We start from the raw sequence: 57671 nt of genomic DNA, 5'->3' as shown, positions 1-57671 counted from the left end.
TCGTTGGAACTTATCATTTAGCTGAAAAACAACATATCGAAAAAGCAATTGCCAATGCACTTGAGTCAAGAAAAGCATGGGCAAATATGGCATGGGAACAACGTGCTGCTATTTTCTTAAAAGCTGCTGAACTTATTGCTGGTCCATACAGAGCTCGTATCAACGCTGCAACTATGATTGGACAATCTAAAAATATTCACCAGGCAGAAATTGATGCTTCTTGCGAATTGATTGACTTTTTACGTTACAACGTAGAGTTCATGACTCAAATTTATGGAGATCAGCCAAAATCTGATTCTACAACATGGAATCGTTTAGAATACAGACCTCTTGAAGGTTTTGTTTACGCAATTACTCCTTTTAACTTTACTGCTATCGCTGCAAACCTTCCTGCAAGTGCTGCTATGATGGGTAACGTTGTGGTTTGGAAACCAAGTGATAGCCAGGTTTTTTCTGCAAAAATAATTATCGAAGTTTTCAAAGAAGCTGGTGTTCCTGATGGCGTTATCAACGTTGTTTTTGGAGACGCTTTAATGATTACTGATACTGTTTTAGCAAGCCGCGATTTTGCTGGAGTTCACTTCACAGGATCAACTCACGTATTTAAAGATATCTGGGCTAAAATTGGTGCAAATATTCACAATTACAAAACATATCCAAGAATCGTTGGAGAAACTGGTGGTAAAGATTTTATCATTGCACACCCAAGCGCTAACGTAAAACAAGTGACTACAGGTATTACTCGTGGTGCATTTGAATTTCAAGGACAAAAATGTTCTGCAGCTTCAAGAGCTTATATCCCGCAAAGTTTATGGCCAGCTGTAAAAGAACAATTAATTGCCGATGTAAAATCAATGAAAATGGGTTCTCCGGAAGATTTTGGAAACTTTATTACTGCAGTTATTCACGAAGGTTCTTTTGATAAATTAGCGAGTTATATCGATCAGGCTAAAAAAGATGCTGATGCTGAAATCATCATCGGTGGAAATTACGATAAATCTGTAGGTTACTTTATTGAGCCAACAGTTATTGTAACTACAAATCCAAAATATACCACAATGGAAACCGAATTATTCGGACCAGTTATCACGATTTATGTTTACGAAGATGCAAAATGGGAAGAGACTTTAGAATTAGTTGATACTACTTCTGAGTATGCTTTAACCGGAGCTGTATTTAGTCAAGATCGTTATGCTATTGAAGTAGCGACTACGAAATTGCAAAATGCTGCTGGTAACTTCTACATCAACGATAAACCAACAGGAGCTGTTGTTGGAATGCAGCCTTTTGGTGGAGCGAGAGCTTCAGGAACTAACGATAAAGCAGGTTCTGCATTGAACTTACTACGTTGGGCTTCTCCAAGAACGATCAAAGAAACTTTTGTTACTCCGGAAGATTACAGATATCCATTTTTAGGATAGTCTTAAAGTTGGAAAGTCGAAAGTCTTAAAGTCAATATAAAAAAGCCGAATCTAAATTTAGATTCGGCTTTTATTTTTTTATAGATTCCAACAAAACTTGAAACCTGAAACAAGAAAAACTTTTTTCTAAGGCTGAAACTTTAACGGCAAATGCACGACTTTTTTGGTTTCAAAAAATTCATCTTCAAAAATATCTGCCAAATCGTATAAAGTAGCTTTTGGAAAAGCAGCCAATTCTTCGGTTAAATCTCCTCCTTTAAGATAAAGAATTCCATTTTTCAAAGTATGTTTATGCTGTTTCTTAATTTTATCTTTTATCCACGAAACAAAATCCGGCATGTTGGTAACGGCACGACTTACAATAAAATCGAAATCTCCTTTTACCAATTCAGCACGTTTTTGTTCAGCTTTTACATTTTTTAATTCTAATGCATCAACGACACCCTGAACCACTTTTATTTTTTTGGCAATTACGTCAATCAAATAAAAACGAGTTTCCGGAAAAAGAATCGCTAACGGGATTCCTGGAAATCCTCCACCAGTTCCAACGTCCAAAACTGTTGCTCCCGGTTCGAATTTCATGATTTTTGCAATTCCAAGCGAATGCAAAATATGTTTTGTATATAAGGCATCAATATCTTTTCTTGAAATTACATTGATTTTTTCATTCCAATCGTGGTATAAAAAGTCTAATTTTTGAAATTGTTCGATTTGAAGATCGGTCAAATCCGGAAAATATTTCAATATCTCATCCATTGCTCTAATTTTTTAACAAAAGTACTACTTTACGATTGAAATATTTAACTCAATTTTGCAAATTGAGAATTTATAATAATTACCTTTGAAACCTATTTAAAATAGTTATGAATAACACCGCACCTACATTTGCAAGGCAAGACAATCTGAAATTTTTCAGAACACTTAACTCTCGGGTAAACAATTACTTCAAGGAGAATAATATTCAGAAAACTGGAAATTGGAAGTTACACTTAAAAGCGGTCATTTTATTTGCTGTTTTTTTAACACCTTACTTTTTAATCCTTACGCTTGACATGCCGTTTTGGGTAATGCTGCTATTATCAATCGTTATCGGAATTGGAATGGCTGGAGTTGGAATGAACGTAATGCACGACGGAAATCACGGTTCATTTTCAACTAAAAACTGGATCAACAAATTCATGGGCGGAACTATTTATGTTCTCGCAGGAAACGTTTACAACTGGCAAGTACAACACAATGTATTACACCATACCTATACTAATATTCCCGGACACGACGAAGATTTAGATGCCGGAAGAATTATTCGTTTTACAAAAGATGCGAAATGGCATAGTTTTCACCGTTTTCAACATTATTATTCTGTTTTCTTATACGGATTGTTGACTTTCAATTGGGCTATTACAACCGATTTTAAGCAAATGAGAAGTTACTTAAAAAGAAAATTATCTTACGGAGAACCAAAAAGCCCAAAAATTCTTTGGACAACTTTAATCATCACGAAAGTAATTTATGTTTCTATCTGGATTGTTCTTCCGTTAGTTATAGGAATCACGTGGTGGAAAGTTTTAATTGGTTTCTTCATCATGCACTATACTGCAGGATTAATTCTGAGTGTTGTTTTTCAATTAGCACACGTTGTAGAAGAAACTACAAATCCATCACCAAACGAATTAGGCGAAATGGACAATACCTGGGCCATTCACCAATTGTTTACTACAACTAATTTTGCACCTAAAAACGCAATCGTAAACTGGTACACTGGCGGATTGAATCACCAAATCGAACACCATATTTTTCCAAATATCAGCCATATTCATTATGGTAAAATTGCAAAAATTGTAAAAGAAACTGCAAAAGAATGCAACTTACCGTATTACGAATACAGAACGATGACAGATGCCGTAATTGCTCACTTTAAGCATTTACGTGATCTTGGAATGAAACCTGAACTAGCATAAAAAATCTATTAATAATTAACCTTCCTTAATTAAAGTTGAAATTAAGGACATTCAAAATTTTTATAATGAATCATATTCTTTCGGACAGAATTAACAACTTAGCGACATCACAAACCTTGGCAATGGCTGCTTTAGCACGTGAATTAAAAGCACAAGGAAAAGACATTATCAGTTTAAGTTTGGGCGAACCAGACTTCAATACACCAGACTTTATTAAAGAAGCTGTTAAAAAAGCAGTTGACGAAAATTATAGCACCTATTCTCCAGTAGAAGGTTATTTAGAATTGAGAGAAGCAATCTCCATAAAATTCAAAAGAGACAATGGATTAGAGTACAAACCAACTCAAATCGTAGTTTCTACAGGAGCAAAACAATCTTTATACAACATTGCACAAGTAATGCTAAACGATGGTGACGAGGTTATCTTACCTGCACCATATTGGGTATCTTACTTCGAAATTGTAAAACTTTCAGGCGGAGTTCCTGTTGAAGTTCCAACTTCTGTAGATACTGATTTCAAAATCACTCCAGAACAATTAGAAGCTGCTATCACACCAAAAACAAAAATGATGTGGTTCAGTTCGCCTTGTAACCCTTCAGGTTCTGTTTACAGCAGAGAAGAGTTAACAGCGCTTGCAAAAGTTTTAGAAAAACATCCAAATATATATGTAGTTGCAGATGAGATTTATGAGCACATCAATTTCTCTGGAACTTTCTGCAGTATCGGTTCAATTCCTGGAATGTTAGAAAAAACAATCACTGTAAACGGAGTTGCAAAAGCATTCGCAATGACAGGATACAGAATTGGTTATATCGGAGCACCTGAATTCATTGCAAAAGCATGTACAAAAATTCAGGGACAAGTAACTTCAGGAGCAAATTCTGTAGCACAACGCGCTACAATTACTGCTGTAGATGCAGATCCAAGTGTATTAAACCACATGGTTCAGGCTTTCCACACGCGTAGAGATTTAGTAGTTGGGTTATTAAAAGAAATTCCAGGAGTAAAAATCAACGTTCCTGAAGGAGCTTTTTACGTATTCCCAGACGTTTCTTCTTTCTTCGGAAAAACTTTAAGAGGAACTGAAATTAAAGATGCAAACGATGTTTCGATGTATCTTTTAGCTGAGGCTAACGTAGCAACGGTAACAGGTGACGCTTTCGGAAATCCAAATTGTATTCGTTTTTCTTACGCGACAAGCGATGATATTTTAAAAGAAGCATTACGCAGAATCAAAGAAGCTTTGACTGTATAAAAATATAAATAGTTTTATTAAAACGGCTTAAGGTTCAAAGTTTCATCACTTTATACTTTAAGCTGTTTTTTTTATGCTTATTTTGGGCGTGTTTCGTCGCGGCGAACCGGGCTATCCGCTACAAGTCCTCGCACTTCCTTCGTCAGGCTATGGGTTTTCCACTACTATCCCTCACGCAAAACGGTCAATGAGAAGTTTCATTTCAAAAGAAATAAAAAAAATCTGCAATATCTGCATGAAACAAATTTTCGCTTTCAAAATTCCCATTCCACAATCTTATAAACACTCATTGTAATTCTATAAGACATAAGGTTCATTAAAATCCCAACTTTGTATTATACATTAATTTAAAATTAAAAGTTATGATACATACAGAAGAAACCACAACAGAAGCAGTTAATACTTTAGAAGGATTAATTTCTATTTTGGAAGACGGGAAACTAGGATACACCAATGCAGCAGAACACGTAGAAGATCTTATTATCAAAGCTGATTTTTTAGAGTACGCCCGCGAACGTGCCTTATTCATAGTTGAATTACAAGATCAAATCAATAAACTGGGAAAATCAACAGATACTTCTGGTGGAGGTCCATTAGGAGCTTTACACCGTACCTGGATTGACATTAAGTCATCTTTCACAGGTGGAGATACTGAAGCCATTATCAATGCTTGTATTACAGGAGAAGAAGCTGCCGTTGAAAAATTCAAAATGGCACTTGAGAAAAATGAATTGGACGGAAGTCAAATTGCCATTGTTTCAAAACAATTAAACAGCATCCAAAGTACATTGGATAAAATTAAAACGAAAAGATCGTCATAATAATTGATGCTATTTTTTTTGAGAAGAAAACTATCTGGTTTATAAAACTGGGTAGTTTTTTTGTTTTCATTCATCATGGATTTTAATCCGTTGACGAGAAATAAAATCAATTCATTCCATATAACCTAACTATTTCAAAAAAAGTCACTTCAGTATTAGCAAACTCGAATTATTTATAAGAACTTTGCAAACTTTTTTGCGTGAATACCACAAAAGCCTAAAGTACTAGAAATGAAGAAGAAGATTGAAATATTAGCTCCAGCAAAAGATTTAATTGGGGGAATGGCTGCCATAAACAGTGGAGCCGATGCCGTTTATATTGGTGCTCCACAATTTGGTGCCCGTTCAAATGCCAACAACTCTATTGAAGATGTTGCCGCTTTAGTGCAATATGCGCATTTATTTAACGCTCAGGTTTTTGTCGTTATGAATACCATTTTATACGACAATGAATTAGAAACCTGTCGCTCAATGATTTGGGAATTATACGATATTGGTGTCGATGCTTTGATTATTCAGGATATGGCGATTATGGAAATGGACTTACCTCCTATCGTACTTCACGCCAGTACACAAGCCAATAATCGTGATGCGGACAAAATTAAATTCCTTAAAGATGCCGGAATCAAACGTGTCGTTTTAGCACGCGAATTAAATCTACATCAAATTAAAACGATATACGACCACGCCGATGTTGAATTAGAATTTTTCGTAACCGGAGCTTTATGTGTTTCTTTTAGTGGAAACTGTTATATGAGTGTGGCCAACGGAGAACGCAGCGCTAATCGTGGTTCTTGCGCTCAAAACTGTCGTTTACCTTATAACTTAATCGACGGAAACGGAGAAACTTTAATCAAAAACAGTCACTTGCTTTCGATTAAAGATTTAGATATTTCAGAACAGATTCCGAATTTAATTGAAGCTGGAATTGTTTCCTTTAAAATTGAAGGAAGATTAAAAGATGTTGTTTATGTAAAAAATAACGTATCGTATTTACGCCAAAAACTAGATAGTTATTTAGAAGGCGAAGGAAGCGATAAATACATGAAAGCTTCTTCTGGAAAATGTACTTATACTTTTGATTCGTCTTTGAGCAGAACTTTCAACCGCGGTTACACCGATTATTTTGTAAACGAAAGACACAGCTCTATTGGTTCTTGGGAAAGCCCAAAATCAAAAGGTCAATATATTGGTAAATTAATCAGAACTGTTGGAAACGCTTACGAAATCGAAAACGGCGAATTCCTAAATAACGGTGACGGACTTTGTTTCATCAACGAAAACAACGAAGCGGACGGAATCTACGTAAACAAAGCCGAAAACGGTAAAATATATCCAAACGTTCTTAAAGAAATAAAAGACGGAACTTTTATTTACAGAAATAACGACGCTGCTTTTATTAAAATTGTTGAAAGAGAAGATAGTGCGGTTCGAAAAATCAGCACGACTTTATTACTTACAGAAAATGAATCAGGTTTTGAGTTAATCGCTACCGATGAAGACGGAAATGTAAGCATCGTAAATTTAGAACACTCAAAAGAGCAGACTAAAACTGGCGAATCAATCGAAGAAAATATCAAAACGCAATTAGCAAAAACAGGTTTTACCCCTTATACTGCTGATGAAATCAACATTATGTTTTCTCAAAACTGGTTCCTTCCTATTTCAAAAATCAACGAAATGAGAAGAACAGTTTACGATCAGTTAACTGAAATTCGTTTGGCAAATTACAAACGCGAAGAACACCAATTGGTAAAAACGTCACATCCGTATCCTGAAACTAAATTAGATTTCATGTACAATGTTTCAAACAAAACTGCTCGTAAATTCTACGAACGTCATGGTGTTACCGAAATCGAAAAAGCATTCGAATTACAATGGGACCCTGGAAAATCTCGTGTAATGACAACGAAATATTGCATCAAATACGAATTAAAAAAATGCCCGATACACCAAAAAGACATTGTTGGTGTTAAGGTAAAAGAACCATTGGTATTGAAACAAGGTGAACTCGAATACAAACTTAAATTTAACTGTAAACCTTGTGAAATGGAAATTTGGGAAAAAGATGCCGAATTTGAAATTGAAGAAGATCATTTTCACTAGATAGTTTAACCGCAAGGTTCGCAAAGGGATTACGCAAGGTTCGCAAAGATTTTAATAATCTTTGCGAACCTTTTTATTTTACTTCAAAACAAAGCTTTGCGTTCTTCGCGTATATCTTTGCGAACTTTGCGGTTAAAAACATTTTTTCCTACTTTTACTATTCCAAAATTTCAAACTCCCCCTATGAAAATACTACTCCTCGGTTCAGGCGAATTAGGCAAAGAATTTGTCATTGCCGCTCAACGAATCGGACAAACCATAATTGCAGTTGATAGTTACGAAAATGCACCAGCCATGCAGGTTGCTCACGGTTTTGAAGTAATCAACATGCTCGACGGCGAAGCACTGGACCGAATCGTAGCCAAACATAAACCCGATTTTATAGTTCCTGAAATAGAAGCCATTCGCACCGAACGTTTTTACGATTACGAAAAACAAGGAATTACCGTTGTTCCTTCAGCGAAAGCGGCCAACTTTACCATGAACCGTAAAGCCATTCGTGATTTAGCTTCAAAAGAACTTGGACTAAAAACAGCCAAATACCAATATGCAACTTCAGCAGAAGAACTTCAAAAAGCCGTTCAGGAAGTTGGAATTCCGTGCGTAGTAAAACCTTTAATGTCTTCGTCTGGAAAAGGACAATCTACTATCAAAACAGAAAGCGATATCGAAAAAGCTTGGCAATATGCGGTTGCGGGTTCGCGTGGCGATGTTATTGAAGTTATTGTGGAAGCTTTTGTTGATTTTGATTCAGAAATTACACTTTTAACGATTACTCAAAATAATAACCCAACATTGTTTTGCGCTCCAATTGGCCACAGACAAGAACGCGGTGATTATCAGGAAAGCTGGCAACCGGCTTTGGTTTCAGAAAAAGACTTATACGAAGCACAAGATATGGCCGAAAAAATTACCGAAGCGCTTGGCGGAGCTGGACTTTTTGGAGTTGAATTTTTCCTTACTAAAGAAGGCGTTTATTTCTCTGAACTTTCTCCACGTCCGCATGATACTGGGATGGTAACTTTAGCAGGAACTCAGAATTTCAACGAATTTGAATTGCATTTACGTGCAATTTTAAGTCTTCCCATTTTCGAAATTACTTTAGAAAAAGCCGGAGCAAGTGCCGTAATTTTAGCATCTGAAGATTCTACAAATCCAATTTTTACCGGAATCGAGAAAGTAGCGGCTTTACCAAAAACAGATTTCAGGATTTTTGGAAAACCAACTTCAAGACCGTATCGCCGAATGGGAGTTGTCTTAAGTCACGATTCTCTTGCAACTCCAATTGAAGAAATTGTAGAGCGTGCCAAAGCAACTTCTAAATTAATAACCGTAAATTCTTAAAAATGAAAAAAGCACTATTTATAGTATTCCTATTTGTTGGAATCGCAACTCAGGCTCAGGATAAAAAAACAACCGAAAAACCTCAAATTGTAGAAACAGCTTGTGGCGAATGTCAATTTGGGATGAAAGGAAATGGTTGTGATTTAGCCGTTCGAATCGACGGAAAAGCTTATTTTGTTGACGGAACTACAATTGATGAACATGGCGATGCACATGCAAAAGATGGTTTTTGCAATGCAATTCGCAAAGCTTCGGTTACCGGAAAAGTAGAAAACAATCGTTTTAAAGCGACTTCATTCACTTTAGTAAAAGAAAAATAATGGAGTTAATTCTTGAAAATATTGCCAAACACGTTTCGCTAACGCCAGAAGAACAAGCTCATTTTTTATCCAAATTAGAAACCAACACTTACAAAGCCAAAACAATTTTATTAAATGCGGGCGAAGTTTGCAAACATTCGTATTTTGTAAATTCGGGAATTTTAAGAAGCTTTAATATCAATGATAATATTGTTGAACATGTTTTAGCATTTGCCTGCCAAGGCTGGTGGATGAGTGATATGTACAGTTTCTTTTCGCAAAAACCGGGTCAGCTTTTTATTGAAGTTCTGGAAGAAGCCGAAGTGGTTTCACTTTCAAAAGAAAACCAGGAACAATTATATCTTGAAATCCCAAAATTAGAACGTTTCTTCAGGATTTTGATTGAAAATTCATTAGTGGCGAATCAACAACGTTTAATGGATAATTTAAGTTTACCTGCCGAAGAACGTTTTGAAAAATTCACTAAGAAATACGGAACATTGGTTCACAAAGTTCCTCAAAAACAAATCGCTTCTTTCATTGGTGTAACACCAGAATTTTTCAGCAAAATGAAGGCTAGACTTTTGAAGAAATAAAGTTTTCCGCCACGACCCGAGCGATAGCGAACGGGCGAAGCAATTCATGAATTATTTTTTGATAATCTTTGAAAATAAAAATTCGTGAATTCGTGGCTGAAAAAAAACAAAAAAAGCCAGTTCAATGAACTGGCTTTTCTTTTGAATTAAAATTGCTCAACCTCCGTAGAATGTTCCATTGCTGTTATGGTTGATTTTCCAATCATAACGGTATTTTGTACAGCATCGAAATAAGAAGTCCCCACAAAAGCCTGGTGTTTTACCGCTCTGAATCCATTTTTCTGTAAAGCGAATTCGCGTTCCTGCAATTCAGAATATCCTGCCATTCCGCGTTCTTTATACGCTTTTGACAATTCAAACATACTTGTATTCAAAGCATGGAAACCTGCCAAAGTAATGAACTGGAATTTATATCCCATTGCCGCCAAATCTTCTCTAAACGTTTCCATTTCGGCAACCGTTAATTTTGCTGCCCAATTAAAAGACGGAGAACAATTATAAGCCAACATTTTATCAGGGAATTCTTTTTTCATTGCCGTTGCAAATTTTCTTGCAAATTCTAAATCCGGATTACTGGTTTCCATCCAAATTAAATCGGCATAAGGTGCATAGCTCAAACCTCTTGCAATTCCTTGCTCTATTCCGTTTTTTACATAGAAAAAACCTTCAGCCGTTTTTTCCCCAGTTAAAAATTTTCTATCTCTAGGATCTGCGTCGCTTGTCAATAAATTTGCGGCTTCTGCATCCGTTCTCGCTACAATTAAAGTTGAAACACCCATAACATCTGAAGCCAAACGTGCAGCAATTAATTTATTAATCGCTTCTTGAGTTGGAACTAAAACTTTTCCTCCCAGATGTCCACACTTTTTAGCCGAACTTAATTGGTCTTCAAAATGAACTCCAGAAGCTCCGGATTCAATCATCGATTTCATTAATTCGAAAGCATTTAGGTTTCCCCCAAAACCTGCTTCGGCATCAGCCACAATCGGAACTAAATAATCTTTTTTATCTTCAATATTATTTACAGTCTGAATCTGATCAGCGCGTAACAATGCATTATTAATTTTTTTAACCACCATCGGAACGCTGTTTACCGGATAAAGTGATTGATCAGGATACATTTCTCCCGCCAAATTTGCATCGGCTGCAACTTGCCATCCGCTTAAATAAATCGCTTCTAAACCCGCATCGACTTCCTGAATCGCCTGATTTCCAGTCAACGCGCCCAAACCAGCCACAAAATCCTGACTTTTTAACTTTCTCCATAATTTTTGCGCTCCCATTTTGGCAATAGAATGCTCAATATGATAAGACCCCTGAAGTGTAACTACTTCACTCGCAGTGTAAGGACGTTCAACACCCTTCCATCTCGGGTTCGTGATCCAATCGTTAATCAATTCCTGAATTCTGTCTTCTGTTGTTTTCATAAATAGTATAGTTAAAGTGGTTAGTAAGTAATAGTGTTCAGTCCACAGTTAAAAGTGTTCAGTTTAACTGGACTTATTTTTTTTAACACATAGAAACATAGCTTTTCTTTATGGTTAAGGCATTTCATTTGTTTAAAACAAACATAGCTATGTGTGAAAATCTAGATTTTTTCAAAATTCTTTTATTCACATTTATAACCTATGTTTCTATGTGTTTAAAAATCTCAGCGTTATAAATATTTGTAACACGGAATAGTCAAAAAGTCAACAAATTCAGTATTTACAACTAATCTTTCTAGTACTTTTTCTGCTAGTGGAAATTGTTGTTTTTCGTGATTTTCTTCGCCTAATTCTTCTTTAATTTTTCTGAATTCATCTAAAGACAATTCGTGATAATAAGCCATATCTAATTTTTTGCCATTATCTAAAAGCACTTTATTCTGAAGCCATTGCCACAATTGCGATCTCGAAATTTCAGCCGTTGCGGCGTCTTCCATTAAATTATGCAATGCGGCAGCACCTTGTCCGTTCAGCCATGAAGCCAGATATAAAACTCCTACATTGATATTTTTTCGAACGCCATTTTCAGTGATGATTCCAATTGGTGGTTCAATTAAATCAGCTTCTGTAATTTTTCGATGTTCTCTTTTAATGTGAATTTGATTTGGCGTTGGCATTCCTTTATCAAAAATTTCTTTTGCCAATAAAACTAAATCAGGATGTGCTACCCAGGTTCCGTCATGACCGTTTCGAACTTCTCTCTCTTTATCGGTTTTTACTTTTGCGAAAGCAATTGCATTGGCTTCCTCATTATTTCGAATCGGAATTTGCGCGGCCATTCCTCCAATGGCATGAATTCCTCTTTTATGACATCTTTGAATAACTAAATTTGAATAGGCATTCATAAAAGGAGACGTCATGTTTACCTGATCGCGGTCCGGAACGATGAATTTTGGATTTTTTCTGAACTTTTTGATATATGAGAAAATATAATCCCAGCGTCCACAGTTCAAGCCTACGATATGTTCTTTCAATTCGTAAATGATTTCATCCAATTGAAAACTTGCCGTAATGGTTTCAATTAAAACCGTCACTTTTATCGTTCCGCGTTTCAATTTCAAATAATCCTCGGTAAAATCAATTACATTATTCCACCAACGTGCTTCCAGATAATGTTCCAATTTCGGAATGTAGAAATAGGGGCCAGAATTGTTTTCTAAAAGTCTTTTATGATTGTGAAAAACATACAAACCAAAATCTATCAAAGAACCCGAAACTTCTTTTCCTTCAATTAAAAGATGTTTTTCCGGCAAATGCAAACCTCTCGGACGTACAATTAGCGTTGCAATTTTTTCATTTAAATGATAGGATTTCTGTTTTATCAAATCCGTATAAGCAATTGTTTTGTTAACCGCATCGATTAAATTTACTTGACCATCCATAAGGTTTTGCCAGGTTGGCGAAGTGCTGTCTTCAAAATCGGCCATAAAAGTTTTGGCTCCCGAGTTCAAAGCATTGATAATCATTTTACGATCAACCGGTCCGGTAATTTCAACTCTTCGATCTAATAAATCTTTTGGAATTTCTCCAGCCACCCAATTACCTTCTCTTACACTTTTGGTTTCCGGAATAAAAGTCGGCATGATTCCCTGATCAAAAGTGACTTGTTTTTGTTCCCTCTGCAAAAGCAATAATTTTCGTTGCGATTCGAATTTTCGATGCAATTCGGTTATAAAAACAATCGCTTCTTCTGTCCAGATTTTTGGATAACGAAGCTTCTTTTCGGCTAAAAATTCCATTGCCGTTTCGGTAATTTCTAATTGGTTTTTCATAGCTGTGGTTTTATTTTTTTATTAGAAAAAAATTTCATCGTTACATTATCATTTATTCATTTCAGAATACAAAATCGTAACGTTTTGACTATTAATAATTTCTACACCACAATATTAGAAAAAAGTTTTTTACAAAACAAGCGAACGTTCGCTAAATATTAAAAATAATTTTTTGGCGATTATTTTTATAATAGTTATATTTGGTTCATGGATATCGAAAAAGACTATATAAAGCTGATCTTCGGACTAAAACTGAAGCAAGTTCGTACTCAAAAAAATCTGTCACTTTTTGGTTTAGCCAAATTGACAAATCTTTCAAAATCGTATTTAAACGAGATTGAAAAGGGAAAAAAATATCCAAAAACAGATAAGATTTTACTTCTCTGTGAACATTTGGACGTTACTTACGACCAAATGGTATCTTTAAAACTCGATAACAACCTCGCTCCGATTGGCGAAATCTTGAAATCCGGAATTTTAAAAGAGATTCCGCTTGAGCTTTTCGGAATTCAGGAAGCTGATTTGATTGACATTATTGCGAACGCTCCGGCAAAAGTCAATGCGTTTATCAGTACGATTATCGAAATCGCTCAACATTATAATTTAAGTCGTGAAAGCTTCTTTTTAGCCGCTTTGCGTTCTTATCAGGAAGCGCACAGTAATTATTTTGAAGATTTAGAAGAAAAAGTAATTGCGTTTTCGAAGTCATTTCAGATCAATTTAGATTCCAAAATTACTATCGAAGAATTAGAAGCAATTTTAAAAGAAGAATACGAATACAACATCAAGGAAATCGCTTTTACAGATCAGGAAGCTTTGGGCGATTTGCGTTCAATTTATGTTCCGAAAAGCAAGACTTTATTGCTTTCTACAGAAATCGATGCTCCGCAAAGGGCTTTTATTTTAGCTAAAGAAATCGCCTATAATTATTTAAAAATTTCAGATCGTTTACTGACTTTCAGCTGGATCAAGTTTGAAAATTTTGATCAGGTTTTGCATAATTTTTATGCTTCTTATTTTGCCGGAGCCTTATTATTGCCAAGACAATTGGTGGTTAACAAAATCAATAATTTTTTACTTAACGAAAAACCAAATCCTGAAGAATTCGTGGCGCTGATTGAAAGTTTTGAAGTTTCTCCAGAATCGTTTTATCAGAGATTAACCAATTTATTGCCTAAGGATTTTCAACTGAAAAATTTATTCTTTTTAAGAATGTCACATCCACTTGGTTCTGATATTTATCAGATCAAAAAAGAATTACATATTACGAATCAACAAGAACCGCACGCCAACGAAACCAACGAACATTATTGCCGACGATGGGTTTCTGTAAAAACCATAGACGAAGCGATCAAACAAAACAAACCTCATTTTTTTGATGCCCAAATTTCAAGTTACGTTCATAGCGGCAATGAATATTTGGTCTTTTCATCGGCTACAAAAGATCCTTTTTTGCATGATACTATTCGAAGTATTTCTGTTGGAATTCTAATTAATCAGACCATGAAAAAGAAATTCAAATTCATTGAAGGAAAACCGTTAGTTAAAAGGATTGTTGGTGTTACGTGTGAAACTTGTGATGTAAAAAATTGTTTAGAAAGAGCTGCACCGCCGATTGAACTGGAAAAGAAAAAACGTCATGAAAATACGGATGCAGTTGTACAGCAGTTTATAAATCAGTTCAGTTAAAACATTATGAAATATTTTGCCTTAATAATAACACTTCTTTCCATTAGCTTTATCCAGAAAACAGATAAGCTTACCGGGCGTTATAATTATTTGATAGAAGACGACAATTCTTATATCCAAAAAGATAAAATTACTTTTAATGACAGTGTTTTTGCTTTTGACAACAAGTATTTGCCAAAAGGGAAAATTTCTTATGGCAATGTAATACTCCTGGAGAATTTCATAAATACTGATTTAATTATTAGTATTTCAAAAGATCAAATCAAAAAGGATACTATTCCATTTTATATGCATGATAAGCAAAGTTCGGCTGCGAATTACCTTGATGAAGTGGTTGGAAAAGGAAAATTGATTAGGATTAAATAATTTGTTTCTGTGTTTTTATCACACGTTATTTGTCATTCCGAGGAACGAGGAATCTCCGCAAGAAACTCGACAAAGATTGAAGACATGCTGTAAGGAGCTACTTGCGGAGATTCCTCGTTCCTCGGAATGACAAACTATGCGGTTACTATATTTTTAAGACATATATACAACGACTTATGGAAATAACACTTCTAGCATAGCCCCGATAGAAGTGGAAATCCTTTTGTGTCTCGTTTCTTTAACGAGATACAAAAGATTGAAACGGATAGCGGGACGTCACGTCTTTTGAATCTAAAAATTTCTGCTCCTAAAAAACCTTAGCATCTCAGCACCTTAGCTCCTCAGAACCTGACAAAAACTTTTCTTAATCTACATTAAGTGCTTTTCTTTGACCTTGATAGTATCTTTGTACTATAAAATAACAAAACACACAGATCATGGAAAATATAGTATTGCACAAAGCAGAAACAAGAGGAAATGCAAATCACGGATGGCTAAATGCTTATCACAGTTTTAGTTTTGCAAGCTGGTACAATCCGGATAGAATTCAGTTTGGAGCACTTCGTGTTTTGAACGATGATACAATTGCAGGCGGAATGGGTTTTGGAACGCATCCTCACGATAATATGGAAATTATTACGATTCCGTTAGAAGGTGATTTGGCTCACAAAGACAGTATGGGAAATACCGAAATCATCAAAAATGGTGATATTCAGGTGATGAGCGCCGGAACTGGAGTTCAGCATAGTGAGTTTAATCCAAATGCTGATCAGCAAACCAAATTATTGCAAATCTGGTTGTTTCCAAACAAAAGAAATGTTACACCACGTTACCAACAAATTACTTTGGATGTTGCTGACAGACATAATAAATTGGCTCAAATTTTATCTCCAAATGCAGATGACGAAGGTGTTTGGATTCATCAGGACGCCTGGTTTAATATGGGGAATTTTGATGCTGGAATTGCAACAGAATATAAAATAAAAAAAGAAGGAAACGGAGTTTATGCTTTCGTTTTAAAAGGAAATGTTACGATCAACGGTCAGGAATTAAACACTCGTGATGCAGTTGGAATTTCAGGAACTGACACTTTAACTATCAAAGCAAATACAGATGCTGAATTTTTATTGATGGATATTCCGATGAACTATTAATTTGAAGATTACAATTAATACTTTTTTTTCAAGAAACGGTAATCAATCTGGAATACAGATTGTTATCGTTTCTTTTTTTATTAAACTTTTCCTAAAAAATAATTTTAACCTACCTGAGAATTGTATTTTTAATACAATCAATTTAAGAAATAAAAAAAACACATTTTCATTTCTTAATCTAGGTTAAGTGTGTTACGCTTACTACCACCGTAACTTTGTCCTATCAAAATGAAATTAATTATTTAAAAATAAAAATTATGGCAACTACAAAATGGTCAATTGACCCAACACATTCAGAAATTGGTTTTAAAGTTAAACACATGATGTTTACAAATGTTTCAGGTAAATTTGGAACATACGATGCAACAATTACTACAGACGGAGATAACTTCGAAAATGCTGATATCCAGTTTTCTGGTGATATCGCTTCTATCGACACTGCAAATGCAGACAGAGATGGCCACTTGAGAAGTGGAGATTTCTTTGATGCCGAAAATCATCCAAAATTAACTTTCACAGGTTCATCATTCAAAAAAATCAATGATGGAGAATATGAATTAACTGGAGATTTAGCTATTAAAGGTGTTTCTAAAACAGTAAAATTTCCTGTAGAATTTAGCGGAATCATGACTGATCCATGGGGAAATACTAAAGTAGGTTTAAATATTGAAGGTAAAATCAATCGTAAAGATTGGGGATTAAACTGGAACTCAGCTCTTGAAACTGGTGGTGTTTTAGTTGGAGAAGAAGTTCGTTTGAACATTGAATTACAATTTGCAAAACAAGCTTAATCTTATAAAATAGGTTTTAATTTGGTTGGTTAAGAAGCCTGTACTTTTTAGGAAGTGCAGGCTTTTTTTTGTTTGCCACGAATTCACGAATTATTTTTTTCTTTTGCCACAGATTAAAAAGATTTTCACAGATTTAATCCAAATAATCCTTTAAATCTGTGGCAAAAAAATTCGTGAATTACTTCGTCCGTTCGCTATCGCTCCGGTCGTGGCGAAAAAACTTATCGCGCAGTATTTCTAAAGTCTGTTGGAGACATTCCGGTTTGTTTTTTGAAGAATCGGGAGAAATACGAATAATCTTCGTAACCTACTTTGAATGCTACTTCATTTATTGCTAATTGTTTATCGATAAGCATTCTTTTTATTTCCAGAATTACACGATCTGTGATAACTTCTGTTGCTGTTTTTTGCAGAATTTCATTGCAGATTCTGTTTAGATGTTTCAATGTAATATTTAATTTTTCTGCGTAGAAAGATGGAAGCTTTTCAATTCTGAAATATTCCTCTAAAAGCGATTCAAATTTGTTGATTTTAATATTGTACGAATGTGCTTGATGCGAATACGTTTCGCTGTATTTTCTTGAAATTTCAATGTGAATACAATCTAGTAAATTCAGCATTTTATCCAATTGCAATTTATTATTCTGATTGTTTTCCTGAATCAGCAAATCAAAATAAGGCTGGATTTTTGGAATTTCTTTTTCTTCAAAAACCATTTCTGGTCGGTTATGAATGGAATGGTAAAAATTATAATCGTTGATCTTTTTTTGTCCGAAATACAGATTATACAATTCCTGCGAAAAGATAATTACAAAACCTTCAATGTCTTCAGACAAACTCCAATGATGCATTTGTCCTGGTTGTAAAACAAAAAGACTTCCTCTTTTTATTTCGAATTGATCAAAATCGACTTCATGTTTTCCCGAACCTTTGGTAAAAAAAACCATTAAATACGAGTCATGACGATGTGGTTCTTCTACAAAACTATGACTCTTCAGATGTTCTTTAAAAGTATTCACATAAAAATCACGATGAATATCGTTACAGCTAAAATTCTGAACACTATAAACGGGGTACTTTTGCATAAAAATGTCTTTATTGTGCTATAAGTAGCGAAGATACTAAAAAGACTATTATCCTGTTCTGATTTACCTTTGTATAAACAAAAAACAACAAAGTCATGTCAAATGCATTAACTCATATTTTAAGCAACGAATGTCCGATTTGTCATAAAGGAAAAGTATTTACTGACAAGAATATTTTTCTGAATTTTGGTTTACCGAAAATGAATGAATACTGCAGTCATTGTAATTATAAGTTCCAGAAAGAACCTGGTTATTTTTTTGGAGCCATGTATGTAAACTACGGATTAACAGTTGCTCAGGGAATTGCAACCTATTGTATTGCACAATTTTTCTTCGATCAAACATTCGATTTACGAATTATTCCTATTATTGCTGTTGTCATTACTTTACTCACGTCTTTTAATCTCCGATTTTCAAGATTAGCATGGATTTATATGTTTAAGGATTATACGAGCTAAAAAAATACTATTTTTGCCTTTCAATTGAAACTAATTTTCAATTTCAAAAAAAATAAAAAATAAATTAGACAAATGAAAGCATACGTATTTCCAGGTCAGGGCGCACAGTTTACAGGAATGGGCAAAGACTTGTATGAAACATCGGCTTTAGCCAAAGAATTATTCGAAAAAGCTAACGAAATTTTAGGTTTTAGAATTACAGATATTATGTTTGAAGGCACTGCCGAAGAACTAAAAGAAACTAAAGTTACACAACCAGCAGTATTTTTACATTCTGTTATTTTAGCTAAAACTTTAGGCGAAGATTTTAAGCCAGAAATGGTTGCGGGACATTCTTTAGGAGAATTTTCAGCTTTGGTTGCCAACGGAACTTTATCTTTTGAAGATGGCCTTAAATTAGTTTCTCAACGTGCTTTGGCAATGCAGAAAGCTTGCGAAATCACGCCATCTACAATGGCAGCTGTTTTAGGTTTAGCTGATAATGTTGTTGAAGAAGTTTGTGCTTCTATTGATGGAATTGTGGTTGCTGCAAATTATAACTGTCCAGGACAATTAGTTATTTCAGGAGAAACTACAGCAGTTGAAAAAGCTTGTGAAGCGATGAAAGCTGCAGGAGCAAAACGTGCTTTAATTTTACCTGTTGGAGGAGCATTTCACTCGCCAATGATGGAACCAGCAAGAGAAGAATTAGCTGCTGCAATCGAAGCAACTACATTCTCTACTCCAATTTGTCCAGTATATCAAAATGTAACTGCAAATGCAGTTTCTGATGCAAACGAAATCAAAAAGAACTTAATTATCCAATTGACTGCTCCTGTAAAATGGACACAATCTGTACAACAAATGATCGCTGACGGCGCTACTTTGTTTACTGAAGTTGGTCCAGGAAAAGTATTAGCTGGTTTGATTAATAAAATTGATAAAGAAGCGGTTACTGCGAATGCATAATTAGTGTTCAGTTTTTAGTGATCAGTTAAAAACTATACGCATAAAAAAATCCTCATAGACTTTAATCAGTTTATGAGGATTTTTTATTTATAACTCTTTTGCTTCTTCGCTGTAATTATTTTGAATTCCAGTAATTAGATAATTTTGATTTCTTTTTTCGAAGAAGACATACCAGGTTGTTCTTGCATTGGCTCTATAAAAAATATAATTTGTACCTAAATATTGAAGTATATATGGAGTTTTCTTATGAGGAAATGTAGAAATACTTGAAATTATAAAAGCAACTATTTTATCTATATAATTCTGAGCAGACTCAGGAAAACTAAAATATTGTTTCTCAAAAAGCGTAAAAACCAAATCATCAAAATATTCAAGAACTGCTTTTTCAAAAATTATTTTTCCAAGGATAAGCTTTTATTCTTTTAGACATTTCAGCTTTAAATTCCTCTGGAGTTAATCCTTTTGCAAACTCAGCATCAAAATCAAAACTCTCGCGATCTATTCCTATAAATTTAGGTTTCTGAACTTCATATTCTACTTTAGGTTCTTCAACCTTATTATTCTTTTTATTTTCCTTTTTAGGCCCCATAATTCCTACATTTTAATCTTACAAATTTACAAAATAAATCGAATTAAAATAAAAATCCCAAATGATAATCATTTGGGATTTTTTATGTTAGTTTTTCGACTGAAAACTGCGACCGAGACTTGAAACTAAAAACTAAGAACGAACTTTCTGCTCCCACTTCCAGGCACTTGCCATTGCTTCGTCTAAGCTTAATTCTGCTTTCCAGCCTAAAATATTGTTTGCTTTATCTGTATTTGCGTAAGCTTCGGTAATATCACCTTCACGACGCGGTTTAATTACATATGGTAATTTTTTATCGCTTACTTTTTCGAAACTGTGAATTACTTCCAGAACTGAACTTCCTTTTCCTGTTCCTAAATTAAAAGTTTCAACTTTTTGTAAATTCTTTTTATTGAATAAACGCTGTAATGCAATTACGTGTGCTTTTGCCAAATCTACTACGTGAATATAATCACGAACTGCAGTTCCGTCAGGAGTTGGGTAATCATCTCCAAAAACAGATAATTCTTTACGTAATCCTACACCTGTTTGTGTGATAAAAGGAACTAAATTTTGAGGAACTCCTAATGGTAATTCTCCAATTTCAGTTGAAGAATGCGCCCCAACCGGATTAAAATAACGCAATAAAATAGCACTAATATTAGTCACTTTAGCTGTATCAGTAATAATTTCTTCTCCAATCTGCTTTGTATTTCCGTAAGGAGACATTGCTGTCTGAACCGGAGCATCTTCTGTAATTGGCATTTTTTCGGCTTGACCATAAACAGTACAAGACGAACTAAAAATAAAACTTGCTTCAGGTTTTTGTTGCAATTCCTGCAAAAGATATACTAAACTGCTAATGTTGTTTTCATAATACAACAATGGTTGCTCAACACTTTCACCAACTGCTTTTGAAGCTGCAAAATGAATTACCCCGGTAACATCGCTATGTTTTTTAAAGAAATCCTGAACTGCCGCTTTTTCTCTTAAATCTAACTTTTCGAATAAAGGCGTTTTTCCTGTGATTGCCGTAATTCCTTTTAAAACATCTTCTGAAGAATTTGAAAGATTATCAATTATCACAACTTCAAAGCCTTCATTTTGCAATTCGACAACGGTGTGAGAGCCAATAAACCCTAATCCTCCTGTTACTAATACTTTCATTTTTGGTTGTTTTTTACGTAGTTAAGTTGTTGTTTTATGTAGTTAATTTATAAGCCTGTCTTGCAATAAGAATCCAGGTATTCTTTTGTTTTTGCCAAACCAACATTATTCCAATTTTAATATCTTTATCTACGCCACCATCTTTGGTATGTGCCGCCAGAACATGCCTAACGATTGCAACATCGTTCTGAATTGTTATGGTTTGATCCTGAAATTCAATCGTTACAAAATCCGATTTTCCACTAACAATTCCATCTATAAATTCTGTTTGATTTTGAAAATTGCCATTCGAATGAACATAGTTTAACTTTTCAGAAGTCAGCGATTTTAATTTAGCTCCATCAGCGTCAATCATTGCCTTACGCAAAATCTCAACCTGATTATTAACTGCAATTTCTTCTTTAGCACTTGATTTTTGTGCAAAACCCGAAAACTGAACCAAAATCATCAAAATTAAAACGCCTAATTTCTTCATAATTTATTTGTTTAAAAATTCTAAAACAGAATCTGTAATAAATTTAATTTGCTCATCATCAAGTTCAGTGTGCATTGGCAAAGCGATAACTTCTTTGACCAACTGATTCGTTACCGGAAATTGCTCTTCTTTATAACGAGTATCAACATACGCTTTTTGTGAATGCAACGGAATTGGATAGTAAATCGCACAAGGAATTGACTTGTCCAACAAATGTTGCATTAAAGCATTTCTGTCTGCATCGACTATTCTCAATACATATTGATGAAAAACGTGATCATTTCCGTTTGCATCAAATTCTGGTGTAATAATATGTGCGTTACCAGCAAAAGCCGCATTGTATTTTGAAGCCGCTAAACGACGCGCTTTATTATACTCATCTAAAAGTGGCAATTTTGCATTTAAAACTCCAGCCTGAATACTATCTAAACGAGAATTTACTCCTACTACATCATGATGATAACGTTCGTACATTCCGTGATTTACAATTCCGCGGATAATATGCGCCAGTTTATCATCATTAGTAAAAATTGCTCCACCATCTCCATAACAACCTAAGTTTTTAGAAGGAAAAAATGACGTTGCCGCAACCTGACCAATTACACCTACTTTACTTTTTGTACCTGATTTAGAAATATAATCAGCTCCTATTGCCTGTGCATTATCTTCAATTACATACAAATTATGTTCTGCAGCGATTTCCATAATTGCATCCATATTTGCGGCACGACCAAATAAATGCACCGGAACAATTGCTTTTGTTTTTGGTGTAATTGCTTTTTTAATCGCATCGATATCAATATTCATATTTGTCATATCAACATCAACCAAAACTGGCGTTAATTGCAACAAAGCAATAACCTCAACAGTTGCAGCAAAAGTAAAATCGGCAGTAATTACCTCATCGCCTGGTTTTAAATCCAATCCCATCATGGCAATTTGCAAAGCATCAGTACCGTTTGCACACGGAATTACGTGTTTTGCTCCTAAATAATCTTCAAGATTTTTTTGAAATTGATGAACCAATGGTCCGTTTATATAAGTATTTGTATCTAAAACTTCCTGAATTGAAGCATCAACGGTAGATTTTATTTTCTCGTATTGACTCTTTAAGTCAACCATTTGAATTTTTTTCATTTGTCTTTATTTATTTAAAACTTTGAAATTGGATTTTAAAACCAATCTCGAAAACGAAGAACAAAAATAGTTATTTAATACCTTTGGGCAATGAAAATAATCGAAAGAAGCGTAATTTAGCCCCAAAATTACATATATGCTTTTTCTATACAATTTAGTTATTTCTATTGCTGGGTTTTTTCTGAAAATTGTGGCACTTTTTAGTCCGAAAATCAAGCTTTTTATTGACGGAAGAAAAAATGTTTTTAGTATTTTAGAAGAAAAAATAAAACCAACAGACAAGACTATCTGGTTTCATTCTGCGTCACTTGGCGAGTACGAACAAGGCTTACCTGTTATCGAAAAAATCAAAGAAAAATATTCTTCACATAAAATTATTGTTACTTTTTTCTCTCCTTCCGGTTATGAAGTGCGTAAAAACAACAATGTTGCCGATGTCACTATTTACCTGCCTTTAGACACCAAAAATAATGCTAAAAAATTCTTGAAATTAGTACACCCTGAATTGGCTTTCTTTATTAAGTATGAATTTTGGCTGAATTATTTAAAAGAATTAGAAAATAACAAAATCCCAACATATCTGATTTCCGGAATTTTCAGAGACAACCAAATGTTTTTTAAATGGTACGGCGGTTTTTATAGAAAAGCGCTAAAAGCTTTCACTTATTTTTTTGTTCAAAATGAAAAATCAAAAGAAAAAATTGAAGCTATCGGATTTAAAAATATTATCGTTTCTGGCGACACCCGTTTTGATCGTGTTGCAGCAATTTTAGAAAGAGATAATACTGTAGATTTTATTGAAAAATTTAAAGACAATAAACCAATTATAGTTATTGGAAGTTCCTGGCCAAAAGACGAAGCTTTAGTAGCAGAGTACATTAATCAGGCTCCTTCAACTGTAAAATTTATTATTGCTCCTCATAACATTAAACAAGAGCAGATCTCAAGTTTAAAATCTCAAATTACAAAATCAACAATTTTATTTTCTGAAAAAGAAAGCGTGCCCGATTTGTCAAAATATAATGTTTTTATCATAGACACTATTGGCTTACTAACCAAAATATATAGCTATGGAAATATAGCTTACGTTGGCGGCGGATTTGGAAACCCCGGAATTCATAATATTCTAGAACCAGCAACATTTGGAATCCCGATTGTGATTGGACCTAATTATTCGAATTTTGCAGAAGCTGTTGAATTAGTCAAAATTGGAGGCTGTATTGTAATTTCGGATAATGTAGAACTAAAACAAACTTTTGACCGTTTACTTTTAGACGAAAATTACCTTAAAGAAAAAAGCCAAATCTGTAAGTCGTACATTCAGGACAATAAAGGCGCCACCGAAAGCATAATGAAAATCGTTTTATAAGCGATTAAAAGAGATAAATCCAGGTTTGATTATTAAACATAGTATAAAAATCGCTTAAATCGCGTCATTTTACCCCTTAAGACTCATGTAATAATCAGTCAAAAGTAAAATAAAGTGCAATTAAGAGAATCAAAATAGCCAATTCTCTTATAGAATATTCAATGAAAAATAATTTAGACGAAAAAATCAATAATATAATAAATTTTTACTATTTTGGCATATTTTTTGATAAATAAGATAATCGTGAGCGAGGAAAATATTTTAAAAAAAAAGTGAAAAAATATTTTACATATTAAAAAATTTATATCTTTGCCACGAATTAATAATTAACCTTTTATAATAAAGTAAGATGAAAAAAGTATTTTTAAGTTTAGCTGTTGTTGCTGTTTTAACTGTTGTTTCTTGTAAAAAAGCTGATGCTGCTGCTGAGCCAGCTGTAGATTCTACTGCTGTTGCTGTTGATTCTGCTGCTGCTGTAGTTGATTCTGCTGCTGCAACTGTTGATTCTGCTGCTGCTAAAGTTGACTCTGCTGCTGCTAAAGTAGAAGAAGTAAAAAAATAATTAGAACCTAAGTTCTAAAAATTTTAAAACCATCCTAGAGATGGTTTTTTTTTGATCATTTTTTTTTCAAACCTGATCATTCAGCATAAAAAAAGCGTCCACTTTTAGTGAACGCTTTTTTTTATTTTATTTTATTCCATTTCATCTTCAACCACTTCTTCTTCATCTTCAAAAATTAAATCATTTGATGAGAAGTCCAAAATTTCCGATTTTGAAGCATAAGTCACAATTTCTTTTATTCCCTTTTGCAAAAGCAATTCTGTAGTGTATTTTCGACTCGTTGCAAAGTGAAGCTCACCCAACATCAACTTAAAAAAATACTTTCCTCCAGAGCCTTTAAATTTTAAAAATTTTGCCTGCTCAATATTCACTTTAAATTTCTCAATATCTTCCTCGCATTCAAACTTCAACTCATAACTCAAACTAGTAAAAATCACCTTTCCTTTCCTGGAAGTAAACACAAATTTATATTCATCATTAAATCGCCTACTAATTACGAAAGCACCCATTTATAATTTTAGATTTTAGATTGTTGATTTTAGATTCTTTAAAACAAATTTACTTCGGAAATTTATTTTAAACCTGAGTTTACACAATAAAAAAAGCCTCTTCAAAAAGAAGAGGCTTTAGTACTCAGAGCGGGACTTGAACCCGCACGAACATTGCTGTTCACTGGATTTTAAGTCCAGCGTGTCTACCAATTTCACCATCCGAGCATTATATGGTTTTGAGCGAAAAACGGGGCTCGAACCCGCGACCTCGACCTTGGCAAGGTCGCGCTCTACCAACTGAGCTATTTTCGCGTTTCAAATTTTAGTAAGAACTGCAACACTTGACTTGTTCTGTATTGCGAGTGCAAATTTAGGACATTTATTCAATTATACAAGCCTTTTTTGAAAAAAAATTACACTTATTTTATAACCTTCTGATAACCTAAACTTTAAATCTGAAATTTATTTCTTAACAATCATTCTTTTGATCTCGTTAAGTTTCATCAATGCTTCAACCGGTGTGATTGAGTTTATATCAAGACTTAAGATCTCTTCTTTTATTTCTTCTAACAAAGGATCATCCAAATTAAAGAAGCTCATCTGCATCTCATCATTAGCCGATTTGATTCCGTTTAAGGCGTCGCTGGAATGGTTTTTCTCTAATTTCTTTAAAAGTTTCTGCGCTTTCAAAATTACAGTTTGAGGCATTCCGGCCATTTTTGCAACGTGAATTCCAAAACTGTGTGCACTTCCTCCTTTTACCAGTTTTCTAACAAAAAGAACAGTGTCTTTTAATTCCTTTACCGCAACATTATAATTTTGAATTCTAGGAAGCGATTCCGTCATTTCATTCAATTCGTGATAATGCGTTGCAAACAATGTTTTTGCTCTTCCCGGATGTTCATGTAAAAATTCGGCAATAGCCCAGGCAATCGAGATTCCGTCGTACGTACTTGTTCCTCTTCCAATTTCATCCAATAAAACTAAACTTCTGTCCGAGATATTATTCAAAATAGAAGCTGTTTCGTTCATCTCTACCATAAAAGTAGATTCTCCCATCGAAATATTATCTGAAGCTCCAACTCTGGTAAAGATTTTATCTACAATTCCCATTCTTACACTGTCTGCCGGAACAAAGCTTCCCATTTGAGCTAACAATACAATTAAAGCCGTTTGTCTCAAAATAGCCGATTTACCGGACATATTGGGACCTGTAATCATAATTAATTGCTGTGTATCTCTATCCAAATAAACATCATTTGCGATATAAGGCGTGCCAACTGGTAATTGTTTTTCGATAACAGGATGTCTTCCGTTTTTAATATCTAATTCAAAAGTTTCATCAATTTCCGGACATACATATTTATTCTCGACTGCTAATTGTGTAAAGGAACACAAACAATCTAATTGCGCAACTAAATTTGCATTCATTTGAACTGGCTTAATATAAGTCGCAATCCAGGCTACTAATTGCTCAAAAAGATCTGTTTCTATTTTATGAATTCTTTCTTCTGCACCTAAAATTTTAGTTTCGTATTCTTTTAATTCCTCTGTAATATAACGTTCAGCATTCACTAAAGTTTGCTTACGAATCCATTCAGTCGGAACCTTATCTTTATGCGTATTTCGGACTTCTATATAATAACCAAAAACATTGTTGAAAGATATTTTCAAAGAAGAGATTCCAGTTCGTTCTGATTCTCGCTTTTCAATTCCTTCTAAATATTCTTTTCCAGAAGTTGAGATTGCACGCAATTCATCTAATTCTTCACTAATTCCTTTTGCAATAGCATTTCCTTTAGCAATAGCAACCGGTGCATCCTGATTTAAAGTTATCTTGATTTTTTCTCTTAATAAATCACAAGCATGTAAACTATCTCCAATAATCTTTACCGCTTCCTGTGGACTCTGTAACGCCAAAGTTTTAATTGGAATAATGGCATCCAGTGATTCTTTCAAATAAACAATTTCTCGCGGAGAAACTTTCCCGGCAGCGATTTTAGAAATCAAACGTTCTAAATCTGAAATCTGCTTAATTTGATATTGAATATTGTGAAGTACTTCAGGATTTGATTTCAAATACGAAACCACATCATGACGTCCTTTTATTTTATTACTGTCTTTTAATGGAAGCGCCAGCCAACGTTTCAACAAACGCCCACCCATTGGCGAAAGCGTTCTGTCAATTACATCTAAAAGCGTTACTGCATTTGGATTATAGCTATGATATAATTCTAAGTTTCTAATCGTAAAACGGTCCATCCAAACATACGCATCTTCAGCAATACGCTGAATTGCTGTGATATGTTGTACACGATTGTGCTGTGTTTCGGATAAATAATACAAAATAGCTCCGGAAGCAATAATTCCTTCTTTTAATTCTTCGACACCAAAACCTTTTAAGGAAACGGTTTGAAAATGCTTTGTTAAAGTTTCTAAAGCGTAATCTTCTTTGTAAATCCAGTCTTCCAGATAAAAACTATGAAAATCATCTCCAAAAGCATCCTTAAAATCGCCTTTGCTATTCTTCGGAACTAAAACTTCGCTCGGATTAAAATTCTGCAAAAGCTTATCAATATATTCTGCATTTCCCTGAGCCGTTAAAAATTCTCCAGTAGAAACATCCAAAAAGGAAATTCCGATATTTTTATTAGCAAAATAAACAGATGCTAAAAAGTTATTTGATTTAGACTGTAAAACCTCATCATTTAAAGAAACTCCAGGAGTTACTAATTCAGTAACACCACGTTTTACAATTGTTTTGGTCATTTTTGGATCTTCAAGCTGATCGCAAATTGCAACACGAAGTCCGGCTTTGACTAATTTTGGCAAATACGTATTAATAGAATGATGCGGAAAACCTGCTAAAGCTGTTTCAGTTTCAGAACCCGCACCTCTTTTAGTTAATGTTATTCCAAGAATTTTAGAAGCTCTGATGGCGTCTTCTCCAAAGGTTTCATAAAAATCCCCTACTCTGAAAAGCAGACATGCATCAGGATATTTTCTCTTGATTTCGTTGTACTGTTTCATTAAGGGTGTTTCTTTCACCACTTTCTCTTTCGCTGCCAAATTGTAATGTTTTAAATGAAAATTTATGACAGCGAATTTATAATATTTTAGCGGCATATAGAAGAGCTTCAAAAATTAAAATATTTTTAAGAAATTTTTAAGTTGAGATATAAGAATTTTATATAGATTTGTTCATAATTAAAACAAAGACTCTTAAAGATGAAAAAAATAATCTTAATCGCTATGTTAGCTGTAGTTGGAATTACAGCTTCTAATGCTCAAACTACTAAAAAAGCCAAAGTTGCTAAAATCGAAGGAGCAGGAATGGTTTTCGAAAACGAAACAATTGATTACGGAACTATCGCTCACAATGCTGATGGTAACCGTCAGTTTGTTTTTGTAAACAACGGAACAAAACCATTAATCATTACAAACACTCAAGGATCTTGTGGTTGTACTGTACCTACAACTCCAAAAGAGCCAATCGCTCCAGGTGCTAAAGGTATTATTGGTGTAAAATATGCTACTGACAGAGTTGGTGCATTTACAAAAACAGTAACTGTTACTTCTAATGCTGAAGGACAACCTACAAAAGTACTTACTATTAAAGGTACTGTTTTACCAGATCCGGTAAAAAGCTAATCTGAAAAGAAAATAAAATAATCGAAAAAGCTTCCTTATCTTTGGAAGCTTTTTTTATGACCTGAATACAACACCAATGAGAAAACTTGAAAACAGCGAACTGGATCGCAAATCTATTGAAGATTTTAAAAAATCAGACAAAACGCCTTTAATATTGGTTTTGGATGATATTCGCAGTTTGCACAATATTGGCTCTGTATTTAGAACTTCTGATGCCTTTTTGGTTGAAAAAATCATTTTGTGCGGTATAACGGCGACTCCTCCAAACAAAGAGATTCATAAAACTGCTCTTGGCGCTACAGAAACCGTTGCCTGGGAACATCATGAAAATGTATTAGAAGTTATTGAAAATCTTAAAAAAGAAAACATCCTGACTCTTGCCATTGAACAAGTAGAAAGCTCCATTTTTCTTCAGGATTTTAAAGTAAAGAAAGATCAGAAATATGCGTTAGTTTTTGGAAACGAAGTGTATGGCGTTTCGCAGGAAGCTGTGGCTATTTGCGACGGCTGTATTGAAATTCCACAATTAGGAACTAAGCATTCGCTAAATATTGCCGTTAGTGCCGGAATTGTGGTTTGGGATTTATTCCAGAAATTAAATTGGCCAAGCGCTGATTAAATGTTATTTTTCAATAGATCTCACCTTTAAATGTTAGAAATTGAAATATGTTTTTTTATTATTATAAAATTGATACTTTTATAAAATGAAAACTATCAATTTCTTTAAAATAACCATTTTATCTCTTGCTTTATATTTTAACCAATCTCATGCAAATGAAAAAGTTAAAACTTTTAATAATGTTCGTTCCAAAATAATAAACGACACTCTTAAATTAAATAAAAGAAAAAACACAAAAACCACATTTGCAGTTACTCCGCCTGTACTTAAAGCTACAGGAGATCAATTATATTGCCCTCAAACCAACATAAAGATTGTAGAAACTTTCACAATAACTCACGATCCTTTAGAAACAGGAACTCCAGCTGCTTATATTCAGGTTTCTTCAGGCTACTCTAGTGGCTTTGACAACTTAACACTTTCTAATATTACAACACATCCAACAATCACAACGAGTTGGGATCCTGTTGCCGGAAAATTAACATTATCAAATACTGCCGGAGGAAATGTTTTATATGCTGACTTAGAAGCCGCAATTAGAGATGTAGTATTTTCTAATTCATCAGCTACAGCGTCTGGAACCAAAACTTTTTCTATAACCATTGGTCAGGCCAATTATTTGCCTTCGACACAACATTATTATTTATATGAACCTAGTATTGGGATTACCTGGACTGCTGCAAAAGCAGCAGCAGAAGCAAAAACCTATTATGGACTAAAAGGCTATCTGGCTACAATTCTATCTGCCGATGAAGCAAAACTAATTGGTGAACAAGCCTCAGGAACTGGTTGGATTGGAGGAAGCGATCAGGAAACTGAAGGTATTTGGAAATGGGTTACAGGTCCCGAAGCAGGAACCGTAATGACTTACACTTTTTGGAATACCGGCGAGCCTAATCAACTTGGAGATGAAGATTATGCCCACATCACAAGACCTGGAGTAGGAATTAGAGGTTCCTGGAATGACTTATCAAATACCGGATCATTAACTCCCGGAGATAATTATCAACCTAAAGGGTATGTTGTTGAATATGGAGGATCTCCTGGAGAATTGCCTTTAGAAATAGCAGCAAGTACAAAAATTACAATTCCGGTTGCTAACGTACTTACTCCAAATTCAGTTTGTGATTCAGGAAGTTTTACTATAAATGCAACTGCCACCGCTGGTGCTACAATTAGCTGGTACACTTCTGCTACTGGAGGAGCTCCTTTGGCTACAGGAAGTCCATTTACAACTCCAGTGATTAATACTACTACAACTTATTATGTTGATGCTGGTTGCGAATCAAATCGTAAATCAGTTGTTGCCGTTGTTAATAAAACTCCCACTACTCCGGTTGTCACTTCATCGAATATTTCAAGATGTGGTCCTGGAAGTGTAAATCTTCAAGCAACTACAGATGTTGGTCTTATCAATTGGTACACAACTTCAACTGGAGGAATCAGCATTTTCACTGGTAATGATTTTACAACACCTACTGTTTCATCAAATACTGTATATTACGCCGAAGCTTCAAACAATGGCTGTCTCAATACCAACCGTACAGCAGTCAACATTAAGATTTATACTCCACCAGTGGTTACTGATCAGGAAGTTTCTTTATGCCAAAATCAAAAAGTAACATTAGATGCCGGAATTTCCGGAATGACTTACCTCTGGTCTACAGGAGCTACAACTCAAACTATTGAAGTAACTTCTGGCGGCACTTATACTGTTGATGTTACAAGCCCCGCTCCTGAGAGTTGTACCAGTCGAAAAAACATTAAAGTTGATGAGCATGAAATTCCGCAAATCGATCGTATTGATGTTAATGGAACCCGAGTTGTAATTTATCTTAAAAAAGAACAGAATTATTTTGAATATTCTGTTGATGGAACTAATTTTCAGGAGTCTAATGTATTTTATGACGTTCCTGGCGGTTTGCAAACAGCTTATGTAAGAGAAAAAAGTGGGTGTGGCGGTACTGTCAAAAACTTTGTTGTACTTGTTTTTCCCGCATTCTTTACTCCAAACAATGATACTTTTAATGACTTTTGGGAAGTAACCGGAATGGAAAACTACCCTCAGGCACAAGTCACTATTTTTGATCGTTACGGAAAATTATTAGCACAACTAACTGCCTCTAAGATGAGTTGGGACGGAACTTTAAATAAAGTCCAGCTTCCGGCTTCAGATTATTGGTATGCTTTAAAAATTGATGACAAGCAACCTATTTTAAGAGGTCATTTTTCTTTAAAACGATAAAATATGGATATTGAAAACATTCGCGAAATTTGCCAAAAACTAATTGGTACAACTGAAGATATAAAATGGGATCATGATCTTGTATTCTCAGTTGGCACAAAAATGTTTTGTGTAGTCGGGCTTGACCAAATACCAACTTCTGCTTCTTTTAAGGTTTTAGATGAAGAATTTGAAGAAATGAGCAATAAGCCCGGATTTAAACCAGCACCATATGTTGCAAAATATAAATGGGTTTTGATTGATGATATTACCAGAATGAACAAATCAGAATGGGAAAAATACATTCAGCAATCTTACAATCTTGTTCAGGAAAAATTATCTGCAAAACTGAGAAAACAACTTGGAATTATATAATTTGAAGAATTATTTGATTTTCTTCTGAATTTCATTCAAAATAAAAAGATAATCTTCATGTCTTTTTACAAAATCACGATCAGAAACATCAATGATTAAAACATTCAAATCAGTTTGCGATTTGATATAATCCAGATAACCGTTATTGATTTTATCCAAATAAGCCGCTTCAATATTCTGTTCGTAATTTCTGCCTCGCTTTTTAATATTCTGAAGTAAACGATCTGTATTTTGGTACAAATAAATATACAAATCAGGTTTTGGCATTTCTTTGTAAATAATATCGAATAAGTTTCTGTACAAACGATATTCATCTTCTGCCAGTGTAATTTTGGCAAAAATCAATGATTTAAAAATATGATAATCGGCTACAACAAAATCTTTAAACAAATCAAATTGCGCCAAATCATCTGATAATTGCTGATAACGGTCGGCCAAAAAAGACATTTCAAGCGGAAAAGCATATCGATTTTGATCTTTATAAAATTTAGGTAAAAATGGATTATCTGCAAAACGCTCTAAAACTGTTTTAGCATTAAAATCATCGGCAATTTTATTTACCAAAGTCGTTTTTCCGGCACCAATATTCCCCTCAAAAGCAATATAATTAAATCTTTCTAACGGGATTTCCTGCAAAGGATTTTTCAATTCCTGAACAACCGTACAAACACTATCGTCTGGTGTAATGGCAATTAATTCTGAAATAGATTTTTGAAAAACAGGATGTTTCCAGTTTAATTTTAAATCCTGCACGGGCATCAATACAAATTTTCTGTTTTGCATTAAGGGATGTGGAACCTGAAGCTTCTCTGAATCGATAATTTCATCATCAAACACAATCAAATCAACATCGATAATTCGTGATTGATAGCCTTGCTGATTGGATCGAATACGACCTAACAGTTTTTCAACTTTTAAAATCTGATTTAGTATTTTTTGTGCCGATGAAGTACTATGCAACAACAATGCACAATTATAGAAAGCATCACTTTCGAATCCCCAGGCAGGAGTTTCGTATAGCTTTGAAACCTGAATAACCGTTCCTACTTCCTGATGTATCAGAGCAATACAACTTTCGATATTTTCTAACCTATTTCCCTGGTTACTGCCTATAGATAAAACGATTTGATGCTGTGACTTCATAATGCAAATTAACTAAAACTATTTCAGAATTACTCATATTATTTGCTACAAGAATCAGAGGTTTCTAATTATTTCAAACTCCTTTTTTATCTTTTTTCCATAGAACCTTTGCTAAAAAAACGCACATGATCTAAAAATAACATATCTTTATTTTAGAGAATTTAAAAATGTGAAAACTACAACTATTTTATAAATCATGTATAAAACTTACTTACCATTTAGATTATATTTGTAACAAACCAACCTTTTTCACGACTTATTAAAAAAATATAATTATGAAGTTTTTAGGAAATGTAATTGCCACAGTGATTGGTATTTTTGTATTCATTATGTTATTCTTCTTTGGAGTAATCCTTATTGGGGCTATTTTTGGCGGAGATGATACGGTTTCAGTTAAAAGTGATTCGGTTATTGAATTGAATTTAAAAGAAATCCAAAATGATTATGCCGGAAAATATAAAGACCCTTGGGTAACCGTTTTTTCTGAACAAAAAGGAATTGGTTTAAGCGATGTTATCAACGCTATTGAAGCGGCAAAAACAGATGACAATATTAAAGGAATCTCGATCTTAAATGATGAATCTTCCTTAGGTTTGGCTCAATATAAAGACTTAAGAAACGCACTTGAAAGTTTTAAAAAATCAGGAAAATTTGTCTGGGCGTACGCCAATACTTATTCTCAAAAAGAATATTATTTGAATTCCGTTGCCAATACCGTTTATTTGAATCCAGCAGGAGATTTAGATTTTAAAGGACTTTCATCTGAAGTAATGTTCTTCAAAGATTTTCAGGATAAATCAGGAATTCATATGGAAGTGATTCGTCATGGAAAATATAAAAGTGCCGTTGAACCATTTTTAGAAAACAAAATGAGCGATGCCAACAGAGAACAAGTTACTGCACTTTTGAACTCTATCTGGGCAACTGTTTCTAGCGATATCTCAAAAAGCCGAAATATTCCACTTCCGAAATTAAATGAAATAGCTAACGGTCTTTTGGCAAGAACTCCGGAAATGGCTAAAAAAGAAGGCTTAGTAGATATTGTTGCTTATGAAGATGTTTATCACAATGCTATCAAAAAAGCTTTAAAAGTAACGGGCGATGACGATTACAATAAAATTTCAATTTTAGATTATACACAAAATAATGTTACTACTGCTTTAACCAATACAGCAAGCGACCAGATTGCGATTATTTATGCGCAAGGTGAAATTACAGGTGGAGAAGGTGATGTAAACGTCATTGGCGAAGGTGCTATGCGTCGTTCGTTGCAGGAAGCCAGAAAAAATGATGATGTAAAAGCAATTGTTCTTCGAATTGACAGTCCGGGTGGAAGTGCTTTAACTTCTGACTTGATCTGGAGAGAAATTGAAATTACTAAAAAAGTAAAACCTGTGGTAGTTTCTATGGGTAATTACGCCGCTTCAGGTGGTTATTATATTGCTTGTAATGCTAATAAAATTTTTGCGGAAAGCAACACTATTACAGGTTCAATTGGAGTATTTGGAATTCTACCGAACTTTTCTCCATTGGCCACTAAATTAGGGATCAATACAGAACAAGTAAAAACACACGAGAACTCGGCTAATTATAGTCCGTTTGTTCCTGTCGATGAAAAATTCAAAGCTTTTACACTTGAAGGAGTTGAACACATTTACAACACTTTTGTTACACATGTTGCTCAAGGTCGAAAAATGACATTTGCACAAGTAGATGCCATTGCTCAGGGAAGAGTTTGGTCTGGAAGTGAAGCACTTAAAATTGGTTTGGTAGATAAAATTGGAGGACTAAAGGATGCTATTGCGGAAGCTGCAAGAATTGCAAAAATAAAAACATACAGCACACAAAATTACCCGGAATACGAAAAAACATTTGGTGATCTTTTGTCAAATCTTCCATTTGCACAATCTAAAGAAGCTTTTATAAAAGAAGAAATTGGCGAAGAAAACTATCTTTTGATCGAACAGGTAAAAAGATTTCAGAGACAACAAGGCGTTCAGGCTATGCTTCCATTCGGAATAAACATTAAATAATTCCATTCAAAAGATGAAAAAGATATTGCTGTTTGTCAATGTTTTATTTTTGAGTATTGTACACGCTCAGGATAAAAATGTAGTCACTTTTAAAGAATCTCCGATAATTTTAAAAATTAATACTGACCAACTTTTTGGAACGTTAACTACTCCCGATTTAACAAAAAAATATCCCGTTGCCTTGATTATTGCCGGTTCCGGGCCAACAGACCGAAATGGAAATAACCCAATGATGAAAAACAATTCATTGAAAATGTTGGCTGAAGTTTTGGCAAAAAATGGAATCGCCTCCTTACGATATGATAAAAGAGGAATTGGAGAAAGTAAAGCTTCAGCCATTTCTGAACAAAGTTTGGTTTTTGAGAATTATACGGAAGATGCCAAAAGCTGGATTAATTTATTGAAACAAGACAAACGTTTTTCAGAAGTTGTTATTATCGGACATAGCGAAGGTTCTTTAATTGGAATGATTGCGGGCGCAAAAGCAAATAAATTTATTTCTATTGCTGGTCCCGGAGAATCTGCCGATAAACTTATTAAAACGCAAATCGCATCAAAATCTAATAAACAAATTGAGGACATGACTTTCCCGATTATTGACAGTTTGAAAAGCGGAAATCAGGTTAAAAAAATAGATCCGATGCTTAATTCTCTTTTTAGACCAAGTATTCAGCCTTATTTGATTTCATGGTTCAAATATAATCCGCAGGCAGAAATTAAAAAACTGACTGTTCCTATTTTAATCGTTCAGGGAAACAATGATTTGCAGGTAACTGTAAAAGATGCTGAAACTTTATCTCAGGCAAATAAAAATGCCGAACTTTTAATTGTTGATAAAATGAATCATATCATGAAAATTGTTGAAGGCGACAAACAAGCCAATTTAGAAAGTTATAATAACGAAAGTTTACCTCTTTCTGAAGTCATGACAACTAAGATTATTTCATTCATTAAAAAATAAATGAAAATCATAAAATCATTAAAAATCCGTTTGATATATAGTCAAACGGATTTTTTAATTTTAACAAAAAGTATAAGTATTCCTACTTTTTTATGAAAAAATTATTGCTAAACTCATATAAAAAAAATTATTTTTACAACCAGTTAAAAACAACGTAAACCCCCAAATCTATAATAATTATGCTTAAGAAAATTTTAAAGATTACCGCCATTGTTCTCGTGGTATTTGTTGTGGCATTATTTGCCATCCCTTATTTTTTTAAAGATCAGATTAAAGCAAAAATTTCAGAAGCAATCAATGAAAGTGTTGATGCCAAAGTGAGTTTTGCTGATGCCGATTTAAGTTTGTTTAAAAACTTTCCGAATGCGACAGTTGGAATTGAAAAATTAGTCATTATCAACAAAGCTCCGTTTGAAGGAGATACTTTGGTTTCATTGGGCGAATTGAATCTTAAAATGAGCATCAAAGAAATTTTTAAAGGAAAAGAAGAGCCTTTGAATATTCAGGGAATCAGCTCAACAAATGGATTAATCAATATCATCTTCAATAAAGACGGTGTCGGGAATTTTGATATTGCTTTGAAAGACAAAAAAGAAGATACAAAAGACGACAAAAGCAAACCGCTTTCTTTAAAAATTCAGAACTACAAAATCGAAAATTTTACTTTCAGATATATCGATCAGGGTTCAAAAATAAAAATGGTAATTGACAGTTTAAATCACGAAGGAACAGGAGATTTTACCAATTCAAAACTTGATTTAACTACAAAATCTACAGCAAAAGTATCATTGGATATGGATAAAATCAATTACATGAAAAATGTAAAATTGACTTTAGACGCTGTTTTAGGAATTGACTTAGAAAAAAGTAAATACACTTTTAAAGAAAATAAAGCTTTAATCAATCAACTGCCTTTAGAATTTGATGGTTTTATTCAAATGGTTGATGCCGGTCAGATTTATGATTTGAAATTTAAAACACCGACCTCTTCTTTTACCAATTTCTTAGGATTAATTCCTTCTGCGTATGCTTCTGGTTTAGATGGTGTAAAAACAACCGGAGACTTTACTGTAGCTGGTTTTGCGAAAGGAGAATTAACAGATACTACTGTACCTAAATTCAATATTGCTATTGCTTCTAATAATGCATCATTTCAATATCCGAACTTACCAAAATCAGTTCAGAATATTGTAATTGATACCAAAATTATCAATGAAACAGGAATTCTAAATGATACCTACGTCAATTTAGACAAACTTTCATTCCGAATTGATCAGGATGTTTTTAGCGCTAAAGCGAATATTAAAAACATAACGGTAAATCCGTATGTAAATGCAGCTTTAAAAGGAACTATCAACTTAGCTAACCTTTCAAAAGCATATCCAATTAAAATGGATAAACCTTTGGCAGGTATTTTAAAAGCAGATGTTACTACAGAATTTGATATGGCTTCAGTAGAAAAAAGCCAATATGAAAATATCAAAAATGCCGGAACTATGAGTTTATCAGGATTTAAATATACTGATGAAAACAATAAATCAATGAACATTAGTACGGCTTTAGTTGAATTCAATCCGAGTAAAATCAACTTAAAACAATTTAATGCCACTACTGGAAAATCTGATATTGCTATTAATGGAGTTTTAGAGAATTTCTACGGTTTTATGTTTAAAAAACAAGAATTGAGAGGGAATTTCAATATGAGTTCTAACCAATTGGCTGTAGATGATTTTATGACTGAAGGTGAACCTGCAACAGAGAAAACTGCAGCAAAACCAACAGAAGCCATGAAGATTCCGGCCTTCTTAAATTGTACTCTGAATGCAAAAGCAAACACTGTTTTGTATGACAATTTAAAACTAAAAGATGTTTCAGGAAAGTTGATTATTAAGGATGAAAAAGCACTTTTAGAAAACTTCAAAACATCAATTTTTGGAGGAACAATTGGTTTAACCGGAGCGGTTTCTACTAAAGAAAAAGTTCCTACTTTTGATATGAATTTAGGTTTCAATCAAGTTGATATTGCACAGACGTTTACTCAATTAGAGATGATGAAAAAGATTGCGCCAATAGCAGGAATCATCAACGGAAAATTGAATTCTACAATTAAATTAAACGGAAATTTAGATGCTAATGAATTAACTCCGGACTTGAAATCAATTTCAGGAGATTTATTAGGGCAATTGCTTTCGACTACGATCAATTCTAAAAATTCAACTTTACTGAACGCTTTAGGTTCGAACATTAAATTCATTGATATGAATAAGGTGAATTTGAATGACATTAAAGCGGCGCTAACTTTTGATAACGGAAAAGTGAATGTAAAACCATTTGACATCAAATATCAGGATATTAAGATCACAGTTGGAGGAACTCACGGTTTTGACCAAACGATGAATTATAACTTAAAACTAGATGTTCCGGCGAAATATTTAGGAAGTGAAGCGAATGCATTTCTAGCTAAAATGTCTCCGGCAGATCAGGCAAAACTGCAAAACATTCCGATTAACGCGATGATTACAGGAAACTTTTCAAATCCAAAAGTTTCAACAGATATGAAAAGTGCTGTTAGTAGTTTAGCTTCTCAGGTAGCTAATCAGCAAAAAGAGAAATTAACTCAAAAAGGAGCGTCGGCGCTTACGGATTTGATTAACAAAAACACTAAAGCAAAAGATACAACGCAAGCTGCAAAAACAGAAAAAGAACAAAAGACTCAGGAAGTGACGAAAAAAGCAAGTGACTTATTGAATGGTTTGTTTAAGAAGAAAAATTAATTAAAATAAAAAAAAGGCATCCGACGCGTCGGATGCCTTTTTCATTTCTACTTTATATCTTATATCGCTTTTGAATAAATGTTTAATTTTCCATTATCCAAAATTGAATTTATAGTTTTTAAATAATCTTTTTGTGTGTATGAATTGATGTCTATTCCAATACTACAATTGTCATAAGGCTCATATTTTTTTAAGTTTGAAACAGAAAACAATCCTATTGTTGGGGTTTGTACAGCACTTGCCAAATGCATAATACCACTATCTGCGCCTATAAATAAATTAGTATTGGCCATAACAGCTCCTATTTCGCGAATGTCTTTACTATAAAATGTTGGAGCTTTAAATCCGATTTGCGAAACATTCTCTACAGGTAAAATTTCAATGATATTGTAGTTCTTATATTCTTCTATTAATTGTGTGTAAAATTTTCCCCACCATTCCTCTGATAAACATTTATCTCCAGTTGCATAAGTAAATATGCAAATTGTTCTTTTTTCATTCTTTACCAGTTCATTTAAAATTTTCTTACCATTAACTATTTCAGAGGATGATAATTTGAGATCTAAAGGAGGAATAATTTTGTTGCTTTTTGGAAATCTAAGTTTGGTTAAATAATTACGAAAATTATAGACAGGATATTTTGCGATATGCTCATAATCCTTTTTTATAGAAGTATCTTCATTTGAATCTCCATAAAATTTATACTTAGCATTTGAAAACTGAACTGCCAAACGTCCTGATGAAGAATTTTGATCGACATTGATCGCCATATCATAGTTTTGCCTTTTTATCGAAATCCAGACATTACTGTATTTCAGTAAATTTTTAAATGGTTTTTTAGGCAAATCAATTACTTTATTGATGCTTTCATAATTTTCAAAAATTATTGGAGCTAATGTTCCCTTAACAAACAAATCGACTTTACAATTTGGAAATATCTCTGTGACTTCCTGGACGAGAGGAGTAATCAATAACAGATTTCCTAATCTTCCATTTGGTCTACAAATCAGGATTCTTTTTATGGCAGTTTTATCTGCTAAAATAATATCGGTTTGTGAGCTTGCTTTACCAATATTCTTAGTAACATTGCGCATTAAACTGCGTCTAAAAACATTTATTTTTTTTAAAATACCCATCTATTGAATAACTAAAGTATTATTAAATCTTCCTTTAAATTCAAAAAAAACCAACGATTGAACTAGTTCAAAATTAGGCTCAATTTTTTTTTAAAATTAAAATCTTTCGTTAAGCAATTATTACAATATTGTAAGTAAATGTTTCAACATTCACATTTCAACCACTTTACGAAACTTAAAATACAATAGCTATTTTAAAGACAAAAATATACTAGACCAATAGCAAATTAATCTAGACTACTTGATACTAAATCTAGACGTTTATGTCAACAACATAACCTTCAGAACCACGGACATTAAAAACAGTTCCGTCTTCGAAAATTAAATATTGTCCTTTAATTCCAACAAGCTTTCCACTAAATGTTGGCGTTTTATCAAGATTTAAACTGGCAATTTTGGAAGGGTAATTTAAAACCGGGTAATTTAACTCATATAGATCATCACTTTTGGTATAAAAATATTCCTGAACTTGTAAGGGAAGTAAACTTTCTACTTTTGCTTTTTCAGCAATAAGGTCGAAAGCAATTTCAGTGTCCTGAAGCATTTTTCTCCAGTTTGTTTTATCTGTATAATGATTTTTAAGAGCAACCTCGGTAATTCCTGCTAAATAGCGATTTGGAACCTCAACAATAGCAATTGCACGCGTTGCGCCCTGATCAATCCAACGGGTTGGAACTTGCGTTTTGCGGGTTACTCCCACTTTTATCTCCGTTGACAACGCTAAATAAACAATATGAGGTTGTAATTGTACCTTTTCTTCATAAGCTAAATCACGATCAGCAATCCCTAAGTGAGCTGTACTCAATTCTGGTCTCATAATCCAATCGCCTACAGCCGGACTTGAATAAAAACAATCATAACAAAAACCTTGTCTGTAGATTTTTTTCTTTTTGCTACAATTCAAGCATTGAAAACCTGTACAGTTGATTTCGATTTCTTTATCCAATAACTGGTTCATACTAAGAAAACTATCTTCAAAAACCAGATAATATTGAATAGGATTTCCGATTTCTGTCTGCATTTTTGTAAGCACGCCTTGGTATTGCATAGTATTTTAGATTGCTGATTTTAGATTTTAGATTTACTCAGGATAGTGAACTTTTATTGTTAAAATTCCACTTTAGAACTGGAATCTTTACTTCAAATAGAATTGTTTTTTATAAAAAAACACTATTTTTGATACAAAGGCAAAGTTAATCTTTGTCTAATGATATTCAAATTTTAAATTCTTGATTTTTAAAATAACATAAAATCAGCTATCTAAAATTAACAATCTAAAATCTAAAATTATTCATGCCCGTATCTATTATCAACTCTTTCGCATCCTGGGTCCTAAAACAAAGGATACATCAAATAGAACTTTTTCTAAAATACCCGAATGAAGTTCAGGAAGAGCTATTGCATAATTTATTGACCTCCTCAGAAAATACTGTTATCGGAAGAAAATATGATTTTGCTTCTATAAATTCTTACCAAACATTTGCGGAAAGAGTACCAATTGCTACGTATGAAGAATTACAACCTTTAATTGAACGTACACGTCAGGGAGAACAGGGCGTTTTTTGGGAAACCCCAATTAAATGGTTTGCTAAATCAAGTGGAACAACCAACGCCAAAAGTAAATTTATTCCTGTAAGTAACGAAGCTCTGGAAGATTGTCATTACAAAGGAAGTAAGGATTTGCTTTGTTTGTATTTGAACAATAATGAGGACTCTGAATTGTTTTTAGGGAAAAGTCTTCGTCTAGGTGGAAGCTCTCAGATTTACGAAAATAATAATACTTTTTTCGGAGATTTATCAGCCATTTTAATTGAAAATATGCCTATTTGGGCTGAATTTAGTAGCACGCCAAGCAGCAAAACTTCATTGATGAGCGAGTGGGAAGCTAAAATTGCAGCCATTATAAATGAAACTAAAACTGAAAACGTGACCAGTTTTGCCGGCGTTCCTTCCTGGATGTTAGTTTTAATGAATAAAGTTTTAGAAGATACAGGAAAAGGAAACTTACTGGAGCTTTGGCCAAATCTGGAAGTTTACTTTCATGGCGGCGTGAGTTTCTCTCCTTATAAAGAACAATACAAAAATATTCTGCCTAGCAAAGATTTTAAATATTACGAAATATACAATGCTTCTGAAGGATTTTTTGCGATTCAGGATTTAAACAATTCCAGTGATTTATTGCTAATGCTCGATTACGGAATTTTCTACGAATTTATTCCAATGGAAACTTTTGATACGCCAAATCAAAAAGTAATTCGTTTGGCCGATGTTGAATTGAACAAAAACTATGCAATCGTAATTACGACCAATTCTGGTTTATGGCGTTATTTGATTGGCGACACGGTTCGTTTTACGTCCTTAAATCCGTATCGAATTAGAGTTACAGGAAGAACCAAACATCATATAAATGTTTTTGGGGAAGAATTAATGGTCGAAAATACGGATCAGGCAATTGCCAAAGCTTGTCAGGTTACCCAAACTGAAGTTATCGATTATACCGTTGCTCCTATTTTTATGCAGGACAAAGAAAAAGGCGCTCACGAATGGATGATCGAATTCAAGAAAAAACCGGCTGATGTTGGTCTTTTCCAAAAGGTTTTGGATGAAACTTTACAAACTTTAAATTCAGATTACGAAGCCAAGCGCCAAAACAATATGACATTAAACCCTTTAGTGATCAATGTAGCGCGTGAAAATTTATTTTATGATTGGTTAAAGGAAAGAGATAAATTGGGCGGACAACATAAGATTCCGAGGCTTTCGAATCAGAGGGATTATTTGGAGCAGTTGAAGGAGATGTAGCTTTAAGTTTGTCACGAATTTCACGAATTGGCACTAATTATTTGTCATATCTTAAAAATGAATAATAAAGATAAAATATCTAATGAAAACAAGAATTGGTATATCGCTGAAATAATTGAAAAATGCGAACCAGTTAAAAAAAATGAAGAGCAAGAATTACGACGAGTAAAAACTTGGGGAAATTTTCATTTGATAAAAGCCGAAAACTCAAAAAATGCTTATGATAAGGCCGTTAATATTGGAAAATCTGGAGAATACAAATTTATAAACTCAGATAATCTTGAAATGGAATGGATTTTTGTTGGTATAGCAGATTTAATTCCAATATATGATGAAAACATTGAAGATGGCTGTGAGATAATGTTTGAAGATTATGGTTTTATATCTAATAAAAGAACATTAAAATTTGCTTTACCTGAAAATGAGCTCTTGAAAAAAATAGAGAAATCAAAAGAAATCAGATAGTTTAAATCGTTTGTGATTTAAAAAACGATAATTCCACTAAACCGCATGAGGGATAGAAGTGGAAATCCTTTTGTGTCTCGTTTCTTTAACGAGACACAAAAGATTGGAACGGATAGCCCGACCCGCCTTTTTCGGCGGGACATGCCCATAAAAAACCTTAATTCAAAGAAAGAGCTAAGGTTTTGTTTTTTATTTTGATTGTCGAGTTTCTTGTGTGATTTCTCCTTTGTCGAAATGACAAAATAATGAAATTACATCATATCGATATATCTGTCATGATATCCTAAAAGATATAAAACTCCGTCAAGTCCTAAACTTGAAATCGAGGTTGAAGCGCTTTCTTTTACTTTTGGTTTGGCGTGGAAAGCGATTCCGAGGCCGGCTAAGTTTAACATTGGCAAATCGTTTGCACCGTCACCAACTGCAATCGTTTGGTTGATGTGAATACCTTCTTTTTCTGCAATGGCTTTTAAGTGTTCGGCTTTCTTTAAACCATCAACAATATCGCCTATATATTTTCCGGTTAGTTTACCGTCTTTAATTTCTAGTTGATTGGCATGAACATAATCAATACCTAATTCTTTTTGCAGATATTCTCCAAAATAGGTGAATCCTCCTGATAGAATTGCGGTTTTATAACCGTAATATTTTAAGGCTTTCATTAAACGATGTGCCCCTTGTGTTATTGGTAAATTTTCTGCTACTTTTTGCAAAACTTCTTCACTCAAACCTTCAAGCAAAGCCATACGTTGTTTGAAACTTTCGTTGAAATCAATTTCGCCATTCATTGCAGATTCGGTGATTGCTCTTACCTGATCGCCTACTCCATTCAGTTCTGCCAATTCGTCGATTACTTCTGTCTGTATTAAAGTAGAATCCATATCGAAGCAAACCAAACGGCGGTTTCTTCTGTAAATATTGTCTTCCTGGAAAGAAATATCGACATTTAGAGTTCTTGAAATCTCCATAAAACTGGCTGTCATCATAATCTTATCTACAATCTCGCCAGTTACAGATAATTGGATACAAGAACGCGGATATTCTTCCAGATCAACAACAGAAGTTCTGCCTGTTAATCGAATAATTGAATCGATATTAAGGTTTTGGTCTGACATAATTTTAGTTACTGCTGCTAATTGTGAAGCTGCCAGTTTTTCGCCTAAAATATTAATGATGTAGCGTTGTTTTGATTGTGATTTTACCCACTTTTCATAATCTTCAATAGAAATTGGAATAAACTTTACCTTTATTTCTAATTCGTAAGCTTTAAACAATAAGTCTTTTAAAACAGGTGCAGAACTTGAGCCTGCCTCGATTTCGAATAAAATTCCTAAAGAAAGTGTGTCATGAATATCAGCCTGTCCGATATCTAAAATATTAGCATCATACGTCGCCAATACAGCTGTTAAACCTGCCGTAACTCCTATTTTATCGTGTCCTGAAACTTTTAATAAAATAATTTCTTTATCTTCTATTGCCATTTTATGCTTATTGTTTTGAAGCGACAAAAATCGGCAATCTATTGTTGATAAAAAAGAATAATGCTTGTTTTTTTGTAAACAAAAAGCACATAAACATGTGCTTTTTGAATTAATTTAACAAATATGTTCCGCTATCAAAATAACTTAACTATTATATTCTTTATGTGGTTCTGATTCATCAAAATTCACCATCCAACTTACGTCGAATTTGTCTTTGAACATTCCGAAATAAGCTCCCCAAAATGTTTTATTCATTGGCATATAAACTGTTCCTCCAGCTGAAAGTCCGTTAAAAATTCTATCTGCTTCTGCAGTACTTTCAACATTAATGGATACTGAAAAATTTCCTCCAAAAACGACATCGCCAGATTGTTCGTTACTGTCACTTCCCATTAAAATGGTATTTCCAATTGGTAATGAAACGTGCATTATTCTGTTTGCATCTTTCTCTGATACTTCAGGACAGCTTCCGCTTTCGTCTTTTGGCATGTCTTTAAATTTTCCTATATACGGAAATTCTCCTCCAAAAACTGATTTGTAAAATAGAAATGCTTCTTCGCAATTTCCGTTAAAAATTAAATAAGGATTTACTGATGTTGCCATGATATTTTTGTTTTTTGTTATAAATCTATTTTCTTTCTTCTATTCTCTTGACTCTATTTCTCAGAAAGCTCTTTAACTGTTTCCAATCCTTTTGGAAAAGCTTCTTTAAAATAATCAATATATTTTTCGACTACATCAACCTGAGCAACCAAATCAACAAACTCGTCATCTGGTGTTAATCGATAGGTTTCCATTGCGCCGCTCCATTTTTTAGTTTCGTCGTCAATTGGCAATTCTTTAAAGTCTTTTATTTCTCCTAAATGCTTAAAAGCCATATATTCATTTGGAATTTTCTTTTCGATAATACTATTCATTCCTTCTCCGTTTGGAGACATGAAATGAATTTTATCTCCTTCATTCCAATCACTTACAGCGTAAGATCCTTCGCAAAAAGCTCCTGTCCATTTTTTATACGTTTCGTCGTTCCATAAAACCGACCAAACTTTTTCTGCTGAAGCTTTGATTCTAATTTTAAATTCTAATGTTTCAATTGTTTCCATAACTATGATAATTTACTAAAATCCATATATAAAACATTCCAGCGATGACCGTCTAAATCTGCAAAAGCACAGCCATACATCCAGCCTTGGCTTTCGGCTGGGAGAGCAAAAACATTCCCTCCTGCTTCTGCTGCTTTTTTTGCCAATTCATCGACTTCTTCTTTGCTTTCTGCATCAATCGAAATCAGAATTTCTGAACTCGTTTGTGTATCGGTCAATTTGTTTTGAGAAAAACTGGCAAATAATGACTCTTCAAAAAGCATTACAACAAATTTTCCTTCGCCAACAACCATACAAGTTGAACTTGGCGTATCATGTTCTTCATTAAAATCAAAACCTATTTTCGAAAAAAAAGCTTTTGATTTTGCTACCTCTTTTACCGGCAAATTCAGCCAAATTTGTTTTGTCATTTTTTTACTGTTTTTCGTTAAACATTTTTTTTGCACGAAGACACTAAGACACAAAGTTCTTCAAAGCCTTTGAACCTCTGTTACTTTGCTCCTTTGAACCTAAAACTAATTAGCTTCTGCGTAACTTTTAAAATTATCCAAAATTGCCTGCCAGCCTCCGCGTTGCATTTCTTCAGGGTTTTGTGTTTCAGGGTCAAAACTTTCGATTACTTCAACTCCGTTTGGTGTTTCTTTGAAAGTTATTTCAACCTTTCTTCCGTCTGCCATAACATATTCAATGGCTTCATTTTGTTTTACCAAAGTATATTCTCCTTCAAAATCAAAACTCATGCTGCCATCTTTTGCCGCCATAGTCGATTTAAATTTTCCGCCTTCTCTCAAATCATTTTCTGCAAAAGGTGTATGCCAATCCGGCGAAGCAAAACTCCATTTTGTAATGTGTTCCGGCAAGGTCCAGAAATTCCAAACTTTCTCTATTGATGTGTTGATTGTGTTTTGTACTGTGATCATTATCTGTTTATTTATTAATTGAATTACGCTTTGAAATTTTCAACATACTCTTTAAAATTCTGAATAACAGCACTGCAAAATTGTTCTTGCATCTCTTTCGAATTTTTTGTTTCTGGTTCAAATGTTTCAGTAAGTTTTACTTCTGTACCATTATTTTCAAAATGAACATTTGCGGTTCTGTCATCTAAAAGTCGGTATTCAATCCATGAAAATTTCTCTATTTTAGTATATATTCCTTCAAAATCAAATCCATCGCTTCCCTCTTTTGCTTCCATTATAAATTTGAATTTTCCGCCCACTTTCAAATCATTTTCTGCATATGGAGTATGCCAATCTGAAAATGGAATATTCCACTTCATAATGTGCTCTGGCGATGTCCATAAATTCCAGACTTTTTCAATTGGTGCATTTATTGTATGTTGAACTTTTATCATTTTATCGATTTAAATTAATTACATTTCAGTCGGATCAGTTGGAATCTGGCTTTCATCCATATAAAAAATCTCCCAATGATGTCCGTCCAAATCAAAAAAATCTCTTTGGTACATCCAGCCATAGTCTTTGGCTTCATTGTGTTGTTTACCGCCAGCCTGGACAACTGCTATCATAATCTCGTCAACCTTATCTCTACTCTCAACAGAAATAGCGGCAATCATTTCTGTACTTGTCGTTGTATCGCAAATTTGTTTTTCAGTAAATGTTTTAAAAAAATCTTCTAACAAAAGCATTGCAAATATATTTTCACCAATTATCAGGCAAGTACCTTTTTCATTTGTGAATTTTGAATCAAACGAAAAACCCAACTGTTTAAAAAATGATATCGACTTATTTAAATCTTTTACAGGAAGATTTAAGAAAATTTTTGTTTTCATATTTATAAAATTACAAATTATTAAAAACAAATTTAAAGTTTAATAACAGGGATTGCATTACAAAAAAAGTCAACTTTAGGGTCATTTAAGACAAAATAATTACATTTGTGTGCATCTTAAATGAAAGATTATGAGCAAAAAAGTAGCTTTAATTGTACCGCATGACTATAAATTATTAAGTATAGCAGCGATTTTGGAAGTTTTTGAAACGGCCAATAAACTAACAAAAGAAACGGAGAAACCTTTTGAAATTATGGTATTTCAATCGGCAGAACAGATCGAACAAAAGCATTTGTTTGGCTATGAAGTGAATTCAATCGAAACTTTTGATAAAAATTTAGAATTGATTTTGATTCCTGCTTTTACTACGGATAATATGAGCGAAATGATTTCGAAGAATAAAAAATTTATTCCGTGGTTACAAAAGCAACATCAATCCGGTGCTGAATTAGCAAGTTTTTGCACTGGTGCGTTTTTGTTTGCCGCTTCAGGATTATTAAACGAAAAATTAGCCACAACACATGTTGACGCCTGCAGTGCTTTTACAAAAGCTTTTCCGTTAGTAAAATTAAAACAAGAAGAAACTTTAACTGCTGATGGAAGCTTATATACCAGCGGAGGATCAACCTCAACATTTCATTTATTGATTCTTTTGGTTCAGAAATACTGCGGAAACGAAATTGCAGTTCAGATTGCCAAAATATTTTCTATTGATTTAAACCGATACAAACAAAGTTACTTTAGCACGTTCAGACCTAATCATTTGCATAACGATACTTTGGTTGCCATGTTGCAACAGAAAATTGAAAATCAATACCACAGCATTGAAAAACTGGAAGAAATCACAAAAGATATTCCGACAAGTGCCAGAAACATGACACGAAGATTTAAACAAGTTACGGGAATTCCTCCAATTGAATATTTACAGAATATAAGAGTTGAGAGTTCTAAAAAATATCTGGAACAAACACAACTTTCGATTTCGGAAATTATTGAAAAAACCGGATATAATGATCCTAAAGCTTTCAGGAAAGTATTTTTCAAAATGGTCGGTATGAAACCTATTGAATATCGCGAAAAATTTAGAGTACAATAAAAAAGTCCCGATTTTAATCGGGACTTTTTAGTTTTATTTTCTATACTTATTTCGCAAAAACTTAATTAGCAAATACAATACATATACAATGATTATTAATCCGATGATATTGATAATTTGCCAAAGAAGTATATGTCCCTCAGAATCTTCAATAGCCTCATTCATAATACAATAATTTAATTGTTATATAATAAAGATACAAAAACCGTATCAATAAAAATTACAACGAAAAGCTGTCAGATTTTATAATCCACATTAAGACATTTTTATTCTGTTTTAAAAGTTTATCAATTTCTGTCATGCTTGCATTAGAAACGGCAGGACAACCCCAACCTTCCGGAGTTCCTTCAGGGTAAACTTCATCGTCCGGAATCGCTTCCCAGGAATGCAAAACGATCGCCCGATTTATTGCATTTGAATTGGTTTTCTCTTTGCCTTGCAATAAATAATTCACTTTAATTCCCCATTGACTTACGCCCCTATCTGAAATAACATATTTTCCGACTGAAGAACAATGTGAATCGAATTCGTTACTTACCGGAGCATTTTCTTTTGAAGAAGTTCTTCCCCACTGATTATCGCCGCAACCATGACTTACTATGTATGAATTTAAAATTTTCTTTTGTTGAAAATCATAAACAAAAAATCTTTTTAGGCCAGAATGCAATCCTAAATCTATCAAAATAAATTTGTTTTGATTTAAATTATTGGTTTTGCAATATCGTTTTGCTTCCTGAAAATATTGGCTATAATCAAGGTCCTTAATTTCATTTCGAGGTTTTTCACTTGGAGAAATTTCTTTTTTGTCTTCAATTTTTACAATATTAGTTTGTGTTTCCTGTTTCTTATTGCAAGAAAACAAGAGCATTAAACTTCCGACAAAAAGTATTTTTTTCATGGTGACAATTTACATAAAAATAGAAACGAAAAACAGTTCAAAAAAAGTATAAAAAAAACCTGTTCAAATAAATGAACAGGTTTTAAATAGTATAAAGGGAATTGCTAATTAAGAAGCAATTTCCATTCTTTTCAATAAGTTTTTACTCAAAGTATGTTTTGCATAATCTTCATCGATTACGAGAACTTTATCATCTGAACTTGGCAATTCATACATGGCGTCAGTTAAAATTGCTTCGCATAACGAACGCAATCCACGAGCTCCTAATTTGTATTCTAAAGCCTTGTCAACAATAAAATCTAATGCTTCATCTGTAATTGTAAACTCAACATCATCCATTAAGAATAATTTTTGATATTGTTTTACCAAAGCATTTTTAGGTTGAGTCAAAATCGCACGCAAAGTTTCCTTATCTAAAGGATCCATGTGTGTCAAAACTGGTAAACGACCAATAATCTCCGGAATCAAACCAAAATCTTTAATATCTTTTGGAATAATATATTGTAATAAGTTGTCTTTGTCAATGTTGTCTACATTTTTAGAAGTAGAATAACCAACTGCCTGACGGTTTAAACGTTTAGAAATAATACGCTCTACTCCATCAAAAGCGCCACCGGCAATAAACAAGATATTTTGAGTATTCACCTCAACAAATTTTTGATCCGGATGTTTACGTCCTCCTTTTGGTGGTACGTTAACAACAGTTCCTTCTAATAATTTCAATAAAGCTTGTTGCACACCTTCACCAGAAACGTCACGTGTTATAGATGGATTATCGCTCTTACGGGCAATTTTATCAATTTCATCAATAAATACGATCCCTCTTTCTGCTTTGGTTACATCGTAATCAGCTGCTTGTAACAGACGAGTCAAAATACTTTCAACATCTTCTCCAACATAACCAGCTTCTGTCAATACAGTTGCATCAACGATAGCCAAAGGAACGTCTAACATTTTTGCGATAGTTTTTGCTACCAATGTTTTTCCGGTTCCGGTTTGACCAACCATAATGATGTTACTTTTTTCAATCTCTACTTCGTCGTCTAATTGCTGTTGCATTAAACGTTTGTAGTGGTTGTAAACCGCAACCGACATTACTTTTTTTGTCTGATCCTGACCAATAACATATTGATCCAGGAAAGCTCTAATTTCTTTTGGTTTCTTTAAAATTAAGTCCCCAACTAATTTTGCGCTTCCGCTTGATTTTAATTCTTCTAATACAATTCCGTGTGCTTGTTCAATACACTTATCACAGATATGTGCATTAATACCAGCAATCAATAAATTAGTTTCTGGCTTCTTTCTTCCACAAAACGAACATTCTAATACTACTTTAGCCATTCTTTTTTAGTTACTAAGCGGCAAAGTTACTAAGTTTTTGAGATTTATCACTAAAACCTCAAAAACTTAGTAACTTATTAACTTATATTTTTGTTTCAAGTTTTATTTTGTTTCAGCTTTCAAGTTAATTATATCAACTTGAAAATGAGACTTGAAACTAAGTTTTATCCTCTTCTTAATACTTCATCAATCATTCCGTATTCTTTCGCTTCGTCAGCTTTCATCCAGTAATCACGCTCACTGTCTTTGTGTACTCTTTCGAAAGTTTGTCCTGAATGTTGAGAAATGATATTGTATAATTCATCTTTCAGTTTCAACATTTCACGTAAGTTGATTTCCATGTCAGTTGCAACACCTTGTGCTCCTCCTGATGGCTGGTGAATCATTACTCTTGAGTGAGGTAAAGCGGAACGTTTTCCTGCAGCGCCTGCACATAATAAAACTGCTCCCATTGAAGCTGCCATACCTGTACAAATTGTCGCTACATCTGGTTTGATGTATTGCATTGTGTCATAAATTCCCAATCCTGCATAAACGCTTCCTCCTGGAGAATTTAGATAAATTTGAATATCTTTTGATGCATCAGCGCTTTCTAAAAATAATAGCTGAGCCTGAACGATATTAGCGATTTGGTCATCGATACCAGTTCCTAAAAAGATAATTCTGTCCATCATTAATCTTGAAAACACATCCAGTTGAGAGACATTTAACTGACGCTCTTCGATAATGTAGGGAGTCATGTTAGTTGGGTTCATCGCAGCTACGATTTTATCGTAATACATTGCGTTTACTCCTTGGTGCTTTGTAGCAAATTTTTTGAATTCTTTACCGTAGTTCATATGTATCTGTTCTAAGTTTACTTTATTTAATGTATATATTCTCCATCAAAGGTTGTACCTATTTCTAAAGAATGTCAATTTGTCTTATTTCTAGCCCAGATAGGAGTGAAAAGCTTTTTGAATTCCGTTTTTTAGTTTTTTTATTCTTGGAAAGCGACTGAAAGAAGCTCTTGCAAGAATAAAAAAAACTTAAACGGAAGAAAAAACTTGTAACGGATAGCTGGATTAGCTCCTGAAAAGTAATCAAAAATAAATTAAAACAAAAGAGCGTCAGGAAAAAAATCCTGACGCTCCAATATACTTTTCTTCTTTAGAAATTATTCTCCGTAAGACGCAGCGATAAATTCTTCGTAAGTTACTTCTTTAGTTGTTGGATTTGCTTTTTCTTTGAACACTTCCAATAATTTTTCAGCAACAACTTGCTCAGAAAGTCTTTTCACTTCTTCCTGGTTAGATAAAACTCTAGCCACGATTCCTTGTACTTCTTCGTCAGTTGGATTTGTTTGTCCAAATTGAGCCATTTGTTGTCTGATAGCGTTTGTTGTAAAAGCTTTCAAATCTTCAAATGTAATTTGGATATTGCTTTGAGCCATTGCTTTTCCTTCGATTAATTGAAAACGTAATCCTTTTTCAGATCTTGCGTATTCAACTTCAGCTTCTTCTGCAGAAAGTTTTTTCTCTCCAACAGTTTGCAACCATTTTTTAAGGAATTCAGCTGGTAAATCAAATTTTGTATTTTCGATCAAGAAATCCTGAACGTCTAATAATAATTTTTGGTCCGCTTGTTGCGCGAATTGAGCTTCAGCATCTTCTTTGATTTTAGCTTTCAAATCTTCTAAAGAAGCTACTTTTCCTTCACCAAAAAGTTTATCAAAAAGCTCTTGATTTAATTCAGCCAATTCAGCACCGTTAATGGCTTCGATAGTAAAGTTTACTTCGATATCTAAACCGTGAACATCATCATGAGCTACTTTTAAGTAATCCATTAATTGGTGATCATCTTCAAATAAACCTTTTGTACTTACAGTAACTACGTCACCAACTTTTTTACCGATGAATTTATCACCTGCTTTTTTGTTGAATGTAGCAACTGAAATAGTAGTTGTATTGTTGATACCTTTTTCTTCGTTTGAGAAAGTTCCTGTCAAATCTGAATCAGCTTCAACTTTATCCTGAGGAATTGCTTTTCCGAATTGTTTTTGGATACGCTCTACTTGTCCGTCGATTAATTTATCATCGGCAGTAACGATATATTTTACGATATTATTTTTTGCTTCTAAATCAATTTCGAAGTTTGGAACCAAACCAATTTCGTATTCGAAAGTTAGTTCTTCAGCATCCCAATCAAAGTTTTCGTTTACTTTAGCAAGAGGAGTTCCTAAAAGATTTAATCTTTCAGATTGAACAAAACGCTCTAAAGCCAAATCAACTACTTTCTTAACTTCTTCTTGCTTAATTGCTTTTCCGTATTGTTTTTCAACAAGGTCTTTAGGAACTTGTCCTTTTCTAAAACCTTTTACAGTAGCCAATGGCATTTTTTCGTTTATTCTTTTTGCTACTTGACCTTTATAATCCATGTGAACAACGTTTAATACAATCGTTTCATTCACAGCGTCTATTGCTACTCTTTTAATATCCATCTTCTTCTTTAATTTACATAATAAAATTGGGTTGCAAAATTATAAAATTTTTGCAACCCAACCAAGTTTTTAATGTATTGTATTTGAAGCGGTTTTTAACCCGCTTTTATTTCAATTTATTTATCGTCTCCTAATATTTTATAAGTAATAGACTGAAGAATAGATAAGATGATACTAAAGAACAAAGCTGTCCAGAATGTATCAACTGCAAAACCTCCTACTATATTAGTACACAACAAAATAATGATAGCGTTAATTACCAATAAAAACAATCCTAAAGTAATGAATGTAACCGGCAATGTCAGGATTACCAAAATTGGTTTTATAAAAAGATTTAATAATCCCAGAACCACTGCAACGATTACAGCCGTGGCAAAACTGGCAACATGAACTCCTGGCAGAAAATTGGCAATTAATAAAACCAGGGCTGCGGTAACAAGAAGTCTGAGTAATAATTTCATAGTTTTTGATTTAAAGTTTTAATAAAAGTACTAAAATTTTTATCAAAAATTACTCTTTTAAAAACTCCGTTGTCATCTCAAAAAACAATTTAGGATTTTCTGCATGAAGCCAATGTCCGGCATTTGGAATTGTTTCGAACTTCACATTTGGGAAATGCTGGCGAATTGCATCAAAATCAGAATCTAAAATATAACCTGAATCCCCTCCTCTAATAAATAAGGTTGGTTTATTGAAAACCAAATCATCTGCCAACGCTTTCCCGATGGCTTCCAGATTATTATTGAAGACCTCTAAATTAAATCTAAAAGCTAATTGCCCAGGTTCTTTCCAATATAAATTCTTCAATAAAAATTGTCGTGTTCCAAAATCCGGAACATATTGCGCAACAATTGCTTCAACATCATTTCGGCTTGGTTTTACAGAAAAATCAACCGCGTTCAAACCTGCCAAAATATCCTGATGATGTTGTTTGTAAAATCTCGGACCTATATCTGCTACAATCAATTTATCTACAATTTCAGAATGAGTCGTTGCAAAAAGCATTGCTACTTTTCCTCCCATCGAATGCCCTAAAATATCTATTTTATTTAATTGATTTGCCTGACAATATTCAAATACATCCTGAACCATCGCTTCATAGCTCCATTCGTCTGAATGAAAACTGCGACCGTGATTTCTTAAATCTAAAATATGAACCTGAAATCCGGCTTCTACATATTGTCCGGCAAGTGTTTTCCAGTTATCAGACATTCCCAGAAAACCATGCATGATAATAAATGGTTTTCCTTCGCCTTCTATTTTTGAGTATAACATTTTTATATTTTGGTTTTTAAAAATATAACACAAAGGTAAAAAACTTATCTATCAATCTAAAATACAATACAATTCATGTTTTATAAATTCATATTAATTTATTAATAAAAAAATTACAATTTTACGGGTTTACGTAAGGTATATAATACACCTTAAATTACCTTGCGACAAATATCAAAAACAAATTTGATGTACTAATTATAAACCTAATCCTAAATCATGATTAAAAAAATCCTTTTAGTATCACTAGTAATTTCTCAAATCTTAACATCCTGCTCCAATAGCGAAGATTTGCCAAATACCCAAATGCAAACATTAAAAGAAGAAGACACAGGCAAGTTCTTTGCTTGTACAACAATAGAGAATCCCGAAAACACTAACATAACATCAAAAGGGCAAGCTATATTTAAAAACAATTACTGGACCACAGGTCAAACTATCAGAATCAGTTTTCAAGCGGGGTCGATTGAACTTCAAAACAAAGTAAAAGAATATGCTAACGAATGGACATCTTATGCTAATTTAAAATTTGAATACGTTGGAATTAACGACGATGCCGATGTTTACATTTATTTTAATGCAGGAAGTAATTACACTTTTGGAAAAAAAATCAACTTTGGACAATTGATCATTCCAAATATTCCTGAAGAAACTTTGAAGTGTATTGTCTTACATGAATTCGGGCATTTACTAGGTCTTCATCACGAACACCAAAATCCTAATGCAAATATCCAATGGAACAAACCAGTTGTTTATGATTATTACGCAAGATTAGGATGGGACAGAGATCAGGTCGATAGTCAAATTTTCAATGCGCTCTCTCCATCACTCTATACAGATTATACAGGATTTGATTCTTCTTCTATAATGAGCTACTCTTTTCCTGCATCTTTTACCACAAATGGTTTTTCAGTGCCTTTTGTTTCAACATTATCAATTACTGACAAAATGTTTATAGCTAAAATGTTCCCATTTCCTATAAAATCAAATTTATTTCCTGGTGACAGAATAACTTCCGGTAATAGAATAACTTCTCCAGATGGTAATTATACTCTTTATATAAGATCACAAAAACTAATACTATATAGCAATACAGAATTTAGAGACTTAGGAGATATTACACCAAATATTAAATTTAGTAATGTAACTTCTTCAAATGTATATCTTGAAGTAAGGGGAAATGTAATATTATTATTCAAAGGAAGTGTTTCTAAAACTATAGGGCCAAATTTACCAGAAATAGGAAATATTGACTACATTACCCTTAATAATTCCGGAATTATCGATGCTATGAAGAATGGTGTTAAAGTATTTTCAGTAAATATGAAAACAAACATATAATGTTTTTTGCTTAAGAATTACTTATTATTTAAAACTAAAAAATCTGGCTAATAGCCAGATTTTTTTTTAAAATTTAAATTCACATGTTTTTATATTGAAACTCTAAAAATTATTCATAAAAACAATTAATCAATTCCGATATAGATTTTATTTCAGTTTATTTAAATACATATTCACTACATTATCCAAACCAAGATAAAGTGCTTCAGCAATCAGAGCATGACCAATAGAAACTTCTAACAATCCAGGAATATTTTGTTTAAAAAACTGAATGTTATCCAAACTCAAATCATGTCCGGCGTTAATTCCTAAACCTAATTCGTTTGCTAATTCTGCAGCTTTAACATAAGAATCAATTCCACTTTTATTTCCTAAATCATATTGATGTGCAAAAGCTTCTGTATATAATTCAATTCGGTCCGTTCCTGTTTTTTTGGCGCTTTCGATCATTTGCAAAACCGGATCAACGAAGATTGAAGTTCTAATTCCGTTACGCTGAAACTCCTGAATAACCTCAGTTAAATAATCCTGATTTTTTATGGTATCCCAACCTGCAGAAGAGGTAATTGCCCCAATTGCATCCGGAACTAATGTCACCTGAGTTGGCTTACATTCTAAAACCAAATCAATAAAATTATGTTGTGGATTTCCTTCAATATTATATTCGGTATAAACAATAGATTTTAAATCACGTGCATCCTGATATCGTATGTGGCGTTCGTCCGGACGTGGGTGAATCGTAATTCCTTGTCCGCCAAATTTCTGAATATCGGTAGCCACTTTTAATAAATCAGGTACATTTCCACCTCTCGCATTACGTAAGGTTGCAATTTTATTGATATTTACACTTAACTTTGTCATATAAATAGATAATTAATTCTAGTAACACTATATTTGTTACGACAAAAATACAAAGTAAAACGTAGCAGTTTTTGCTATTTTTTGATTATTTTGCATCAAATATCTCCAACTGATCTATGACAGAAATTACCAACTATATCACAAACGATTTTCGAGCAATTGATAGTCAGGAAACGATAGCCTCGGTTCAGGACTTTTTTGCCGATGTTAATTTTTCGCATTTTCCGGTTTTGGAAAACGGTATTTTTATTGGAAGTATAGCTTCTGATGATATTGAAACTTTTGATACCGACAAAAAAGCGATTGACTACAAATATACTCTAGAACGTTTTTTTGCCAGAAAATCGATGATGTGGCTTGATGTTTTAGAAGTTTTTGCAAAAAATCATACCAATACAGTTCCGGTTATTGATGAAAACAACCTTTACATAGGTTATTATGAAATGGAAGACATCATGAAGTTTTTCCAGGAAACTCCATTTTTAAAAGAACAAGGCGGTA

The 57671-nt window shown here is 33.5% G+C and carries 56 protein-coding genes and 2 tRNA genes (2 of these 58 cut by a window edge); 28 read left to right on the top strand and 30 right to left on the bottom strand.

Features of this window, described 5'->3' with window-relative positions; translation table 11 throughout:
• Window positions 1-1421 carry the 3' portion of an L-glutamate gamma-semialdehyde dehydrogenase gene (pruA, locus tag AC1RRN_RS07565; protein ID WP_492966722.1) on the top strand. The gene continues 205 nt to the left of window position 1, outside the view, so 1421 of the gene's 1626 nt are visible here — the last part of the coding sequence; its start codon lies beyond the left edge, outside the window; the stop codon is at window positions 1419-1421.
• 126 nt (window positions 1422-1547) lie between these two features.
• Here pruA and rsmG read toward each other — a convergent pair whose 3' ends face one another.
• Complete coding sequence (gene rsmG / locus AC1RRN_RS07560; RefSeq protein ID WP_194658041.1) at window positions 1548-2177, bottom strand: 16S rRNA (guanine(527)-N(7))-methyltransferase RsmG; 630 nt, start codon at window positions 2175-2177, stop codon at window positions 1548-1550.
• Between the two features lie 107 nt (window positions 2178-2284).
• Here rsmG and AC1RRN_RS07555 point away from each other — a divergent pair, with 107 nt between their 5' ends.
• The 7 genes from AC1RRN_RS07555 to AC1RRN_RS07525 all read left to right on the top strand — a co-directional run bounded on the left by AC1RRN_RS07555 (window position 2285) and on the right by AC1RRN_RS07525 (window position 9801).
• Window positions 2285-3379 carry a fatty acid desaturase family protein gene (locus tag AC1RRN_RS07555; RefSeq protein WP_492966721.1) on the top strand — a complete coding sequence of 365 codons (1095 nt, stop codon included), beginning with the start codon at window positions 2285-2287 and terminating at the stop codon, window positions 3377-3379.
• A gap of 65 nt (window positions 3380-3444) precedes the next feature.
• Window positions 3445-4635 (top strand): pyridoxal phosphate-dependent aminotransferase, encoded by a 1191-nt coding sequence (locus tag AC1RRN_RS07550; protein WP_492966720.1) that lies wholly within the window; start codon window positions 3445-3447, stop codon window positions 4633-4635.
• 362 nt (window positions 4636-4997) lie between these two features.
• The gene (locus AC1RRN_RS07545; protein ID WP_026985616.1) at window positions 4998-5456 is read left to right on the top strand and encodes a ferritin-like domain-containing protein; all 459 of its coding nucleotides are present in this window, start codon (window positions 4998-5000) and stop codon (window positions 5454-5456) included.
• Window positions 5457-5687: 231 nt separating this feature from the next.
• A complete protein-coding gene (locus AC1RRN_RS07540; RefSeq protein WP_492966719.1) occupies window positions 5688-7562 on the top strand; it encodes a peptidase U32 family protein in 1875 nt (624 codons plus the stop codon).
• Between the two features lie 183 nt (window positions 7563-7745).
• Window positions 7746-8906 (top strand): formate-dependent phosphoribosylglycinamide formyltransferase, encoded by a 1161-nt coding sequence (gene purT / locus AC1RRN_RS07535; protein WP_492966718.1) that lies wholly within the window; start codon window positions 7746-7748, stop codon window positions 8904-8906.
• Between the two features lie 2 nt (window positions 8907-8908).
• Window positions 8909-9226 (top strand): DUF6370 family protein, encoded by a 318-nt coding sequence (locus AC1RRN_RS07530; RefSeq protein WP_492966717.1) that lies wholly within the window; start codon window positions 8909-8911, stop codon window positions 9224-9226.
• Window positions 9226-9801, top strand: a complete 576-nt coding sequence (locus AC1RRN_RS07525; protein WP_492966716.1) for a Crp/Fnr family transcriptional regulator — start codon at window positions 9226-9228, stop codon at window positions 9799-9801. Before AC1RRN_RS07530 ends, AC1RRN_RS07525 begins: the two co-directional genes overlap by 1 nt.
• 146 nt (window positions 9802-9947) lie before the next feature.
• Here AC1RRN_RS07525 and aceA read toward each other — a convergent pair whose 3' ends face one another.
• A complete protein-coding gene (gene aceA, locus AC1RRN_RS07520; protein WP_492966715.1) occupies window positions 9948-11228 on the bottom strand; it encodes an isocitrate lyase in 1281 nt (426 codons plus the stop codon).
• 230 nt (window positions 11229-11458) lie between these two features.
• A complete protein-coding gene (aceB, locus tag AC1RRN_RS07515) occupies window positions 11459-13060 on the bottom strand; it encodes a malate synthase A (RefSeq protein ID WP_492966714.1) in 1602 nt (533 codons plus the stop codon).
• 207 nt (window positions 13061-13267) lie between these two features.
• On the opposite strand from aceB, the gene AC1RRN_RS07510 reads away from it, so the two are divergent.
• The 4 genes from AC1RRN_RS07510 to AC1RRN_RS07495 all read left to right on the top strand — a co-directional run bounded on the left by AC1RRN_RS07510 (window position 13268) and on the right by AC1RRN_RS07495 (window position 17060).
• On the top strand, window positions 13268-14749 hold the full coding sequence (locus tag AC1RRN_RS07510) for a helix-turn-helix domain-containing protein (RefSeq protein ID WP_492966713.1): 1482 nt from the start codon (window positions 13268-13270) through the stop codon (window positions 14747-14749).
• 6 nt (window positions 14750-14755) lie between these two features.
• On the top strand, window positions 14756-15115 hold the full coding sequence (locus AC1RRN_RS07505) for a hypothetical protein (protein ID WP_492966712.1): 360 nt from the start codon (window positions 14756-14758) through the stop codon (window positions 15113-15115).
• A gap of 437 nt (window positions 15116-15552) precedes the next feature.
• On the top strand, window positions 15553-16269 hold the full coding sequence (locus tag AC1RRN_RS07500) for a pirin family protein (protein WP_492966711.1): 717 nt from the start codon (window positions 15553-15555) through the stop codon (window positions 16267-16269).
• A gap of 257 nt (window positions 16270-16526) precedes the next feature.
• Window positions 16527-17060 (top strand): YceI family protein, encoded by a 534-nt coding sequence (locus tag AC1RRN_RS07495; protein ID WP_492966710.1) that lies wholly within the window; start codon window positions 16527-16529, stop codon window positions 17058-17060.
• A gap of 221 nt (window positions 17061-17281) precedes the next feature.
• On the opposite strand, the gene AC1RRN_RS07490 is transcribed toward AC1RRN_RS07495, so the two are convergent.
• A complete protein-coding gene (locus AC1RRN_RS07490; RefSeq protein WP_492966709.1) occupies window positions 17282-18145 on the bottom strand; it encodes a helix-turn-helix domain-containing protein in 864 nt (287 codons plus the stop codon).
• Between the two features lie 95 nt (window positions 18146-18240).
• On the opposite strand from AC1RRN_RS07490, the gene AC1RRN_RS07485 reads away from it, so the two are divergent.
• Both AC1RRN_RS07485 and fabD read left to right on the top strand, forming a co-directional pair.
• Window positions 18241-18603 carry a DUF983 domain-containing protein gene (locus AC1RRN_RS07485; RefSeq protein WP_492966708.1) on the top strand — a complete coding sequence of 121 codons (363 nt, stop codon included), beginning with the start codon at window positions 18241-18243 and terminating at the stop codon, window positions 18601-18603.
• A gap of 72 nt (window positions 18604-18675) precedes the next feature.
• The gene (gene fabD / locus AC1RRN_RS07480) at window positions 18676-19551 is read left to right on the top strand and encodes an ACP S-malonyltransferase (RefSeq protein ID WP_492966707.1); all 876 of its coding nucleotides are present in this window, start codon (window positions 18676-18678) and stop codon (window positions 19549-19551) included.
• Window positions 19552-19638: 87 nt separating this feature from the next.
• Here fabD and AC1RRN_RS07475 read toward each other — a convergent pair whose 3' ends face one another.
• From AC1RRN_RS07475 to AC1RRN_RS07455, 5 genes are all read right to left on the bottom strand, one after another.
• A complete protein-coding gene (locus tag AC1RRN_RS07475; protein ID WP_492966706.1) occupies window positions 19639-19908 on the bottom strand; it encodes a hypothetical protein in 270 nt (89 codons plus the stop codon).
• 28 nt (window positions 19909-19936) lie between these two features.
• Window positions 19937-20140 carry a hypothetical protein gene (locus AC1RRN_RS07470; RefSeq protein WP_492966705.1) on the bottom strand — a complete coding sequence of 68 codons (204 nt, stop codon included), beginning with the start codon at window positions 20138-20140 and terminating at the stop codon, window positions 19937-19939.
• 132 nt (window positions 20141-20272) lie between these two features.
• Entirely contained in the window at window positions 20273-21286 is a 1014-nt protein-coding gene (gene galE / locus AC1RRN_RS07465) for a UDP-glucose 4-epimerase GalE (RefSeq protein WP_492966704.1), read from the bottom strand.
• 34 nt (window positions 21287-21320) lie between these two features.
• Window positions 21321-21761: a nuclear transport factor 2 family protein gene (locus AC1RRN_RS07460; RefSeq protein WP_492966703.1), complete on the bottom strand. Its 441-nt coding sequence runs from the start codon at window positions 21759-21761 to the stop codon at window positions 21321-21323.
• A 3-nt stretch (window positions 21762-21764) separates the two neighbouring features.
• The gene (locus tag AC1RRN_RS07455) at window positions 21765-22898 is read right to left on the bottom strand and encodes a DegT/DnrJ/EryC1/StrS family aminotransferase (protein WP_492966702.1); all 1134 of its coding nucleotides are present in this window, start codon (window positions 22896-22898) and stop codon (window positions 21765-21767) included.
• 136 nt (window positions 22899-23034) lie between these two features.
• Here AC1RRN_RS07455 and AC1RRN_RS07450 point away from each other — a divergent pair, with 136 nt between their 5' ends.
• Window positions 23035-24267: a 3-deoxy-D-manno-octulosonic acid transferase gene (locus AC1RRN_RS07450; protein WP_492966701.1), complete on the top strand. Its 1233-nt coding sequence runs from the start codon at window positions 23035-23037 to the stop codon at window positions 24265-24267.
• A gap of 349 nt (window positions 24268-24616) precedes the next feature.
• Window positions 24617-24829 (top strand): PG1828 family lipoprotein, encoded by a 213-nt coding sequence (locus AC1RRN_RS07445; protein ID WP_026985591.1) that lies wholly within the window; start codon window positions 24617-24619, stop codon window positions 24827-24829.
• 131 nt (window positions 24830-24960) lie between these two features.
• Here the strand turns inward: AC1RRN_RS07445 and AC1RRN_RS07440 are convergent, their stop codons facing one another.
• The 4 genes from AC1RRN_RS07440 to mutS form a co-directional block, all read right to left on the bottom strand.
• Entirely contained in the window at window positions 24961-25338 is a 378-nt protein-coding gene (locus tag AC1RRN_RS07440; RefSeq protein ID WP_492966700.1) for a DUF1508 domain-containing protein, read from the bottom strand.
• Between the two features lie 121 nt (window positions 25339-25459).
• Window positions 25460-25545: transfer RNA gene (locus AC1RRN_RS07435), tRNA-Leu, on the bottom strand.
• Between the two features lie 14 nt (window positions 25546-25559).
• A tRNA-Gly gene (locus AC1RRN_RS07430) sits at window positions 25560-25632 on the bottom strand.
• A gap of 150 nt (window positions 25633-25782) precedes the next feature.
• Window positions 25783-28389 carry a DNA mismatch repair protein MutS gene (gene mutS, locus AC1RRN_RS07425; RefSeq protein ID WP_492966699.1) on the bottom strand — a complete coding sequence of 869 codons (2607 nt, stop codon included), beginning with the start codon at window positions 28387-28389 and terminating at the stop codon, window positions 25783-25785.
• A 159-nt stretch (window positions 28390-28548) separates the two neighbouring features.
• On the opposite strand from mutS, the gene AC1RRN_RS07420 reads away from it, so the two are divergent.
• The 4 genes from AC1RRN_RS07420 to AC1RRN_RS07405 all read left to right on the top strand — a co-directional run bounded on the left by AC1RRN_RS07420 (window position 28549) and on the right by AC1RRN_RS07405 (window position 32189).
• Window positions 28549-28971: a DUF1573 domain-containing protein gene (locus AC1RRN_RS07420; RefSeq protein WP_026985588.1), complete on the top strand. Its 423-nt coding sequence runs from the start codon at window positions 28549-28551 to the stop codon at window positions 28969-28971.
• Between the two features lie 76 nt (window positions 28972-29047).
• Window positions 29048-29590 carry an RNA methyltransferase gene (locus AC1RRN_RS07415; protein ID WP_492966698.1) on the top strand — a complete coding sequence of 181 codons (543 nt, stop codon included), beginning with the start codon at window positions 29048-29050 and terminating at the stop codon, window positions 29588-29590.
• 85 nt (window positions 29591-29675) lie between these two features.
• Window positions 29676-31835, top strand: a complete 2160-nt coding sequence (locus AC1RRN_RS07410; protein ID WP_492966697.1) for an Ig-like domain-containing protein — start codon at window positions 29676-29678, stop codon at window positions 31833-31835.
• Window positions 31836-31838: 3 nt separating this feature from the next.
• Window positions 31839-32189: an MmcQ/YjbR family DNA-binding protein gene (locus AC1RRN_RS07405; RefSeq protein WP_492966696.1), complete on the top strand. Its 351-nt coding sequence runs from the start codon at window positions 31839-31841 to the stop codon at window positions 32187-32189.
• 9 nt (window positions 32190-32198) lie between these two features.
• Here AC1RRN_RS07405 and folK read toward each other — a convergent pair whose 3' ends face one another.
• Window positions 32199-33332, bottom strand: a complete 1134-nt coding sequence (gene folK / locus AC1RRN_RS07400; protein WP_492966695.1) for a 2-amino-4-hydroxy-6-hydroxymethyldihydropteridine diphosphokinase — start codon at window positions 33330-33332, stop codon at window positions 32199-32201.
• A 275-nt stretch (window positions 33333-33607) separates the two neighbouring features.
• On the opposite strand from folK, the gene sppA reads away from it, so the two are divergent.
• The 3 genes from sppA (at window position 33608) to AC1RRN_RS07385 (ending at window position 39100) form a co-directional block, all read left to right on the top strand.
• A complete protein-coding gene (gene sppA / locus AC1RRN_RS07395) occupies window positions 33608-35365 on the top strand; it encodes a signal peptide peptidase SppA (RefSeq protein WP_492966694.1) in 1758 nt (585 codons plus the stop codon).
• A gap of 13 nt (window positions 35366-35378) precedes the next feature.
• Window positions 35379-36326, top strand: coding sequence for an alpha/beta hydrolase (locus AC1RRN_RS07390; protein ID WP_492966693.1), 948 nt, complete (start codon window positions 35379-35381; stop codon window positions 36324-36326).
• A gap of 179 nt (window positions 36327-36505) precedes the next feature.
• On the top strand, window positions 36506-39100 hold the full coding sequence (locus tag AC1RRN_RS07385; protein ID WP_492966692.1) for an AsmA family protein: 2595 nt from the start codon (window positions 36506-36508) through the stop codon (window positions 39098-39100).
• Window positions 39101-39159: 59 nt separating this feature from the next.
• Here the strand turns inward: AC1RRN_RS07385 and AC1RRN_RS07380 are convergent, their stop codons facing one another.
• Window positions 39160-40236, bottom strand: coding sequence for a glycosyltransferase family 9 protein (locus AC1RRN_RS07380; protein WP_492966691.1), 1077 nt, complete (start codon window positions 40234-40236; stop codon window positions 39160-39162).
• Between the two features lie 253 nt (window positions 40237-40489).
• The gene (locus AC1RRN_RS07375) at window positions 40490-41284 is read right to left on the bottom strand and encodes a DUF2797 domain-containing protein (RefSeq protein WP_492966690.1); all 795 of its coding nucleotides are present in this window, start codon (window positions 41282-41284) and stop codon (window positions 40490-40492) included.
• A gap of 245 nt (window positions 41285-41529) precedes the next feature.
• Here AC1RRN_RS07375 and AC1RRN_RS07370 point away from each other — a divergent pair, with 245 nt between their 5' ends.
• Both AC1RRN_RS07370 and AC1RRN_RS07365 read left to right on the top strand, forming a co-directional pair.
• Window positions 41530-43038, top strand: a complete 1509-nt coding sequence (locus tag AC1RRN_RS07370; RefSeq protein WP_492966689.1) for a GH3 auxin-responsive promoter family protein — start codon at window positions 41530-41532, stop codon at window positions 43036-43038.
• A gap of 57 nt (window positions 43039-43095) precedes the next feature.
• Window positions 43096-43503, top strand: a complete 408-nt coding sequence (locus AC1RRN_RS07365; protein WP_492966688.1) for a DUF4288 domain-containing protein — start codon at window positions 43096-43098, stop codon at window positions 43501-43503.
• Between the two features lie 251 nt (window positions 43504-43754).
• Here AC1RRN_RS07365 and serB read toward each other — a convergent pair whose 3' ends face one another.
• The 7 genes from serB to AC1RRN_RS07330 all read right to left on the bottom strand — a co-directional run bounded on the left by serB (window position 43755) and on the right by AC1RRN_RS07330 (window position 47879).
• Window positions 43755-44984, bottom strand: a complete 1230-nt coding sequence (gene serB, locus AC1RRN_RS07360) for a phosphoserine phosphatase SerB (protein WP_492966687.1) — start codon at window positions 44982-44984, stop codon at window positions 43755-43757.
• Window positions 44985-45128: 144 nt separating this feature from the next.
• Complete coding sequence (locus AC1RRN_RS07355) at window positions 45129-45587, bottom strand: VOC family protein (protein ID WP_492966686.1); 459 nt, start codon at window positions 45585-45587, stop codon at window positions 45129-45131.
• 53 nt (window positions 45588-45640) lie between these two features.
• Window positions 45641-46087 carry an SRPBCC domain-containing protein gene (locus AC1RRN_RS07350; protein ID WP_492966685.1) on the bottom strand — a complete coding sequence of 149 codons (447 nt, stop codon included), beginning with the start codon at window positions 46085-46087 and terminating at the stop codon, window positions 45641-45643.
• 2 nt (window positions 46088-46089) lie between these two features.
• Window positions 46090-46497, bottom strand: coding sequence for a VOC family protein (locus AC1RRN_RS07345; RefSeq protein WP_492966684.1), 408 nt, complete (start codon window positions 46495-46497; stop codon window positions 46090-46092).
• 105 nt (window positions 46498-46602) lie between these two features.
• Entirely contained in the window at window positions 46603-47007 is a 405-nt protein-coding gene (locus AC1RRN_RS07340; protein WP_492966683.1) for an SRPBCC family protein, read from the bottom strand.
• A gap of 23 nt (window positions 47008-47030) precedes the next feature.
• Entirely contained in the window at window positions 47031-47441 is a 411-nt protein-coding gene (locus AC1RRN_RS07335; RefSeq protein WP_492966682.1) for an SRPBCC domain-containing protein, read from the bottom strand.
• A gap of 18 nt (window positions 47442-47459) precedes the next feature.
• Window positions 47460-47879 carry a VOC family protein gene (locus AC1RRN_RS07330; protein WP_492966681.1) on the bottom strand — a complete coding sequence of 140 codons (420 nt, stop codon included), beginning with the start codon at window positions 47877-47879 and terminating at the stop codon, window positions 47460-47462.
• A 130-nt stretch (window positions 47880-48009) separates the two neighbouring features.
• Here AC1RRN_RS07330 and AC1RRN_RS07325 point away from each other — a divergent pair, with 130 nt between their 5' ends.
• Window positions 48010-48975, top strand: a complete 966-nt coding sequence (locus tag AC1RRN_RS07325; protein ID WP_492966680.1) for a GlxA family transcriptional regulator — start codon at window positions 48010-48012, stop codon at window positions 48973-48975.
• Between the two features lie 220 nt (window positions 48976-49195).
• On the opposite strand, the gene AC1RRN_RS07320 is transcribed toward AC1RRN_RS07325, so the two are convergent.
• From AC1RRN_RS07320 to AC1RRN_RS07295, 6 genes are all read right to left on the bottom strand, one after another.
• On the bottom strand, window positions 49196-49873 hold the full coding sequence (locus AC1RRN_RS07320; RefSeq protein ID WP_492966679.1) for a murein L,D-transpeptidase catalytic domain-containing protein: 678 nt from the start codon (window positions 49871-49873) through the stop codon (window positions 49196-49198).
• Between the two features lie 108 nt (window positions 49874-49981).
• Window positions 49982-51214 carry an ATP-dependent Clp protease ATP-binding subunit ClpX gene (gene clpX / locus AC1RRN_RS07315; protein ID WP_310298740.1) on the bottom strand — a complete coding sequence of 411 codons (1233 nt, stop codon included), beginning with the start codon at window positions 51212-51214 and terminating at the stop codon, window positions 49982-49984.
• Between the two features lie 164 nt (window positions 51215-51378).
• A complete protein-coding gene (gene clpP, locus AC1RRN_RS07310; protein WP_072975431.1) occupies window positions 51379-52053 on the bottom strand; it encodes an ATP-dependent Clp endopeptidase proteolytic subunit ClpP in 675 nt (224 codons plus the stop codon).
• A 317-nt stretch (window positions 52054-52370) separates the two neighbouring features.
• Window positions 52371-53693: a trigger factor gene (locus tag AC1RRN_RS07305; RefSeq protein WP_492966678.1), complete on the bottom strand. Its 1323-nt coding sequence runs from the start codon at window positions 53691-53693 to the stop codon at window positions 52371-52373.
• A gap of 116 nt (window positions 53694-53809) precedes the next feature.
• Complete coding sequence (locus tag AC1RRN_RS07300) at window positions 53810-54154, bottom strand: phage holin family protein (protein WP_492966677.1); 345 nt, start codon at window positions 54152-54154, stop codon at window positions 53810-53812.
• A gap of 49 nt (window positions 54155-54203) precedes the next feature.
• The gene (locus AC1RRN_RS07295; protein ID WP_492966676.1) at window positions 54204-54968 is read right to left on the bottom strand and encodes an alpha/beta fold hydrolase; all 765 of its coding nucleotides are present in this window, start codon (window positions 54966-54968) and stop codon (window positions 54204-54206) included.
• A gap of 219 nt (window positions 54969-55187) precedes the next feature.
• On the opposite strand from AC1RRN_RS07295, the gene AC1RRN_RS07290 reads away from it, so the two are divergent.
• Window positions 55188-56309 (top strand): M12 family metallopeptidase, encoded by a 1122-nt coding sequence (locus tag AC1RRN_RS07290; protein WP_492966675.1) that lies wholly within the window; start codon window positions 55188-55190, stop codon window positions 56307-56309.
• 147 nt (window positions 56310-56456) lie between these two features.
• On the opposite strand, the gene AC1RRN_RS07285 is transcribed toward AC1RRN_RS07290, so the two are convergent.
• The gene (locus AC1RRN_RS07285) at window positions 56457-57170 is read right to left on the bottom strand and encodes a pyridoxine 5'-phosphate synthase (protein WP_492966674.1); all 714 of its coding nucleotides are present in this window, start codon (window positions 57168-57170) and stop codon (window positions 56457-56459) included.
• Between the two features lie 116 nt (window positions 57171-57286).
• Between AC1RRN_RS07285 and AC1RRN_RS07280 the strand changes: the two genes are divergently transcribed.
• Window positions 57287-57671, top strand: partial view of a CBS domain-containing protein gene (locus AC1RRN_RS07280; RefSeq protein WP_492966673.1) — the 5' portion only. The gene runs 275 nt beyond the window's last position; 385 of the gene's 660 nt are visible here — the first part of the coding sequence; the start codon lies at window positions 57287-57289; the stop codon falls past the right edge of the window.

It is taken from the genome of Flavobacterium sp. GW821-FHT11G01 (genome assembly GCF_058808175.1).
The sequence above is the reverse complement of the archived record's forward strand: the minus strand, read 5'-3'. Positions and strand labels throughout refer to the sequence as shown.

Excerpts from the sequence above, each read along its gene's own strand:
- AC1RRN_RS07495 (WP_492966710.1), top strand. The coding sequence starts at position 16,527 with ATGGCAACTACAAAATGGTCAATTGACCCAACACATTCAGAAATTGGT.
- AC1RRN_RS07320 (WP_492966679.1), bottom strand. The coding sequence starts at position 49,873 with ATGAAAAAAATACTTTTTGTCGGAAGTTTAATGCTCTTGTTTTCTTGC.
- rsmG (WP_194658041.1), bottom strand. The coding sequence starts at position 2,177 with ATGGATGAGATATTGAAATATTTTCCGGATTTGACCGATCTTCAAATC.
- AC1RRN_RS07295 (WP_492966676.1), bottom strand. The coding sequence starts at position 54,968 with ATGTTATACTCAAAAATAGAAGGCGAAGGAAAACCATTTATTATCATG.
- AC1RRN_RS07335 (WP_492966682.1), bottom strand. The coding sequence starts at position 47,441 with ATGATAAAAGTTCAACATACAATAAATGCACCAATTGAAAAAGTCTGG.
- AC1RRN_RS07285 (WP_492966674.1), bottom strand. The coding sequence starts at position 57,170 with ATGACAAAGTTAAGTGTAAATATCAATAAAATTGCAACCTTACGTAAT.
- AC1RRN_RS07390 (WP_492966693.1), top strand. The coding sequence starts at position 35,379 with ATGAAAAAGATATTGCTGTTTGTCAATGTTTTATTTTTGAGTATTGTA.
- AC1RRN_RS07350 (WP_492966685.1), bottom strand. The coding sequence starts at position 46,087 with ATGGAAACAATTGAAACATTAGAATTTAAAATTAGAATCAAAGCTTCA.
- AC1RRN_RS07420 (WP_026985588.1), top strand. The coding sequence starts at position 28,549 with ATGAAAAAAATAATCTTAATCGCTATGTTAGCTGTAGTTGGAATTACA.
- AC1RRN_RS07385 (WP_492966692.1), top strand. The coding sequence starts at position 36,506 with ATGCTTAAGAAAATTTTAAAGATTACCGCCATTGTTCTCGTGGTATTT.
- AC1RRN_RS07325 (WP_492966680.1), top strand. The coding sequence starts at position 48,010 with ATGAGCAAAAAAGTAGCTTTAATTGTACCGCATGACTATAAATTATTA.
- clpP (WP_072975431.1), bottom strand. The coding sequence starts at position 52,053 with ATGAACTACGGTAAAGAATTCAAAAAATTTGCTACAAAGCACCAAGGA.
- AC1RRN_RS07460 (WP_492966703.1), bottom strand. The coding sequence starts at position 21,761 with ATGAAGAAATTAGGCGTTTTAATTTTGATGATTTTGGTTCAGTTTTCG.
- AC1RRN_RS07345 (WP_492966684.1), bottom strand. The coding sequence starts at position 46,497 with ATGACAAAACAAATTTGGCTGAATTTGCCGGTAAAAGAGGTAGCAAAA.
- AC1RRN_RS07555 (WP_492966721.1), top strand. The coding sequence starts at position 2,285 with ATGAATAACACCGCACCTACATTTGCAAGGCAAGACAATCTGAAATTT.
- AC1RRN_RS07525 (WP_492966716.1), top strand. The coding sequence starts at position 9,226 with ATGGAGTTAATTCTTGAAAATATTGCCAAACACGTTTCGCTAACGCCA.
- aceA (WP_492966715.1), bottom strand. The coding sequence starts at position 11,228 with ATGAAAACAACAGAAGACAGAATTCAGGAATTGATTAACGATTGGATC.
- AC1RRN_RS07405 (WP_492966696.1), top strand. The coding sequence starts at position 31,839 with ATGGATATTGAAAACATTCGCGAAATTTGCCAAAAACTAATTGGTACA.
- AC1RRN_RS07415 (WP_492966698.1), top strand. The coding sequence starts at position 29,048 with ATGAGAAAACTTGAAAACAGCGAACTGGATCGCAAATCTATTGAAGAT.
- AC1RRN_RS07455 (WP_492966702.1), bottom strand. The coding sequence starts at position 22,898 with ATGAAAAAAATTCAAATGGTTGACTTAAAGAGTCAATACGAGAAAATA.
- AC1RRN_RS07485 (WP_492966708.1), top strand. The coding sequence starts at position 18,241 with ATGTCAAATGCATTAACTCATATTTTAAGCAACGAATGTCCGATTTGT.
- aceB (WP_492966714.1), bottom strand. The coding sequence starts at position 13,060 with ATGAAAAACCAATTAGAAATTACCGAAACGGCAATGGAATTTTTAGCC.
- AC1RRN_RS07445 (WP_026985591.1), top strand. The coding sequence starts at position 24,617 with ATGAAAAAAGTATTTTTAAGTTTAGCTGTTGTTGCTGTTTTAACTGTT.
- AC1RRN_RS07505 (WP_492966712.1), top strand. The coding sequence starts at position 14,756 with ATGAAATATTTTGCCTTAATAATAACACTTCTTTCCATTAGCTTTATC.
- AC1RRN_RS07540 (WP_492966719.1), top strand. The coding sequence starts at position 5,688 with ATGAAGAAGAAGATTGAAATATTAGCTCCAGCAAAAGATTTAATTGGG.
- AC1RRN_RS07305 (WP_492966678.1), bottom strand. The coding sequence starts at position 53,693 with ATGGATATTAAAAGAGTAGCAATAGACGCTGTGAATGAAACGATTGTA.
- AC1RRN_RS07370 (WP_492966689.1), top strand. The coding sequence starts at position 41,530 with ATGCCCGTATCTATTATCAACTCTTTCGCATCCTGGGTCCTAAAACAA.
- AC1RRN_RS07340 (WP_492966683.1), bottom strand. The coding sequence starts at position 47,007 with ATGATCACAGTACAAAACACAATCAACACATCAATAGAGAAAGTTTGG.
- AC1RRN_RS07410 (WP_492966697.1), top strand. The coding sequence starts at position 29,676 with ATGAAAACTATCAATTTCTTTAAAATAACCATTTTATCTCTTGCTTTA.
- AC1RRN_RS07300 (WP_492966677.1), bottom strand. The coding sequence starts at position 54,154 with ATGAAATTATTACTCAGACTTCTTGTTACCGCAGCCCTGGTTTTATTA.
- AC1RRN_RS07500 (WP_492966711.1), top strand. The coding sequence starts at position 15,553 with ATGGAAAATATAGTATTGCACAAAGCAGAAACAAGAGGAAATGCAAAT.
- AC1RRN_RS07290 (WP_492966675.1), top strand. The coding sequence starts at position 55,188 with ATGATTAAAAAAATCCTTTTAGTATCACTAGTAATTTCTCAAATCTTA.
- AC1RRN_RS07355 (WP_492966686.1), bottom strand. The coding sequence starts at position 45,587 with ATGGCAACATCAGTAAATCCTTATTTAATTTTTAACGGAAATTGCGAA.
- purT (WP_492966718.1), top strand. The coding sequence starts at position 7,746 with ATGAAAATACTACTCCTCGGTTCAGGCGAATTAGGCAAAGAATTTGTC.
- AC1RRN_RS07490 (WP_492966709.1), bottom strand. The coding sequence starts at position 18,145 with ATGCAAAAGTACCCCGTTTATAGTGTTCAGAATTTTAGCTGTAACGAT.
- AC1RRN_RS07510 (WP_492966713.1), top strand. The coding sequence starts at position 13,268 with ATGGATATCGAAAAAGACTATATAAAGCTGATCTTCGGACTAAAACTG.
- AC1RRN_RS07550 (WP_492966720.1), top strand. The coding sequence starts at position 3,445 with ATGAATCATATTCTTTCGGACAGAATTAACAACTTAGCGACATCACAA.
- galE (WP_492966704.1), bottom strand. The coding sequence starts at position 21,286 with ATGAAAGTATTAGTAACAGGAGGATTAGGGTTTATTGGCTCTCACACC.
- AC1RRN_RS07450 (WP_492966701.1), top strand. The coding sequence starts at position 23,035 with ATGCTTTTTCTATACAATTTAGTTATTTCTATTGCTGGGTTTTTTCTG.
- folK (WP_492966695.1), bottom strand. The coding sequence starts at position 33,332 with ATGAAGTCACAGCATCAAATCGTTTTATCTATAGGCAGTAACCAGGGA.
- AC1RRN_RS07440 (WP_492966700.1), bottom strand. The coding sequence starts at position 25,338 with ATGGGTGCTTTCGTAATTAGTAGGCGATTTAATGATGAATATAAATTT.
- AC1RRN_RS07380 (WP_492966691.1), bottom strand. The coding sequence starts at position 40,236 with ATGGGTATTTTAAAAAAAATAAATGTTTTTAGACGCAGTTTAATGCGC.
- sppA (WP_492966694.1), top strand. The coding sequence starts at position 33,608 with ATGAAGTTTTTAGGAAATGTAATTGCCACAGTGATTGGTATTTTTGTA.
- AC1RRN_RS07470 (WP_492966705.1), bottom strand. The coding sequence starts at position 20,140 with ATGGGGCCTAAAAAGGAAAATAAAAAGAATAATAAGGTTGAAGAACCT.
- clpX (WP_310298740.1), bottom strand. The coding sequence starts at position 51,214 with ATGGCTAAAGTAGTATTAGAATGTTCGTTTTGTGGAAGAAAGAAGCCA.
- fabD (WP_492966707.1), top strand. The coding sequence starts at position 18,676 with ATGAAAGCATACGTATTTCCAGGTCAGGGCGCACAGTTTACAGGAATG.
- AC1RRN_RS07375 (WP_492966690.1), bottom strand. The coding sequence starts at position 41,284 with ATGCAATACCAAGGCGTGCTTACAAAAATGCAGACAGAAATCGGAAAT.
- AC1RRN_RS07530 (WP_492966717.1), top strand. The coding sequence starts at position 8,909 with ATGAAAAAAGCACTATTTATAGTATTCCTATTTGTTGGAATCGCAACT.
- AC1RRN_RS07330 (WP_492966681.1), bottom strand. The coding sequence starts at position 47,879 with ATGAAAACAAAAATTTTCTTAAATCTTCCTGTAAAAGATTTAAATAAG.
- AC1RRN_RS07545 (WP_026985616.1), top strand. The coding sequence starts at position 4,998 with ATGATACATACAGAAGAAACCACAACAGAAGCAGTTAATACTTTAGAA.
- serB (WP_492966687.1), bottom strand. The coding sequence starts at position 44,984 with ATGGCAATAGAAGATAAAGAAATTATTTTATTAAAAGTTTCAGGACAC.
- AC1RRN_RS07365 (WP_492966688.1), top strand. The coding sequence starts at position 43,096 with ATGAATAATAAAGATAAAATATCTAATGAAAACAAGAATTGGTATATC.